Source organism: Bermanella marisrubri (genome assembly GCF_012295615.1).
Lineage (GTDB): Bacteria > Pseudomonadota > Gammaproteobacteria > Pseudomonadales > Oceanobacteraceae > Bermanella > Bermanella marisrubri.
In genome coordinates this window covers 625,001-682,671 of the sequence record NZ_CP051183.1, presented here as the reverse complement: position 1 = coordinate 682,671, position 57,671 = coordinate 625,001, and the positions used below count along the sequence as shown (strand labels likewise).

Below are 57,671 nucleotides of genomic sequence, written 5' to 3'. Positions count from 1 at the left end.
CCATCTTCATCAATGATAGCGACGTCACCAGTACGGAACCATTCACCATCTTCAGTGAAAGCGCTCTTGCTCGCATCAGGGCGTTTCCAATAACCTTTCATAACCTGAGGGCCTTTCACACAAAGCTCGCCACGCTCACCAATAGCTACTTCATTACCTTCATCATCAATACACTTAAGTGCTGTTGCTGGAACAGCTTGACCTACAGTGCCCATTCGCTCAAGACCACCACCTGGGTTCATAGTTACAGCAGGTGAACATTCGGTTAAGCCATACGCTTCTGAAATACCACTGCCTGTTAGTTCTTTCCAACGCTTAGCAGTATCGTCCATCAATGCGGTACCACCAGAAAGGGTTAACTTCAGCTCACTGAAATCTAACTTTTTAAAGTTAGGGCTCGCCATTAGCGAAACGAAAAGTGTATTCAAACCCACAAACGCATTCAGTTTGAATGGGCTAATGAATTTAATAAAGGTTTCTGTATCACGCGGATTAGCAATAAGCACACTGTGATCACCCTGTTCGAATAGAGCCATCAAGTGCACTGTAAATGCATAGATGTGATACAAAGGAAGTGGAGCTACTGCGATGGCTTGACCGTTACCCTTTAACTTTTCGCCGTTTTCATTTACTTGCTGCAGCATACTTTTAGACTGAAGCATATTTGCTACAAGGTTACGGTTTGTAAGTTCCGCACCTTTAGCTACACCAGTAGTGCCACCGGTATATTGCAAAATGATAGTATCTTGTGGATTTTCCATGTGGTCAGGCTTGAAGCTCTTACCTGCACCTAAACTCAACGCATTACGTAAACGTATGGCGCCGGGAAGATCATAACTTGGCACCATTTTCTTCACGTATTTGGCTGCAAAGTTAATCAATACGCGCTTAAGACCAGGTAACATATCTGCAAGACTGGTTACGATAATGGTTTCTAAACCCGTTTGATCTTTGATGTTTTGCACACTCTTAGCAAACACATCCATACACACCAAAGCTTTAGCTTCTGAATCGTTGAATTGGTGAAGCATTTCACGTTCGGTATACAAAGGGTTGGTATTGGTAACACGAAGTCCTGCACGCAGAGCACCGTACATTACAACAGGGTATTGCAAGGTGTTTGGCATTTGAATGGCAATAGTATCGCCTTTCTTTAAACTGGTGTGATTTTGCAAATAATTTGCAAAGGCCGCACTCCACTCGTCAATCTGACGATACGTTACAGTATGACCGATACTGGTGAAAGCAGGACGATCAGCATACTCTTTAAAGGCATGCTCGATTACCTCTACCACTGAATCGTATTTATCTAAATCAATTTGATCGATGACACCCGGTGCACGTTTACCGTCCCAAAATGATGCGTCCATTGTTCCTCCTAACGATTATCAGAACAACAGAAATAGTAAGGCTCAGAAACTTTCTATTTTTGGCTGGCCACTATACCTGTTATTTATTTTTATTGTTGATATGGTGAGGCCTAACTATGGCGTAAAGTGTGGATAAAAAAAAGCCCCTAAATCACTTTATTTTGTGACTAGAGGCTGTATTTATAGAGGTATTAAGTGGACTTATGGATAAGTATAAACAGGCTCTATGAGTTTATTCACAGAATGAAACAATCGGATTTTCTGACTGAAAATTAGAAGAACATACCGGTTTCAAGCTGAGCTTCTTCACTCATCATGTCGCGATGCCAAGGCGGATCAAACACCAGTTCCACTTCTACATTTTCCACATTCGGAACCAGCTTAACGCGATACTCAACATCCCCAACTAAAACTGGGCCCATACCGCAGCCTGGTGCCGTTAGCGTCATATCGATTTTCACTTGCTTATTGGCTTGATCAATATCCACATTATAAATCAGACCTAAGTCCACAAGATTGACGGGGATTTCTGGATCAAAAACCGTTTTCAGCGCATACCAAACATCGTCTTCACGAATCGTATCGCCATCAGCTGGGGAAAATTGGAGCTGTTCTGATTCCAGCCCTAGCGCATGGGCATCAGTTCCGTCTACACGTGCCATGTTACCGTTATAGACCACGGTATAGTTGCCACCTAAAGCTTGCGTTAGGGTTACGAAACTGCCTGAAGGGATCGTCATTTTGGTGCCAACAGGAACTAGGCGCGCAGGAACATCTTGCTGCGCCACCACCATTCTTTTTTCCATAATGGTCTCGATTAAATACTGAAAGATTCGCCACAACCACACTGGTCTTTAGCATTGGGGTTTTTGAAAACCATACTGCTATTCAAACCTTCAGTGGTGTAATCGATTTCCGTGCCGTTTACATAAGTCAGTGCTTCTGAGGTCACATACAAGGTCACATCGTCAGCAACCGAGAAGGCTTTTTCATTGCCCTCTAGTTCGGCTTTGAGTTTTAGGTCGTACATGAAACCGCTGCAACCACTTTTTTTCACGCCCAATACGATGTATTGGTCATTCGCGCTTTGCAGTTGCTTGCGTGCGTATTGAACCGCTTTTTCGGTCATGGAAACCGTGACATCTTCAGGAGAAAAACTACCAACTTCTGACATGTCATACCCTCCTAAAGTTAAAGTAAAAACATTTTTACTTTTTCGATGGCTGCGAATAACGCGTCCACATCAGCGCGTGTATTGTAGATCGAAAAAGACGCTCGTGCCGTGCCGGGAATTTGATACTGGTCCATAATCGGCATGGCGCAGTGATGGCCAGTACGTACGGCCACACCTTGCTGATCGAGCAACATACCCACATCGGCAGGGTGAGTGCCTTCAATTAAAAAACTCAAAACACCCGCTTTGTTTTTAGCCGTGCCAATCAATTTAAGCCCTTCACATTGCTCAGCCTTTTCATGGGCATAAGCAAGAATATCGTCTTCGTGAGCTTGCATGGCTTCGCGATCTAAACCATTCACATATTCAATGGCGGCCGCTAAACCAATGGCTCCTGCAATATTGGGGGTGCCCGCTTCGAATTTAAAGGGCAAGCCTTGAAATGTCGTGCCATTGAAACTGACTTTCTCAATCATTTCACCGCCACCTTGTACCGGTGGCATCGCATTTAGTAGTGCTTCTTTGCCATAAAGAACACCGACTCCTGTAGGCCCAAACAACTTATGCGCCGAGAAAACATAGAAGTCCGCATCGAGAGCTTGTACATCCACTGGAAAATGAGCAACCGCTTGCGCACCATCAATCAATACTTTAGCGCCAACTGCGTGGGCTTGTTCAATCACATCCGCTACAGGATTCACCGTACCCAAGGCATTACTAACATGTACCAAGCTAACGAACTTAACCTTGTCGTTCAATAGCTCGGCATAAGCATCCATATCCAGCTCGCCGCTTTCACTTACTGGAATGACTTTTAACTCTGCTCCCTTGCGTTCACATAGCATTTGCCAAGGAACGATATTAGCGTGATGCTCCATGGCGGAAACCAGTATTTGGTCACCCTTGTCTATGAATTCCGTACCGTAACTTTGCGCGACAATATTGATGCTTTCTGTGGTGCCGCGCGTCCAAATAATTTCTTTGCTTTGCTCGGCATTAATAAATTGCTGTACGGTAGATCGTGCATTTTCAAACGCGACAGTGGCACGATCACTCAATGCATGAGCACCACGGTGCACATTAGAATTATCGAACTCATAATAATGCTTCAACGCATCCAAAACCGCTTTAGGTTTTTGCGTTGTTGCACCATTATCTAAATAAACAAGTGGCTTCCCTTGAATCTCTTGATCAAGAATTGGAAAGTCTTGCTTCACCTGCTCTACATTGAACGCCATTATTGGTCCGCCCCTTGTGCAGAAACGATATGTCTCGTTAATGCTTCATCTTCACTGAACTGATGCACCAGCTGTGGACGCAAGAAAACACGCAGCGCTTCTAACGGCATACTATCGATCAATTCATTGATGAAACCAAAGCTCAACATGATGTCCGCTTCTTTTGAGCTAATGCCTCGGCTACGTAGATAAAACTTCGCCGTTTCGTCCAGCTGTGCAACCGTCGCACCATGGGCGCAGCGCACATCGTCCGCATAAATTTCCAGTTCTGGCTTGGTATTCACCTGTGCTTTGTCACTGAGCAATAAGTTTTTATTGCTTAATTCAGCCAAGGTTTTTTGTGCATCAGGATGGATATGAATACGGCCATTAAATACCGCTTTAGAATTGTCCGCCATGATACCGCGATACACTTCATCCGTCGTACAGTGAGCCGCTTTGTGCTCAATATAACTATGAATATCCACATGCTGATCGTTTTTAGGCAGGTAAACACCTTTCATTTCACAGTGACTACCGGGTTGATTATGATTTACTAGCACGTCAAAGCGTTTAATCTTCCCGCCTAACAGCATTTGATAGCTTTCGAACTGACTATCACGCTGCAGATCCACATACATACCGCCAAAGTGAAGACTAGACTCATGCTCAGTGTGAACACGATAGTGTTCCAATTTGGCACCATCGGCAACGTACGCTTCACTGGTTTGATTCAGTAGAACATTTTGCTCATCGTCCGATGAGATAAATTGCTCAATCACTTTCACATTGGCGTGACGTTCAAGAACAATTAAGTGGCGAGCAAAGGCTGAAGCTGGCTGTGCTTGCTGGGTGGTAATATTTACAAGCTGAATCGGTTTCTCTACCTGAGTCTCTTTTGCCACATGAATTAATACGCCATCATTGACTTGCGCGTTGTTCAGGGCAGTAAATAAGTTACGATCAGTTTCTGCAGTTTGACCTAGCTTGTCTGCAATGATGCTCTTTTGTGATTCGTCGGCGTCGCTGAAACGCACAACTGATAAGCCAGACTCTTGATCAATGACTGATAGGGATTCTTGATAAACACCGTTCACATATACAAGGCGATGCACATCAAGCTCAGGAATTTCAAAACTTTCCACACCCGTTACATCAGTATTCTGTACGGGATGATTATAGTCTTGCTGCGTTAATGCAAATAGGCTGGTGTATTTCCATGCTTCCGTTTTTCGCGTAGGAAATGGCAGTGCCTTAAACTGTTCAAGGCCAGCTTCATTAATCGATTTGAATACTTTGCTATCTGACGCGTTCTTTTCAGCCAAAGCCTGCGCTAGGGCAATGGCTTGATCAGAAAAGTTAATGGCTTCACCCATGATTAAGCCGCTCCGTTTTCGATCCAACCGTAACCTTTTTCTTCTAGCTCTAGAGCTAGCTCTTTACCGCCAGACTTAACAATCTTGCCATCGGCCAGTACGTGAACATAGTCAGGTACGATATAGTCCAATAGGCGCTGATAGTGGGTTACTACGATAAAAGAACGGTTTGGATCACGCTGAGAATTCACACCATTGGCAACCACTTGCAATGCATCGATATCCAAACCTGAATCGGTTTCATCCAAAATACAAAGCTTGGGCTCAAGCAACATCATTTGCATGATTTCGTTGCGTTTCTTTTCACCGCCACTGAAGCCTTCGTTAACACCACGCTTCAAAAAGTTTTGATTCAAGTCGACTGCTTTGCACTTTTCACGGGCTAGCTTTAAAAACGTCACACTGTCGTAAGGCTCCAAACCACGATGGGCACGAACTGCATCAACAGACGCTTTCAAGAACTCTAGGTTGCTCACACCTGGAATTTCCACAGGATACTGGAACGCTAAAAACAGACCTTCACGTGCGCGTTCCTCGGTGTCCATGTCCAGTAGATCTTTGCCATCAAAGTCGACAGTGCCTGATGTGGCTTCATAGTTTTCACGACCAGAAAGCACATTACCCAAGGTACTTTTACCTGCACCGTTTGGGCCCATGATCGCATGCACCTCACCTGGCTTAACCTCTAAGTTTAAGCCTTTTAGGATATCTTTCTCTTCGACTTTTGCGTGTAGATCTTTGATATTTAACATAGTGTTTTAACCATTAACGAGTCGTGACTCGTTCCTACATTTCTTGATTCTGTTTCTAAAAGAAGGTGTCTATACTCACTGTTTAGTGGTGTGCGCTATCCAACCGAACCTTCTAGTGATACTTCTAATAACTTGCCAGCTTCTACCGCGAACTCCATGGGCAGTTCTTTGAATACTTCCTTACAAAAACCATTCACAATCATGGAAACAGCTTTTTCTGGATCAATGCCGCGTTGCTGACATAAGAACATTTGATCGTCACTCACCGTAGAGGTTGTTGCCTCATGTTCGATCACGGCGCTGGGATGCTTGCTTTCAATATAAGGGAAGGTATGTGCACCGCACTTATCCCCAATTAATAACGAGTCACACTGAGTAAAATTACGAGCGCCTTCAGCTGTTGGGTTCATGCGCACCAAACCGCGATAGGCATTTTGACTTTTACCAGCGCTGATACCTTTGGAGATGATGGTAGACTTGGTGTTTTTACCCAAGTGAATCATCTTGGTGCCGGTATCGGCTTGCTGATAATTATTGGTCAATGCCACGCTGTAGAACTCACCAATGGAATTATCCCCCTTGAGAACACAGCTAGGATATTTCCAGGTTACGGCTGAACCGGTTTCTACTTGAGTCCAAGATACTTTGGCATTGGTATGAGCAACAGCACGTTTGGTTACAAAGTTATAGATACCACCCTTACCTTCGCTATCCCCTGGATACCAGTTTTGCACCGTACTGTATTTAATTTCTGCGTTATCAAGTGCCACCAATTCAACCACAGCTGCGTGCAATTGGTTTTCATCACGCATAGGTGCAGTACAACCTTCTAAGTAGCTCACGTGTGAGCCTTCATCAGCAACAATCAAAGTGCGCTCAAACTGACCTGTATTTTGCTCATTGATACGGAAGTAAGTGGATAACTCCATGGGGCAGCGCACACCCTTAGGGATGTAAACAAAGCTACCGTCACTGAATACCGCACTATTTAATGCGGCATAAAAGTTATCTTTTTGCGGAACCACAGAGCCCAAATACTTTTTCACAATTTCAGGGTGGTGATGAACCGCTTCACTGATGGACATGAAGATCACGCCCGCTTCTTTCAACTTTTCTTTAAAAGTTGTAGCAACGGAAACAGAATCGAATACCACGTCCATGGCAACATTGTTTTTCACACCCGCCAGCATTTCTTGCTCATGCAAAGGAATACCTAGTTTTTCATAGGTACGTAACAATTCAGGGTCCACTTCATCCAAAGACTTAGGGCCGTCATCCATGCTCTTTGGCGAGCTGTAATAAGACAATGCCTGAAAGTCTGGCTTTGGATACGTAACGTGAGCCCAATTTGGCTCTTGCATTTCCTGCCATGCAGCAAATGCTTTCAAACGCCATTCCAGTAACCATTCTGGCTCGTTCTTTTTGCCACTGATAAAACGAATCACATCTTCGTTTAAGCCAGGAGGCAAGGTATCGCTTTCGATATCAGTTACGAAGCCAGCTTCGTATTCACTTTTAATGTACTGATTAATTTCTTCACTCATCAAACTTCTCCTGACTTACTTACGCAGCCATACCTTTTAATCGATTAACCGCGGTGGTCACGCTTTCGATGGTCTGTTCTATTTGTTGTTGTGTGGTGAAACGCCCTAACGAAAATCGAATCGACGCGTGCGCTAATTCATCATCCAAACCAATCGCTTTTAATACATATGATGGCGCCATCGTTGCACTATTACAGGCGCTACCCGAACTAACCGCCACTTGCGGAATACTCAGCAACAAGGATTCACCATCAACCCCTGCAAACGCGACATTTAAAATATGCGGCACGCCTGAGGCTTCATCACCATTAATACTCACACCATCCAACTGACTAAGACCTTGCCATAACTGATCACGCAGTTGTTTTATATCCTTGGTATTATCATCCACTAAACTCGCGGCTACTCCCATACCTACAATTTGGTGGGTCGCAAGGGTGCCACTGCGCATTCCTCGCTCATGACCACCGCCATGAATTTGAGCAACCAATTTGACACCCCGTTTTACGTACAGAGCACCGATGCCTTTTGGTCCATAAAACTTATGACCACTTAACGACAACAGATCGATATTGTCCTTTTCCACATCGACTTTTATTTTGCCGACGGCTTGTGCGCCATCCACATGAAATAATACGTTTGCACGACGGCAGACATCACCAATTTGCGAGATTGGATTAATACTGCCCACTTCGTTATTGACGTACATAAGGGAAACGAGAATAGTGTTCTCTTGCAATGCCGCAGCCACTTGTTCGCAGGTAATAACGCCCGCACTGGTCGGTTGTAGATAAGTTACCTCGACGCCTTGCTGCTCAAGATGCGCACAGGTATCCAGCACCGCTTTATGCTCAATACTGCTGGTAATGATATGACTGCCTTGATATCCGTGCTGCTCAGCAACACCTTTAATGGCAAGGTTATCGGCCTCGGTCGCCCCTGATGTCCAGACAATCTCACGTACGTCGGCATTAATAACGGTGGCCAACTGTCCACGGGCGGTTTCCACCGCTTCCTCAGCCATCCAACCATAGCGATGTGAGCGGGAAGCCGGATTGGCAAAATTCCCCTCTAGAGTTAAGCAGTCCGCCATGGCTTCGGCTACTTTCGGGTCTACCGGGGTAGTGGCTGCATAATCTAGATATACGGGATTCATGAAAACACCTGTAACAACAATCTGACCAGTTTTAGGCTGTCGTCAGTTGAATCAAAGTCTCATCAACGGTTTCGTGAGCCTTTTCATCCTGACGCTTAGCGACATCTAAAATCTCTTTGCGGCTTACCAAATCAGCAATACTGATATCACTCAAAAATGCATGAATCTGCTGACTTAAGTCCTGCCATAAGTGATGGGTTAAGCATTGATCGCCCTCTTGGCAATCACCTTTGCCGCGGCAACGGGTGGCATCCATGGATTCATTTACCGCATCCACTACCTGGGCAATGCTGATTTCACTGCCCTCACGTGACAACCGATAACCGCCACCGGGTCCTCTTACAGAACTAACAAGATCGCAGCGGCGTAGCTTGGCAAACAATTGCTCAAGATAAGACAAACTGATGCCTTGGCGACCTGAAATATCGTTCAAGCTAACTGGTTTATGCTGACCATGAATGGCCAGATCCAGCATGGCTGTTACTGCATAGCGACCTTTGGTGGTTAACCGCATGGCTGCACCCCTTTGATAGACATACCCGAATATGAGCCTTCATTATCTAAAACCCGAGTATTTTAGTCAACTTTTTACTTGAGTAAACTGAAGGGTTATTGAAGGGTTATTCCAGCCGTGCAAAAATTGCGCGGCATGATATCAGAAATCGCAGTGAAAGTCGTTACGGAATAGCCCCGCTAGCCGGGGCATAAGACGGGGTTCTGCGGTGATTATGGTGCGTAAGTGAGGCTTAAAAAACGACGGCTAACGTTATTGGCAGAATCAAATGCAGCGACTTGCAGTTGGTTTTCTCCACGATTTAGGCGCACCTTGACCTGAAAGTGCGTGGTGTATTCAAAATGTCCCAGAAATATATCCCCATCGGCGTTCACCACTTGGACTTTTTTAATACCCATGCCCTGATCAAAGGCCATACCGCGAACCTGCACAATTTCTTGGTCCACCACTTCTGGCATATCCACTAACTCTAGGACAGGGCCGTCGGCATCAGGGAAACTGTTCGCGTCGTAGGGATTTGTGCCGTTTTCTTTCTCTAGCGCATTGGAAAAGCCATCACCGTCGGTATCTTTTTTATCACTGCTTTGATTGGACTGGGTTTCATGCTTTGAATAGCGCGAAGCGTCTTTAGGAAAGGCATCTTGCCAGTTATTCACACCATCGCCATCGCTATCCATGTCATAGGCATCGGGAATACCATCGCCATCCATATCCACTGGCTTCGAATTAGGGTCTTGAGCATTGGTTTTGGATAAGCGCTCATAGCGATCGCTAATGCCATCACCATCTGAGTCTTGCTCCGCGGCCTGTGTATAAGTACTCATGAGGAAAATACTGCCCAGCAGTATTAGAGATAAAGCAACTTTTGCCATGATTTTTTCTTTTTATTATTGTTTTTCCGCAGTCTAGCAAAATCGCCTACGGAAAGCATCACGCCCTCCGCGGGGACTAAAGACCGTTTTCTAAGCCTCAGCCTCAATCACTAACAGCGGTGGTTCCGCTTGCTGCAATGCTTCCAGTTCTTGGCGGCGAACTTGAATACATTCTTGATAGGCTTGCAAAATGCGTTGCTGTGTTGGACCTTCTTGGCCCTGCATATCTTGAGACCATTGCTCAAACAGCCAGATCTCTCTCTCGAGTTTGGAAATTTTATCGTTGTTATTCATGCTTCCTAACTCCAGCACTCTTTCTTGCCCGATATTCTAGGGTCCGTTCATGACAAATCAATGTTCGATTCACCACAAACGGCTTACATTCCAAAATATCTCCGCAATATGCTGCTAAGTTCTTAGACGCCCGGCGCCGGTAATTCTTGGCTACAGGGAATTGGGCGCATTTTTTGATTCACAAGTATACCTGCAACCGCATCACCCGATACGTTTTTCCTTGGACGCAGCAATAGGTAACCATCGGCACAAAAAGCTTCGCGGTTAGCTGCCTTGGGCGAAACCTTGGTGCTCGCCTCGGTACCAACAGCCCGCAATTCGAAGATATCCACAACACCTGCATCGGCCTCAGAACTGTGCTTAATATAGCCATGCATATCGAGGGCAATCACGGATACAACCATGGCCGCAATGGCACTAAAAATGGCAACTTTGATATCCCGTTCGGTGAACTTCATTCCTATCTCCTACTACTCGCCCCACAAGGGCATAATATCTTGATCGATTTCTAAATGGGTTAAGATGCGTGCCACCACAAAATCCACCAAATCTTCGATGGATTGAGGATTGTGATAAAAACCCGGTGCCGCTGGCATAATCGTCACGCCAAGGTTAGCCAGCTTAAGCATATTCTCTAGATGAATAGGGCTAAAAGGGGTTTCTCTAGGAACAAGAATCAACTTTCGCTGTTCTTTTATTGCCACATCCGCTGCACGTTCAATTAAGTTATTGCTGGCGCCTGTCGCAATCGCGCTAAGAGTGCCCGTACTACATGGACATACCACCATGGGACCATTGCGACCCGAGCCGCTGGCCACTGGCGCGAACCACTGCTCACGACCGAATACTTGTATTTGATCCGGCTTGGCATTGAACATTTCAGTGAGCTTAGCCTGCATTTTATCAGGAGTACCGGGCAATTTAATATCTGTCTCAGTAGCAAACACCACCTGAGCAGCTTTGCTAATCATCACATAGATTGGCTTGCCCGCCTCAACTAAGCACTGCAATAAACGCAACGTATAGGGAGCACCAGAGGCCCCGGTAATCGCTACCGTGATCGGCTTTATTGAGACATCTTTGCTTGGTTGCATTAGGAACTCATCGCTTCTGCTAACTTTTTATGGATACCGCCAAAGCCACCATTACTCATGAGAACAATGCCATCACCTGGCTCGCTGGTTTGCACAAGGTGGGCGATTATAGCGTCGATATCATCAAACAAAACTGATTTAGGTTCGTCATTTACTCGGTTGGGAATATTGCATTGCTCAACGACGTTTTCCATATCCCAATTTAACCCTTTAGGCTGGAACCATATAATCTCATCTGCTTGCTCGACGGCTTTTGGCAACTCGGCTTTGTGCACTCCCATACGCATGGTATTGGATCTTGGCTCAATAACAGCTCGAATACGTTTGAATTCACCGCTGTTGGCCATCCCTGCAAGAGTACTTTCAATGGCCGTCGGATGATGAGCAAAGTCATCATAAATCTTCACTTCTTTAGCATCGCAGATCAATTCCATGCGGCGTTTGACACCAACGAAGCGATTGAGCGCTGCAATACTATCCTTAGGCAAGATCCCCACATGGTGAGCTGCAGCGATACACGCCAAAGCGTTGTTAACGTTATGCTGACCCGTCTGCTTCCATCTTACTTCACCAACTAACTGCTCTCCTTGGTAGACCTCAAACACGGATCCCGAAACATGCTTTAGCTCGGCTCGCCAATCACCACCAAGCGTAACGGTTGGTGTCCAGCAACCCATATCTAAAGTTGATTTAATATTTGCATCATTGGCAGGAAAAATAATTTGACCTTCGCTAGGAATGGTACGCACAAGATGGTGGAACTGGGTTTTAATGGCATCTAGGTCTTTAAATATATCCGCATGATCGAATTCCATGTTATTGAGAATGACCGTACGTCCGTGGTAATGAACAAACTTAGAACGCTTATCAAAAAACGCACTGTCGTATTCATCGGCTTCCACCACAAAAAAGTCGCTCTCACCTAAACGCGCGGAAACGCCAAAGTTTTTAGGCACACCGCCAATGAGGAAGCCTGGCTGAAAACCGCAATCCTCTAGTACCCAAGCCAGCATGCTAGTAGTCGTGGTCTTGCCATGAGTACCCGCCACCGCCATAACCCATTTATCTTTTAACAGGTGGTTTGACAAATAAGCTGGGCCCGACGTGTACGGTAAGCCCTTGTTCAATACATACTCCACTGCCTCATTGCCGCGGCTCATGGCATTCCCAACCACGACTAGATCTGGGGCTGGCTGCAAATGGCTGACATCAAAGCCTTCTTGCACCTCTATTCCCGCCTGCTCTAACTGTGTACTCATTGGTGGATATACATTGGCATCCGAACCTGTGACCCTGTGGCCTTGGGATTTGGCCAATTGAGCCAAGCTCCCCATGAATGTGCCGCAAATACCTAATATATGAATATGCATAAAGCGCTCAATCAATTCACTGTTTAGTCTTGAATGTTATTAAAAGTCCATTCTTTCATAAATCCCCGTTCGCGTCTGTGCTTTGCTTAGCTTCATAGTAAGCATTTTAGAATGAGTGAACCAAAAAGTACGCTAAGTCAAAAAGCGCTGCACTATTTTTTAGCAGTATTTTATCTATCTGCTATACCTACTTATAGACCCCAATACTAATGACGCTCAATATCCGTTTGATCGTCACGGTATTTTCATTTAACAACCAATGAAGGACTCACTATGGCGATGAAAAAGCTAACTTATGCCGGCGTGCCTTTGCTAGCGGCCACCATGACGGCGTCGTTTACCGCACAAGCCGTAACTGTGGATCAACTCAATCGGCAAGTTCAAAAACTGAATCAGCGCATTGCCGCACAAGACCAGCGCTTTCGAGTGAATGGTTTTGCGACATTTGGTATTGCGAAAAGCGACGAGGAAATCGCATACAACGGAGTATCAGACCAAACAACATGGACTGAGTTTACTCGCGCTGGCATTCAAATGAGCTTTCAAGTCAATCAAGACTCATCTGTTGTCACACAGATTGTTGGTCGAGGCTCAGAAGATTTTAATGCCAATATGGAATGGGCTTATTTCAAACATCAATTTACTAATAGTTTATCAGCCAAAGTCGGGCGTATCCGTGGCCCATTCTACATGTTGTCAGAATATCTAGATGTAGGTTACGCCGTACCATGGGCACAAATGCCCGCTGAAACCTATAGCCTACTCAGCCCGTTTGCCAACATTGACGGTGTCGACCTCACATGGAGCACCGATATAGGTTGGGATACGTTAGAGATTAAAGGTTTTTACGGTCGCACCGAGAACGAGAACTTTATTTTTGATGACGTTATGGGTATCAGTGCCACCTATTCAGCAGAAACCTGGTCTGCTCGCTTGGCCACAACGGTTGCGGGTTTAAGTTTTGGTAGTGGCGAGCAGGGTGCTTCCACAGCTAATGCCCAAGCCCTACTTGAGGGAACAACTGCAGCACAGCTAGGCACCCAAGACGCTGCCTTTACTAGCTTTGGCTTCCGTTATGACCCAGGCACATTATTAGTCATGGGTGAATATACAACCTCCAGTGCAGATGGCATTACTCAAGATGAAGATTCTATGTATCTAACAGTCGGCTACCGTATGGGAGCTTGGCTGCCTCACCTTACCTATGGTATGCATGAGTCTACAGATGATAAGGATAGAGAACTTCCAGCAGGAGTGCCTGCAAGCACAGTTGTTGATACGGACGGCACCACTGCAGGTGACGTCGCTGCTCTTGTGCAAGCGAACTCAAACTCTGACACTAGCCGCATTGGTTTAGGTGTTCGCTACGACTTTGGCGCGGGAACCGCTCTTAAGCTTCAGTACGATATTGTAGACGCTGACTCAACAGGCTTGTTTAATGCCACTCAGTATTTACAAGCTGGAGCAAACGCACCCGACAGTGCGAATATCCTAACCATAACCATCGACACTGTATTTTAAGGGAGGAGAAGATCATGAAATTATCCATTAAACTTCTATCGACTCTTGCCCTTTTTGCAAGCGTTTCATTCGCATATGCAGGTCCTGTTGTTGTCGCCGGTTCTGGCAGCCCCATAGGTTCAGCAGGTGCCGCTGACGTTGTTAAAGTCTTCCTTGGTAAAAAGAAAGACTTAGGCGGTGTTTCAGTCGTCCCTGTTGATCAAAGTGAAGGCAATCCTGCTCGCACTGAGTTTTATACAAACGTTGTTAACAAATCCGAAGCACAGCTTAAGTCTTATTGGTCGCGCTTGATTTTTACTGGTAAAGGTCAAGCTCCTCAAGATGTAGGTGGTGATGCAGACGTTAAAGCAATGGTTGCATCCAATCCAAACTTGGTCGGCTACATTGATGAGTCCGCTGTCGATGGCAGTGTGAAGGTGATCTTTAAACCATAAGCAAGTTCATTGACACTTATAAAGGGCGGCCTTTTGTTTCGATAAAGCAAAAGGCCGTTTTTCTTCCTACCCTAGAAATAGATAAAGGTGCGCACTATGAAAGCAAGTTTATTTACCCTACTGGTGTTTGTCTCTTGCTTGGCCCGAGCAGACCTAGCCGTGATCACTCATGCGGACTCAGGGATCCCTGAAGTATCACATAATGTAATCAAGAGTCTATATATGGGCAGCCTTAAGTATCTAAATGGTCAACGTGTATTGCCCTTAGATCAAATGCAGGGGAACAATGAAAGAGGCAAGTTTTACTCACAAACGTTTGATATCCCCATGAATCAAATTTTAGCCCATTGGTCGCGTTTGATCTTTACTGGAAAAGGACAGAGTCCTATACAAGTTGCGGATAGTGAAGCTGTGTATCAACTGGTCAAAACCAATAAAAACATGATTGGTTATATACCGTTCGAAAACGTAACACCTGACGTAAGGGTTATTTTTCGAGTAAAAGACAAGAACTAGCCCAAAAAGAAATACAGCAATCCTAAGATAATAACAGCTTGTATCGCGCTAATACATTTCCATAGCAATATGGGATAGCGATGTATCAAGGGTTGCTGCCCCCTAGCCACTAGCTTTGGATTTGGCTTTTTCAAATCATAAATAAATTCCGACAAACTCTCGTAGCGCTGACTTGCCTGAGGAGAGAGTGCTTTTTCAATAGCCTTATCCATCCAAGGCGGAACTAAAGGATTGTGAAGACAGGCGGATTCGTACTGCAAACTCGATACTTTTCTCTCGTGGTTGATATTGGCTAGCTTACCATCGAAAGGCAGTTTAGCGGTCAACATTTCATAGATCACAACAGCAAGACTAAATTGATCGGATGCGAATGATTTGTTATCGCCAAATCGCGTTTCTGGAGCACTGTAATCGGCCGTTCCTAAAGCCTGCTCTCGAGAGTAAGGGGTATCAATCTCATTGATACCTGCAACATAACAAGCACCAAAATCAATAATCTTGGGGATACCATCAGCTTGAATAATGATGTTTTCAGGCTTGATATCTTGATGAAGAATATCCTTGCGATGGAAAGCTCGGATGGCTCGAGACAACAACTCTGCAATGCGAACCACTTCTTGAGGCTCAGCTTTTGGGTGATGCATCATCCATTTATCAAGGCGCACCCCATCAATATACTCCATCAACGTATAGAGTGCCGATGGTGGTTTCGTCGGGGTTAGTGTTTTCACGACATATGGGTTTTCGATACGTTTTCCAATCCACTGTTCGGTACTAAAGCGCTCGATATAAGCCGGATCATCAAGGTAATTTAAGGATGGTGTCTTGAGAATATAATACTGTTGATTCTCGCAATCGCAGACCTTATAAACTTGAGAACGCTGACTTTCATGAATAATGGAATCAACCTCATATCCGTCGATGCGATCACCCACAGATAGCGGCGGCGGAAACGGTAGTTCCGTCAATGAGTCATAGAAAGGGTCGGCATTGTCGAGAGATAGCTGATCAACGCGAATAATCTGGCAACTTAAGTTATCGTGACTACCTGCAGATAGGGCTTGCTTCACCAGTATTTCCGTTAGATCCTGTATGCTTTCTTTGTCGTGATGTCGGTGACCAATTAACTGAGCACGAATACTTTGTTCATCAATATAATCATGAATGCCGTCACTACTTAGAAAAAAAATATCTCCTTGATGTAATGCTTCTTCACGATAATCCATATCAAGAGATTGACTCATTCCCATAGCGCGATAGAGATATCTCTGCTTGTCACCTACCACAGTTTCATGATCTTGAGTCAAACACTCAAAGTCTGAACCTCGCAAACGATAAATACGGGTATCACCAACATGGAATATGAAAGCTTTTTTAGACTTAAAAATAACCGCGCTGAAGGTTGTCAAATGACCTTGAATCGTCCCTTGCCCAACAAGCCAGCGATTCAAAGCAGATAACACACGTTGCCCTGATTTTTTCACGCTCCAGGCTTCTGGGGTCGCATAATAATCCGAGATAAATGTACGTACACTGGTTTCACTAGCTTCTTTTGCTGCTGCCGATGCGCTAACACCATCAGCTACAATAGCGGCTACGCCCTTTAAAGATAAGCTTGGTTCGTTAGGAATACATAAGCCGATACAATCCTGATTCTCGTCTTTCTTACCCTGACTGGATATTTGACCGGCAGTAATAGCAATGGAGCTTATAAGATGCTTCATGATTTAAAGATTTATTTAAAGGAGTCGATACGCGTCAAAAAGAATAATATGAATTCTCTAAGCCCTTGCAACGGGTTTGTATCGACCCCTCTAAAACTGTTTATTTTCCTATTTGTACTAGCTCAACTTCACCAGCATCATTAATTTCAGCAACATGACCTTCAGGCTCTTCAAGGAATTGTACTGCTATGAAAATAAATGCAGCAGAAGCAGCTATCACCATGAAGAAAGTACTGTAATCTACAAACGATAATATTGTTAGATAAATGACCGCACCGACATTACCATAAGCACCCGTCATACCAGCAATCTGTCCAGTCAATGATCTCTTTACTAAAGGCACCATAGCAAATACCGCGCCCTCCCCTGCTTGCACAAAGAAAGAACACATCATAGTGGCGATAACAGCTACCGGAATCCACCACGTACTATCAATCTGACTAAGCGTTAGATAACCAACAGCAAGCCCACAAATAAGAATGGAAAGTGTTTTACGACGACCAAACTTATCACTTAACCAACCACCACCTGGACGTGCCACCAAGTTCATAAACGCGAAACCTGACGCCAATAAACCTGCGGTAACCGCAGTTAACCCCTCAAACGTTTCCATAAAAAACAAAGGCAGCATAGAAACAACGGCCAGTTCAGAACCAAATGTAACGAAATAAGCCCATTGCAAAACAGCCACCTGCTTATATTTATAACGCTGCATTTTAGGAACTGGTTGCGACAAGTGTTCTTTATTCACTTTCAATATTTGCCATGTTTGCACCACAAACAAAAGCGCTAAGCCTATGTATAGAGCCCAAGATGCTATTTCTGACAGCAATCCTAAATTCGCAGGAGAAAGCTTCCATGTAAGCACTGCTAGCGCAAGGTACATTGGAACATTCATGGCTAAGTAGAAATATAAATCCCTCTTGTTGCTTACTTGTAAGCCACCTGACTTCTTAGGCTTAAAATAAGTAGAGCCCTTGGGAGTATTGCGGGCTACTTTAAAGAAAATAAAGGAGTAAACGAAAGCAAGACATGCTGTGCTCAATAGAGCATAGCGCCAACCATCATCCCCACCAAAAATGAGTGCAACGGTAGGCAGTAGCATCGCCGATGCAGCGGAACCAAAATTACCCCAACCTCCGTAAATACCTTCAGCAATACCCACCTCTTTCGCTGGAAACCATTCTCCAACCAAGCGAATACCAATAACAAAACCCGCACCTACAAACCCCATTAAGAAACGAAAAAGTGCTAGCTGCTCGTAAGTTTGTGACAATGCAAACGCTGTACAAAGCAATGACGATACGAACAGTAAACCACTATAGACGTATCGTGGGCCAAAGCGGTCTACCAACATACCAATGATAATACGTGCAGGGATCGTTAATGCCACATTAAGAATTAGCAAGGCTTTGACTTCTTGACTCGTCAAATCAAATGCTTCCTTGATAAAGCCCATCAGAGGCGCATGGTTGAACCAAACCATGAAGGTAAGAAAGAAGGCAAACCAACTAATATGCAACATGCGTATCTTTGGCTGGCTGAGCTTTAATGGATTAATGCCAGTATCCGACATACTTGAATCCTCTAGATGAAAAATTGATTGGTCACTTAGAGCAAGATGCAGACCAATTCAATCCATCACCGATGAACACTGGCCTAAAGCTACAGTTACATTGATTTTTCAAATAGGATCAAACCAATAATAGCGCCATCATTGTGCATATTTAGTTACTCCTTACAGGTGTAGCGCACCAACAAAGATCATTTAATTGCCAAGCTTTGCATCATTTAGGATTTATAAGGTGCATGCAGGCTCTGATTTATCGCACATCTGCTTGCCCCATCGTGAAACCCAATGCCACATTTTGAACAGGGATGTGCATAAAGGACTGCACTGACTTAAAACATTTCCTAATCAAAGTTCAATTTTAGGCACCATCACACTTCATTTTTCAGCAAACTGAGTGTTTTTCATGTGATTTTTTTGTTTGGCATATGGGTTGCTCTAACACCAGAGAACCCTTTCACTCTATTAAAGGAAATCACAATGAAAACATTAAAACCTGTTCTTTGTACTTTAGCGCTGGGCTCCATGAGTGCATTCGCTTCTGCAAATACATTGCAAAGTGAATCACAGTCTTTTCTAGAAGATACTTCTTGGTCTTTTGATTTTAGATATAGAACCGAGAGTGTGGATAAAGACAACAACCTAGATACCGCATTGGCCAATACATTGAAGTCTCGGCTGACAATAAAAACAGGAACGGCCTATGGATTCAGTGGACTGGTAGAAGGCGATAATACTCTACATATAACGGATGATTTTAACTCCACCGAAAACAATCAAGCCGAATATCAAAAAGTAGTTGATCCAGAGACGACTCAGATAAACCAAGCCTATGTGCAGTATAGTAATGCAGGTAATACCATCAAGCTAGGTAATCAGCGTATTCTTCTCGATAACCAACGCCATGTTGGCGGCGTTGGATTTAGACAGGACGAAGCAACTTTTGATGCAGTCTCAATCAGCAGCACGTACTTCGATAATACAAAGCTGTTTTTCGCAGTTGCTAACAATAGAAACACCATTAAAAATGAAAATACCGAAGAAGACATCATTCTTTTAAACGCTCAACATAACTATAGCGATAGCCTTAAAGCCACAGCCTTTTACTATAGCATTGAAACGGAATCAGGCTCGAACCTTGATACGTTTGGCCTTCGTTCCACTGGCGTTCTATCTAACAAAGCATCCTACGAAGCAGAAATAGCAACACAAGATGATGAAACCAATACAACTCTTTACTACCACTTAGCTGGTAGTTACAAGCTAGGAGCAATCAAAGCTACCCTTGGCCTCGAGACTCTAGGTAGTGATGATGGCGATGCATCTTTTAAAACTCCGCTTGGAACCAATCATAAATTCTTTGGCTGGAGCGATACTTATCTAGGTGCGCCTGATGGAAATGGCCTGCAGGATATTTATGTTAGCGCTGTCAGCAAACTAGCAGGCGTAAAACTCGTGGGTCAGTTCCATAGTTTTAGCTCAGTTGAAGATAGTACTGACTTAGGCACAGAGTTTGGTTTCTTGGCCGCCAAAAAATTTAAAAATTATGGCTTGAGTTTCAAGCTTGCTCAATTCTTTGCTGGTGATACAGGCGTGGACACCACCAAGCTTTGGCTTACAGCAACAGCTAAATTCTAAAAATCAAAGTTTAACCCTAGCACTAGGGAGCGATGTCTCCCTAGTAGCTAAAGAAATCATCAACCAATATGGAAATATAAGCATGAGATCGTTCATTGCATTAATCGTCCTATGCCTTAGCGTATTAAGCACACCCGCTTACAGCGAAGTTCAATCCTTATCGCAAGCCATTAATGAATCCGGTCGTTTGCGAATGCTTAGCCAACGTATGGCAAAATCAAAACTACTATCAGCCATGGAAATCCAACCAGAAAAAGCGCAAGTTCAATATCGAGATAGTCTTGCGTTATTTAAAAAGAATTTAGTGGATTTAATCATATTTAGTGATCAGGTCGACCAATCAGGTTCAATGAATGTTCAACTAAAACAAATACAATCGGCATTACAGGCTTTTACCAATATTAGCGAGAACTACGACATCACACCCTTGATTCCTAACTTGCTAATGACTAGCGATCAATTATTAATGCAATGCGAAACCTTGGTGACAGAACTCGAAAATATAGCAAATCGTCGCAGTGCCAAGTGGGTAAACTTATCTGGCCGTCAACGCATGCTTAGCCAGCGCATTGCTAAGCTCTACACTGCAATTGCACTTAGCAAGGATGAGACACACAAGGCGGATTTACAGCAAGCAGTGCAGGAATTTGAATCTGCCCTGAATCAACTGATCTCCTCCCCTGACAATACGCAATTTGTACGCTACAAGCTCAATAATGTCCTCACACAATGGAATTTCTCTAAGCAAGGTTTCCTAGCTCTAGAGAAGGGACAGAGCACTCCTTTGGTTATCAGTATCACGACGGAAAGTATCTTAAAACAGATGAACGATATTACGGCCCTGTATCAAGAAATCGACCTCAATAAAACGCGGTTGGCCGCAAACTAATATCGCACCAGCTGTGTGCGCGCCGTTTTTTATGCGTGCACCACAAGTGCACAACCGCATGAACAAGAACGCTTTAAATCACAAATTTTCTATAGAAATCAACAGCTTAACTAATTGGCACAAGGGTTGCTAAAGAAGAATCAAGTTAAAAAGTTTCAAGCTCTGCGCTTGCTAGGAGAACACCATGTCAAACAAGCAAGATCTTATCGTGATCGGCAACGGAATGGTTGGCCAAAAGTTTTTACAAACTTTAGCTGATAAAGGAAAGCACGAATCGTTCAACATCACCGTGCTTTGCGAAGAACCGCGACCTGCATATGATCGCGTCTATTTGTCCTCTTATTTTTCAGGCAAAACAGCTGATGACCTTAGCTTGGTTGAAAAGGATTTCTTCAATGACAATCAAATCGAAATTAAACTGAACTGCAAAGCTGAGAGCATTGATCGAGAAAATCAATTGGTGAAAACATCCCATGGTGAGAACCTTCACTATGACAAATTGATTTTGGCCACGGGCTCGTATCCTTTCGTCCCTCCTGTTGAAGGCCACGACCGAGAGCACTGCTTGGTTTACCGCACCATCGAAGATTTGGAAAATATTGAAGCGAGCGCCAAAGAATCAAAAGTAGGTGTTGTTGTGGGTGGTGGTCTACTTGGCTTAGAGGCAGCCAAAGCGTTAAAAGACTTAGGCCTTAAAACACATGTCGTAGAGTTTGCTCCTCGCCTAATGGCCGTTCAGGTTGATGACGCAGGCGGCGCGCTACTAAAACGAAAAATCGAAGAGCTGGGCGTTCAAGTACATACCAGCAAGAATACTCAATTGATTACCGATGGCGATACTCTCCGTCATAAGATGGAATTTGCCGACGGCGAGTCCTTGGAAACGGATCTTATTTTATTTAGCGCCGGTATTCGTCCACAAGATGCTATTGCTAAACAAGCAGAGCTTGAGCTTGGCCCACGTGGCGGCATCATTATTAACAATCACTGTCAGACGTCAGACGAGAACATCTACGCTATCGGCGAATGCGCACTTTGGGGTGGAATGATCTACGGCTTAGTCGCGCCTGGTTATGCCATGGCATCCGTCGCCGTTGATCACATCACGCAAACGGGCGATTCAGAATTTGCTGGTGCGGATATGAGTACCAAGCTGAAATTAATGGGCGTTGATGTCGCGTCTATTGGTGATTGCCATGGTCGCACCGAAGGTTCACTTTCATACGCCTACAATGACGAAGTCAATCAAGTATATAAAAAACTGGTTGTTAGTGCTGATAAAAAACAACTGCTTGGTGCCATTATGGTGGGCGAAGCAGAGGACTATGGCAACCTGCTACAAATGATGCTGAACAATATCGAGCTGCCAGAAAAACCTGAACTTCTCATATTGCCAAGTACTGATGGTATGGAAAAGCCGGCATTGGGTCCTGATGCTCTGCCAGAAACAGCACAAATATGTTCTTGCTATGACGTCAGTAAAGGACAAATCTGCTGCAGTGTTCAAGACGGTGCGCAAACCATTGGCGATGTGAAAGCATCCACCTCTGCAGCCACAGGTTGTGGTGGTTGTACTGCACTGGTGACTCAGGTCATGAATAGCGAACTCGAGAAACTCGGTGTGGAAGTCAATACCGATATTTGTGAGCACTTTGCTTATACACGACAAGATCTTTACAACATCATTCGCGTTGAAGGTATCGAGTCATTTCAAGAGCTATTAGAAAAACATGGCAAAGGTCATGGCTGTGAAATCTGTAAGCCCGCTGTAGGCTCGATACTCGCTTCTGTCTACAACGATTATGTCTTGGATGAAAAACACATCAGCCTACAGGACACCAATGATATTTATTTGGGTAATATGCAAAAAGACGGTACCTACAGTGTAGTACCTCGCATGCCTGGCGGTGAGGTAACGCCTGAAGGCTTGTTAGTTATTGGGCAGATTGCAAAAGACTTTGGTCTCTACACAAAAATTACCGGTGGTCAGCGTATCGATTTATTCGGTGCTCAATTGCACGAACTTCCGCAGATTTGGAAGCGTTTGGTAGACGCCGGTTTTGAAACCGGCCATGCATATGGTAAAGCACTGCGTACTGTAAAATCTTGTGTGGGTAGCACTTGGTGTCGATATGGTGTTGATGATTCCATGTCTCTCTCCATTGAAGTAGAGAACCGATACAAAGGTTTACGCGCCCCACACAAAATCAAATTCGCGGTATCCGGATGTACTCGTGAGTGTGCTGAAGCACAAAGTAAAGACGTGGGCATTATTGCAACGGAAAATGGTTGGAATCTCTACGTGTGTGGTAATGGTGGTATGAAACCACGCCATGCAGAACTACTAGCACAAGACCTCGATAAAGAAACACTGATCAAATACATTGATCGTTTTTTAATGTTTTACATTAAAACCGCAGACCGCCTACAGCGCACGAGTGTATGGCGCGATAACTTAGAGGGTGGACTAGATTACTTAAAATCCGTTGTAGTGGATGACTCACTAGGCTTGGCAGAAGAACTTGAACAGCAAATGCAGCATGTAGTGGGCACCTATCAATGTGAATGGAAATCGACTATTGAGAATCCAGAACGATTGAAGCGCTTTAAGCACTTTATCAATGCCGATGACACAGATAAAAACCTACAGTTTGTCAAAGAGCGCGGACAAATTAGACCCGCTAATGAAGATGAACGTTTAAAGAAAGACAACCTGATTACAGTAGGCTAGATCATGAGTGATTTTCAAAAAGCATGTTTAATTGATGATATTGATGCGGGCACAGGAGTTTGCGCCCTGATCAGTAACAAACAAGTGGCACTGTTTAGGCCGACAAAAGAAGCGAAAGTATTTGCCATCGACAATTTCGATCCAGTTGGAAAAGCAAATGTACTAAGCCGAGGCCTGATAGCGGATGTAAAGCAAACCTTAACGGTTGCCAGTCCACTCTATAAACAGCATTACGATTTGGCTACCGGTCAATGCCTTGAAGACGATTCAATCAGCGTACCGGTTTACGAAGTAAAAGTTGAAAATAACGAAGTTTGGGTCAAAGCCTAATCTGCGTTCAAACTCTTATCTCAATAAAGACTTCCCCTTGTTTTTATTGATTTAAGCTGACCAATTCTATCCGCACAGATTGGTCATTCCTTCGGACTTTTTATTGTCGGAAGTCCCTTTGAGTCATTATTTGCTTCTGCTGCAAGTAATGACTCCTTTTTTGCGGTAAAGGTTAAAGATCCATGTTAACAAGCAGTAATGGTCGTCAAAAATTAGCAGTCATTGGCAACGGCATGGCAGCAGCCAAGTTATTGCAAGAACTCGTATTATCTTCTCTGGATCAATACGATATTACGGTTTTTGGCAATGAACCCTATGCTGCTTATAACCGCATTATGTTGTCACCTTTGCTTGCGGGAGAGAAACAATTAAACGACATTATCACGCTTCCCCGTGACTGGTATACTGAGAACAATATTGACTTATATACAGGCTCGGAATACCACATCAGTAAAATTGAGCGCGGTAGAAAACGACTCACATGCTCGAACGGCGAAATATTTCAATACGATAAACTCGTGATCGCCACGGGTTCTCATCCGTTTATCCTTCCAATACAGGGAATCGAATTAGATGGTGTTTTGAGCTTCCGTGACATTGCCGATGTAAATAAAATGCTTAAAGCCACTGAATCTTATAAACGCGCTGTTGTGATTGGTGCTGGACTGCTCGGATTGGAAGCGGCCATGGGTCTTATGCAGCGCGGCATGGACGTAACCGTTGTGCATAATAGTGACATTCCATTAAATCGCCAATTAGATGAGCAAGCCGGGCGTCTATTGAAGGACAGTTTAATAGATCGTGGTTTACACTTTAAGATGGATGCAAATAGCCATCATATTGAAGGCTGTGGCAACCGCGTTCAACGTATTGTATTTGATGATGACTCGTTTATCGAAACCGATTTAGTGGTGATGGCCATCGGCATCAGACCCAATATTGAACTAGCACAACAGTCGGGCTTGCAATGCGGTCGCGGTATCCTTGTTAGCGATACACTGCAAACCTATGATCCATCTATTTATGCACTTGGCGAATGCATCGAACATCGCGGCGAAACATTTGGACTCATCGCTCCTTTATATGAACAAGCCAAGGTACTGGCTAATCATCTAAGTGAACATGGTGTTGCGCATTTTCAAACCCTACCAACAGCCACTAAATTAAAAGTGACTGGCATTTCGCTGTTTAGTATGGGCCAATTTATTGAACAACAGCATCATGAAGTTCAAACCTATTTTGATCCTCAATCTCAAGTATATAAAAAACTGGTCATTGAAAACGAGCAACTTATTGGTGCTGTTTTATATGGCGACGTAACTGATGGAAGTTTTTATAGCGAGCTGATTGAGCAAGAACGTGATATTTCTGAATTCAGAGATTATATAATGTTTGGACAGGCACTGTGCCACCAATCATTGCAAGAAAATGCACCAGAGGAAGCAGTAGCGTGAATCAAGCAATCAATACAACATGTGCTTACTGTGGTGTTGGCTGTGGTATAAAAGCCGATGTAAATAAAACAACGCGCGAAATTTCAATTATTGGTAGTGACCAACACCCTGCTAATTATGGGCGTCTGTGCTCAAAAGGCACAGCCCTTGGCAATACACTGGAAGAAAAAGGGCGCCTGCTCTCGCCACTCGTTAAAGGCCAAAAGACATCATGGTCAAGCGCAATTGATCACGTAGCTAACGGTTTTCAATCCATCATTGAACAACACGGCCCGGATGCCGTAGCGTTTTATGTTTCCGGACAATTACTCACAGAAGACTATTATGTTGCCAATAAACTTATGAAAGGGTTTATGGGCAGCGGCAACATAGATACCAACAGTCGTTTATGTATGTCTTCTTCAGTGGTGGGACATAAACGTGCTTTCGGTACCGATACCGTTCCAGGATGTTACGAGGATTTTGAAAAGGCAAAATTGATTACATTAGTCGGTAGCAATACCGCTTGGTGTCACCCGGTTTTATTCCAGCGCATCAAACGTTATAAAGCTAACAATCCAGATGTGAAAGTGGTGGTGATTGATCCGCGTAAAACTGCAACCTGTGATATTGCTGATTTACATATACCGCTCGCCTTGGGTACAGATAGTTGGCTTTTTAACGGACTTCTGCATTACTTGGCAGATAACGATTATTTAAACCAAGAGTTCATATACCAGCACTGCAATGGTTTTGATGCCGCATTAGAATCCGCTGCTTCCTCTAGTGCTGATCTTAAACACCTTAGTAAAATACTCAGCGTTGAACTCACTACCTTAAAGACCTTTTTCAAATGGTTTGCAAATACGGAGCAAGCGGTAACCCTGTACAGCCAAGGCGTTAATCAAAGTTCGAGTGGCAGTGATAAAGTCAATACGATTATTAACTGTCATTTAGCAACGGGGCGCATCGGCCGTCCGGGTATGGGCCCCTTTTCGATGACAGGCCAGCCCAACGCCATGGGCGGACGCGAGGTCGGAGGGTTAGCCAATACGCTTGCAGCCCATCTCGAATTCAATGATTCGGATATTGAGATCGTAAAAACATTTTGGGATGCGCCAAACATGGCACATAAGCCAGGGCGTATGGCTGTCGACATGTTTGAGGCCATTGAACGCGGTGAGATTAAGGCCGTTTGGATTATGGCCACGAACCCTGTAGTCAGTCTGCCCAACGCGGATCAAATCAAACGCGCTTTAAATCAAGCTGAACTCGTTATCGTCAGTGACTGCATAGAAAAAACAGATACGACGGCATACGCTGATGTATGCTTGCCCGCATTAGGCTGGAGTGAAAAAGATGGCACAGTAACTAATAGCGAACGTCGTATTAGCCGCCAACGCGCGTTACTTGAGCCCCTAGGTGAAGCAAAACCGGATTGGTGGATCATCTGTCAGGTTGCGCAAGCCATGGGCTTTAAAGAAAGTTTTGATTATCCCGATGCAGCCAGCATCTTCCGTGAACACGCTCAGCTATCTGGTTATAAGAATACACCAGAAGAACGCCTGCGTGACTTTGATATATCTAGGCTGTCCAGCATCAGCAGTGATGACTATGACAACCTAAACCCTTTTCAATGGCCAATAAACGATTCATACCCACAAGGCCGTGAGCGTTTTTTTGCACAAGGCGATTTCTTTACCCCGGATCGTAAAGCGAATTTTTTGGCCATTGAACCCAACCTGCCAAAAGAAAAAACCAGTAAGCAGTACCCCTTAAAGCTCAATACGGGTCGTATTCGAGATCAATGGCATACCATGACACGCACCGCACTGGCCGCTCAGTTAAACCAGCATATTAATGAGCCATTTTTGCAAATGCACCCCACTGATGCTCAGCAACAAAATGTCCACACAGGTCAAATTGTTCAAGTGACAAGCCAATGGGGACAAATGCTGGCCAAGTTAGAAGTCACCGACAATGTTAAACAGGGTGATGTATTTGCACCCATGCATTGGACAGAACAATTGAGTTCAAGAGGCCGAATCAATACCGTAGTGAATCCTCACGTCGATCCTTTTAGCAAGCAGCCAGAGAGCAAGCACACGCCAGTGAATGTGCATGCCTTTGACTTATCCATGTATGGCTTACTTCTTACTCGACAAGATCTATCTGTTGTTGACTGTGCTTATCAGGTCAGTATTCGTGGTGCTCATAGCCAGCAATATCAGCTAGCTCACCACCAGTGGCCTAGTGATCCCGAACAACAATTACTTGATTGGCTCAATATTCGTTCCCAACAGGACCTGGAAAAGCGGGGTTGGCAATGGATTCATTTCGCCGATGCGAGACGCCGCAACCATCGACTTGCCATTCTTAATGAGCATGGTCGCCTAGAAGCACTGGCCATGATTCAATCCAGCGCTATTGACTGCTCTACCACCTGGTTGCAGCAACAGTTTGCAAAGGAATCTCTGTCTGGCCGCGATAGACAAGCCCTATTGAGTGGACACGCGCCTGCTGGAGAAGACGTGGGCAATATCGTTTGCGCCTGCTTCAGTGTCGGTAGTAAAACCATCGAAGGTGCCATAAAGCAAGGCTGTCGCAGCGTTTCCGCTGTAGGCGAGCGACTCAAAGCAGGAACCAACTGCGGTAGCTGCATACCTGAAATCAAACAGCTCATCGCAAAAGCCTAATATTGCCCGCTTCGGGCTGATTAGAGCTCTACTATGGTCGAGTCTAGCCCCCGACGCACGAGCACTGTATAATCGGCGCCGGTTTTTTATTCACTCTGACACATAGGCGAAACGAATATGAGTTTTGATCAGATTCCTGTCGGCAAAGACGCTCCAGACGATATCTACGTAGCGATTGAAATCCCTGCGAATTCCAGCCCTATCAAGTACGAAATCGATAAAGATATGGGCGGTGCGCTCATGGTAGATCGCTTCATGGCGACGCCTATGTTCTACCCTGCTAACTATGGTTTCATCAACAATACACTAGCAGACGACGGTGACGCTCTTGATGTGTTGGTTATTACTCCATACCCAGTACAAGCGGGTTCTGTGATTCGCTGCCGTCCGGTTGGCGTATTGAACATGACAGACGAAGCAGGTGAAGATGCTAAACTGGTTGCTGTACCTCACAGCAAGCTAACCAAAATGTATGACGACATCAAAGATATCAATGATGTTCCTCAGCTTCTGCGTGATCAAATTTCTCACTTCTTTGAAAACTACAAAGACCTTGAAACCGGTAAGTGGGTAAAAGTTGAAGGCTGGGGCGATGCCGATGAAGCACGCCGTGCTATCGTAGGTGGCATTGCAGCCTATAACGGTCAGAAGTAATTCCTATTATTACCAACTAGGCCATTCTAAAAATGCCTGATGTATTGCAGATACATCAGGCATTTTTTTAGTCATTCGATTAACGCCCTGTCTTGATACACATTACCCATACCCTTTGCCTCAATCTGGATCATTGTTGTCCACCGCCAAGTCTTCACACCACAAAATAACTGAGTATTCATACTAGAAAAATTGCACCAATATTTTTCTTCATGAACTTTTTAACACTCAAAAATGCACCAAATCAGTTACAAATTGCGGTTTATTAACTCAAAACATAGATTTTCATGAATTTAGTAAATGTGGCACAGACTTTGAGAAGTAAAAGTTAAACGCGCGCGATTAATTTCACCCGACTCAAAGAATGAGGAAATCATGAAAGCCAAATCTATATTAAAGCGATTTATACGCTATACCAGTTTAAGCGTCGGCCTTAGCGTCGGCCTAATGAATTCAGTCTCTGCCGACTATCCGGAGAAAGAAGACCTAAAATTCGGTTTTATTAAATTAACAGACATGGCACCACTGGCCATTGCGAAGGAAAAAGGATTCTTTGAGGACGAAGGCCTTTACGTACAATTAGAAGCTCAAGCGAACTGGAAAGTTTTATTGGACCGAGTCATCACAGGTGAACTAGATGGCGCTCATATGCTAGCAGGTCAACCACTAGGGGCGACCATTGGTTTTGGTACACAAGCTCACATCATTACGGCGTTTTCCATGGATCTAAACGGAAACGGTATTACGGTTTCCAATGATGTTTGGGAAAAAATGAAAAAAAACATTCCCCATAAGAACGGTAAGCCAGTCCACCCCATCAAGGCCGATTACCTAAAACCGATCATTGATGATTATAAAAAAGACGGTAAAGCGTTCAATATGGGCATGGTATTTCCTGTCTCTACTCACAACTATGAATTACGTTATTGGCTGGCAGCTGGCGGTATCCACCCAGGATATTATGCACCGCATAAAGGCGATAATAGTGGCACCATCAACGCTGACGCAATGCTATCTGTGACGCCGCCACCGCAAATGCCATCGACTTTAGAAGCAGGCACTATTGAAGGTTACTGTGTAGGTGAACCTTGGAATCAGCAAGCCGTATTTAAAGGTATTGGTGTTCCTGTGATTACTGACTATGAAATTTGGAAAAACAATCCAGAAAAAGTATTTGGTGTCAGCAAAAAATGGGCTGATGAATACCCAATTACTCACAAGTCTGTTGTAAAAGCGATGATTCGTGCGGCTAAGTGGCTAGATGATAATAACAATGCAAACCGCCCAGAAGCAGTCAAAATCCTTTCTCAATCTAATTACGTAGGCGCAGATTACGAAGTCATTGCAAACTCAATGACCGGCACCTTTGAATATGAGAAAGGTGACAAACGTGAAGTTCCAGACTTCAACGTATTCTTCCGTTACAACGCGACTTACCCATACTACTCAGATGCTATTTGGTACCTAACGCAAATGCGTCGTTGGGGACAAATTGCCGAACATAAAGATGACTCTTGGTACATGGATATTGCGAAAAAAGTTTATCGTCCAGACATCTATGCTGAAGCAGCTAAAGAACTCATTGCTGAAGGTAAAATGAACGCGGCTGATTTTCCTGACTTTGCGAAAGAAGACGGCTTTAAGCCACCACAAACTGAGTTCATAGACAACGTCACATATGATGGCAGTAAACCAAATGCTTATCTCAATAAATTAAGCATTGGCCTAAAAGAAAAAGACGTTCTTTAAACTTCCCAATTAACCACCGAGTTTTAGGGCTACTGGCTCTAAAACTCATCAATGAAGGGGCAGTATATGACCTCCATGATTGCACGCTCGCGCTGGTTGATGCCTTGGATAAAGCTATTCCAAGGACAAGATATTAAACAGCAAAGCAATATTTTACTGAAGTCTTTAGGCATACCTTTTCTTGCCTTCATTATCTTTTTATTCCTTTGGGACGTTGCAGCAAAAAGTGTCGTAACTTCTCTGGGTCAAGTACCAGGTCCAGCACAAGTATGGCAACAAGCTGGAGGCCTGTGGCAAATTTATGAAGATGAGAAAACGAAAGAAAAAGCATTTTATCAACGTCAAAACGAACGCAATGAAGCACGAATGGCTAAGGACCCCAATTATGAACCAAGGGTTCGTGAGTACCGTGGCCGTGTTACCTTCATCGATCAAATCATCACAAGTTTATATACAGTTTTTACGGGTTTTCTTTTGGCTGTATCAATCGCGATTCCACTGGGTATTGCGACGGGACTCAGTAAAACATTGAATACCGCCCTCAACCCAATCATTCAGATATTTAAACCGGTATCGCCATTAGCGTGGCTACCGATTGTTACCATGGTAGTGAGTGCTGTTTATGTAAGTGACGACCCATGGTTTGAAAAATCATTTGTCACATCTGCCATCACAGTAACCTTATGCTGTTTGTGGCCAACGTTGATCAACACCGCCGTTGGTGTTGCTAATATCAGTGAAGACTTAATTAATGTAAGCAAGGTTTTACGCTTAAACTGGTTCACAAAGGTTCGTAAAGTCGTTTTACCATCAGCACTACCAATGATGTTTACAGGCATGCGTCTATCTCTCGGTGTTGGCTGGATGGTTCTAATTGCAGCGGAAATGCTGGCGCAAAACCCTGGCTTAGGAAAATTTGTATGGGATGAATTCCAAAATGGTAGCTCTGATTCATTAGGTCGCATTATGGTAGCCGTGATAACTATCGGTTTTATTGGTTTTATATTAGATAGCCTCATGCTCATGCTACAACGCTGGGTATCTTGGGAACAAGCAGATAAATAGGTGAATACTATGAGTCAACATCATTTACTAATCGATCATGTTTCAAAAGTATTCCCCACCGCTAATGGCGAATTTGAAGCATTAAAAGACGTTAACCTTAAAATCAATAAAGGCGAGTTTGTTTCTCTTATCGGACATTCTGGCTGCGGTAAATCGACGGTGTTAAATATTGTTGCGGGCTTACAGCAGGCCTCAAAAGGCGGCGTCATTTTAGAAGGTAAGGAAGTGAATGAGCCAGGTCCTGAGCGTGCTGTTGTATTTCAAAACCATTCTTTACTGCCATGGTTAAGTGCCTATCAAAATGTTGAACTAGCGGTACAGCAAGTTTTCAAAAAAAGCATGTCGAAATCACAAATGCATGATTGGATAATGTATAACTTGAAGCTTGTACACATGGAACATGCGAAAGATAAAAAACCCAATGAAATATCAGGTGGCATGAAGCAGCGTGTGGGTATTGCACGCGCTTTATCGATGGAACCAGAGATTTTATTGATGGATGAACCTTTTGGTGCCCTTGATGCTCTGACACGATCTCACTTGCAGGACTCTCTTATGGATATTCAACGGGATCTAAAAAACTCAGTGATTATGATCACACACGATGTGGATGAAGCTGTACTTTTATCTGATCGGATTGTAATGATGACCAATGGCCCTAGCGCTACCATTGGCGAAATTCTTGAAGTGGATCTACCTAGACCTAGAAACCGCTTAGAGTTAGCAAACGATGCTCGCTACAACCATTTTCGCGCGGAGGTATTAACCTTTTTACATGATCGCCATAGTTTACCCAGCGAATCTAAATTGAGCGCAAGTGCCTAATCATTAACTGCACATTTTCTTGACCGCGAAACTCGTTGACGTCAAGATCAAATACGATATGGACTCGGCTCAGGTTGCTCACATCCTGGGCCGATAAACCATGGCGTTCAATTGAAAATAGAATAGCATCTAAATAGCGATGATGGTTTTTGCTCGCTAAGGTAAGCTTTAGATGATTTTTTTCAGATCCAATTAAGCGATAATTAATCACATCAAATTCACCATCAAAAATTGGCTCTGGAAAATTCTGCCCCCAAGGAGCAACGAACTTTAGTTGCCTTGCGATATGAACATTATAATCCTCATAGTTGGGTTCACCATCAGTGATGATCTCATTCACTAACATATCTGCTGTCATAATATCTCTGGCAACCTGTTCAAAACAGGTTTCAAACTCTTTTAAATGCTTTTGCTGAATAGATAAACCGGCGGCCATGGCATGACCACCAAATTTTTGCAGAACATGGGGGAGGCGTTTCGCTACAAGATCCAAAGCATCGCGCATATGAAATCCTGGTATAGAGCGGCCACTGCCTTTTATTTCAAACTCACCACTTGCTAATGCTTCATTAGTTACATCATCACTTGCAGGGGCGAAGGCAATGACTGGACGAAATAGTTTTTCTTTGATGCGCGAAGCTAATAAGCCCACAACACCTTGATGCCATTGCGGATGATACAAACAATAAGTCGCTTGTTCTTGTTCATTTGATAGACTGGTGGTTTCTAATATTTTAAGGGCCTCTTTTTGCATTTGACCCTCTACACTTTTACGATCTTGGTTTAACTCATCTAAAGTTTCGGCTATATGCACAGCACGAGTGAACTCTTTGGATAGCAGACATTCGATACCAATACTCATATCATCCATTCGACCAGCAGCGTTCAAACGCGGACCTAACGCAAAACCAAAATCTTTACTGGTCAGTAAAGGTGCTTGACGTTTAGCTACTTGCAAAAGTGCTTGAACACCAGGTCTTGCCTGCCCTGCTCGTATGCGTCTTAACCCTTGCTCTACCAATATCTGATTGTTCCTATCGAGCGGTACAACGTCCGCCACCGTCGCCAGCGCCACCAAATCCAAATACTGCGCCATATTTAAATTTTTTGCAGTTTCATCACCTAAATTCATTCGATGTGCGCGCAACGCACACATAACATAAAAGACGACTGCACACCCGCAAGCAGCTTTAGAAGGAAATAAACAATCCGGTTGGTTGGGATTCACGATAGCATCCGCATTGGGCAATGAGTCTGCAGCAAGGTGGTGGTCGGTAACCAAAACCTTCATTCCCAGTTCATGGGCTGTCTCAACCCCCTCAAAACTGGAAATACCATTATCCACCGTCACTAGTAAATCAGGCTGATACTGCTCGTACGCTAACTGCGCGATAGCACTAGAGAGGCCGTAGCCAAATTCAAATCGGTTCGGCACAAGATAATGTACCCAATGCGCACCCAACTGCTGCAATGCATCAACGGCGAGCGCCGTACTGGTGGCGCCATCTGCATCAAAGTCGCCGATTATGACAATGCGCTGTTGAGAGCGAATGGCGAACTCAAGCATTGCCACAGCTTGATCTATGCCTTTTAGTGCTTGATATCCAGCAAGCTGGTTAAGCGAAAAACTCAAGTCGCCTGTCTTAAGTCCTCTACTATCAAGAACTCGTTCAATAATGGGTAACTCAGGATTAGAAAAGCGACGCGTTATTAGGCTTGTCATTATCTTTTTTAAGTAGTGCTCACAATCGGTTAACGCAATCACCAAAACGATAATGGGATGCGCATCTCTAAAAAATAAAGTGTAACAAATGTAAAAGTACTATACATGAGAAGTAAATTGATGATAATGACACTCAAATACGACTGATTATCATTATGAGGTATAATTAATGCAGTATAAGAAACTACTTGCCATAGCGATTTCAAGCGCTTTTGGCTCCTCACTGATGGCTAACGAAGCTCCGACCAATGAGACAGAGCAGCCTGCTAAACAACATGAAACAAAGCTCAACATGGTAAAAGTGGTTGGTAAAGCGACATCTGGGATCGATGATCTAATAGACCGCGAAATGCTAGACAATGTTCAAGCGAACGATCTCTCTGACGTATTTAGCCTTAACCCTGAAATTAGTGCAGGCGGATCAGTAGCAATGGCACAAAAGATTTACGTCAGAAATATCGGTGAAGACATGCTTAATATTTCCGTAGATGGTGCCGAACAAGCAGGAGCCGTATTTCACCATGCTAGCCGTGTAGTTATAGAGCCAGATTTATTGAAACAAGTAGAAGTGGAGGCTGGTGCCGGCAGTGCTACCGCAGGCTTTGGTGCTCTAGGAGGAGCGGTGCGCTTTGTAACCAAAGACCCTATAGACCTTCTTCGCGGAAACGAGTCAGCCGGAGCTAGCATCAAATCGACTTACTACAGCAACGGCGAGAGCTTTAAACACAGCGCCACCGCCTATGCTCAAGATGAGAAAAGCGGCCTCGGTGGATTAGTCAATTATATCAGTGCTGATCTGAATAACCGTGAAGATGGAGATGGCAATAAACTTCTTGGTTCAGAGTCTGAAAATGAAGTATTATTCGCTAAAGGTGTCGCACAAATCTCAGACGAACAGAAAATCTCAATTAGTGCTGAATCCCTTACACAAGAGGGTGACATAGCCTATCGACCCGAATGGATTCCTAGTAACTTCAACCCTACTACGCCGACGAAAGCAGAAAGGGAAACTTTCATCCTAAACTATCAATTCGATAGCTATAACCCTCTACTAGATTTATCCGTCAATGCTTATACGACAAGCGTGGAGCAAGAACGTGATCGCACATCTGATTGGGGCGTCGTCGTCAAAGCGATGGTCGAAACAACATCAGTAAGTATTGAAAACAAGAGCGACATCGGGTTCTCACAATTAATTTATGGTGTGAACTACCGAGAAGACTCTGCTGAGCTATATGAGTATGGGACTGAGGATGGAGAAGTCGCTGGAGCATATCTGCAAAGTATTTTAAAACTAGGTGAAAATACTACCGTGTCCACAGGTCTTAGATATGACGATTACTCTTTAAATGATGTCAATGGGCTAAACATTTCCGATTCAGGAGTAAGCCCTAACCTAAGTGCAAATTACTCTATTACACCAGAAATCAGTATAAGCGCAGGCTATGCCGAAGCAATGCGTGGTGCAACAGTTAAAGATGCGTACTTACTCGAAGCAGGAGGTAAGTACTTTAATGATCCAAACCTGAAAGCTGAAAAGGCTAAAAATACTGAAATAGCTATCGATTACTCGTCTGGTATTTTGAACGCATCCTTTGGTGCATATCAGTCTAATATTGAAGATGCATTAGTGAGCTCTGCTCCATGGAAAGAAGATATTACAAACTCAGACGATGATATTGAAGTTGATGGCTACTTTGCAAAGATGGGAATTCAAGAAAATGCATTTGACATCAGCGCAAGCCTACATATTTCTGAAGCCAAGCAAGCAGGTACGAATGTTATTCGCTATGTTCAAGGTTCGAACGCCTCTACAATTGGCGATACATTAGTTATTAACAGTAACTATCGCTTCAACCCTGATTTGACAATTGGTTGGTTGGCACAAATCGTTGATGATATAAAGCCATTCACCGTTCCAGTAGGGGCAGAAACGCTTACGGTAGAGAAACAAGGATACTCAACGCACGATCTCTACTTAAGTTGGTCACCACTTCGAAACAGAATGCTTCTGCTGAATTTAACAATGAAAAATGTATTTGATGAAACCTATCTTAGCCACTCTAGCCCCGAAGACTTGCAAGCCAATCCGGGATATGAAGGCATCGCAGGTAGTTTAGATCCTGGTCGCGACGTGAGACTCTCGGCAACAATCAAATTCTAAAAATTGATTACACATACGAGCAGCCTCAATCATATTAATGATTGAGGCTTTGTGGTTTAAAGAAATGGAAGAAAAAAAGAGAATATTAATCATCGAGGATGATCGATCAGTCAATGACCTTTTATGCGGCAATTTATCTAAGAAAGGATATCAAATAGAGGCAGCTTTTGACGGCGACCGAGGTTTAAAAAAGGCGATCAAAGAAGATTTTGATATCATTCTTTTAGACGTCATGCTACCCAAAATAGATGGTCTCAAATTATTGACTCTCCTACGTAGTGAAAAGCAAACGCCCGTTCTAATGTTAACCGCCAAAGGTGGAGAAGAAGATCGAATATATGGCTTTAAAAGCGGTGCTGATGACTATTTAATAAAACCATTTAGCATGACAGAATTAGATTTACGAATAAAAGCCATATTGCGCAGAACCCAAATTCAAAGAGAATTCTCAAGTAAAGAAGAATCCAAAAACTTTGAACTAAAGAGCATAGATAAAAAAATATACTTTAACAAAAAAAAGGGTGTCGTTCATATAAACAATAAAGAAATAGCTTTTACACCCATTGAATTCGAATTATTCTATGCTTTAGAAAAAGAAAAAGATGAAGTCGTTAGTAAGGCATTTCTATATCAGACCGTTCTTTTAAGAGAGTTCAGTCGATATGATAGAACTCTTGATATGCACATAAGTAAAATAAGAAAAAAGCTTACCGCTGCAGGCATGAGTAAAAATACAATCAAGACCATCCGTGGACAAGGTTATTACTTTGAATCAGACTAATATTCCTTTTCGGAGCGGGCTGTTTTCCCGACTATACCTCACTCTCACGCTAGCTAGTATTGTTTTGATTTGGCTCGTTTCAATCGTTGGCAATTACACCGAAGAGAAGCAAAGCCTTATTTCGAAGGAGCATAGAAACACTCTTCTAAACTATGCCCTTGAAGCGTCCGATCTAATCGATAAAAATAACATTGATCAACTTAAAAAGTGGACAGAGAATTTAAAAAGAAAAGAAGATACATGGGTTGCTATTTTAAAGACTGAACCAAAATGGTTAGTTGGTAATATAGATACAGATATCTTTCAAGGGATATCAGACCTAACCATAGGAAGAGATATTAATTACCCTATCCATCTTAATTTCAGCTACAACCCAGTCATGAAAATCCCCATTCCGGATTCACAATACAATCTCATGATCCAATTGCCCCAACACATGCGACCTGGAGCCTATTGGCATGTACTCAATACAACCATTCGTCTTGGTTTTCCTATTATATTAATCGCAATCATATGCTTCATAATATATCGCCACATTATCAATCCTCTAAAAATTATACAAAATGCAACTCAGAAAATAACCCAAGGCAGCTTTGACATTGATATAGATGAAAGTCTACTTTATCGCTCCGATGAGTTTGGCGATTTATCAAGAAGTTTCGGTACTATGGCAACGCGCATTGAAGTACTCATAAACAGACAGCGTCAGCTAATCCAAGACATTTCTCATGAGTTAAGAACGCCTATCACACGAATAAAGTTGATTTTAGATAGTGAGATAAAAACAGACATTTCACATCGCGTCGAGCAAGAAATTGATGGCATGCAACGATTACTCGAAGATACCCTAACTCTATCATGGCTCAATAACGAAAAAACAAAAGTTTTAAAGGAATCTATTGATCTCACATTACTCTTGGATTCTATTTGTGAAGATGCACGCTTTGAGTTTTCACGAGATGATATTGTCCTGAACATCCCAGATTCATGCATTATACACAACAGCAATCATAGGTCTGTTGGTCAGGCATTTGAAAATATTGTTAGGAATGCACTGAAATATACAAACCAAGGCACTCAAATTGTAATTTCCATGTCAGCAGAAAGAAGTTCTGACAAATCTAAATACGTTAATATTTCGATCTGTGATCATGGCTTCGGTGTTGAGGAGCAATATCTTGAAGAAATATTTGAACCATTCTTCCAAGTTGATTCGGCAAGAGATAAAAGCCAATCAGGATTTGGTCTAGGGCTTGCTCTAACAAAGCGTCAAATAGAAGCCGTTAGAGGAAGTATTTACGCAAGAAAAAATACACCATCAGGCTTATGCTTCATAATAAATTTACCATATCAATAACCCTTAAATTGTTAATGTAAAAAATGGTCTGCATTTGCCAACTGAGAACTATTAGGAAGATCATAAAGTTCAGAGCTGGTGGGATTAACATGACTCAGTCATGATCGTTTGGCAGGATAGTAATAGACTAAAGATTGATGTCGAACAAAACAATCTAATGCGAAAATTGCTTTATATACATAAAGGTATCGCTGGTGAAATCTGTGTTATTTTTTCAATTTTGTTTGGTATAAGTCTATTATTTAGTCTATTAAGCGGAAAGGTTGTCGCCCAAGAAATGCCTAAACTAAAACGGAATACCATTACTTTTCTGCTGGTAGGCACAGTTACAATCTTAATGATTTTCATCGCAAGCTAACTGAAAACGGCGCGATGTCTTTTGACAGCGCGCCGTTTTTACAAACGTATCGTATATACTACAAGACTTACTTGAACGTGTTCTCTGCAATAAACTCATGAACAACATCAAGATCTGCAGGTAACACGTGTAAACGTTCTTCACGTTCCATCAGATCCGTTAAGTGATGAGGCAACTCAGGCATATCAAAGCCTGCTTGCTTAACGGCATCTTCAAATTTAACCGGATGCGCTGTACCCAGAGTAATCATAGGAATACTGGTGTTACGGCGAGTTTCTCGAGCGGCTTTAACACCAATCGCTGTATGAGGATCCAGTAAGTAACCAGTTTCTTCATAAACCGCTTTCATTGTTTCTACAGTAGACGCTTCATCACAGGCATAGCTATCAAATAACTGGCGAGCTTTACCAAGCTTTTCTTCATCAAGTGATACGATATCTTGCTTGGCGTTCATGCGTGCCATAAGATCCGCCAGCGCCTTTCCGTCACGATCATAAAGATCAAATAGTAAACGCTCAAAATTTGAAGACACCGCAATGTCCATGGACGGTGTAATGGTGTGCAATAATGGACGCACTTCGTATTGGTTTTTACTCATTAAGCGATGCAATACATCATTGCTATTGGTTGCAATCACTAGCTGCTCAATAGGCAAACCCATTTTCTTGGCCATGTAACCGGCAAAGATGTCACCAAAGTTACCTGTCGGTACAGAATACGCCATGGGACGCAGCGGACCACCAAGGTTTAATGCCGAATAGAAGTAGTAAACGATTTGCGACATGATGCGTGCCCAGTTGATACTGTTTACTGCAACTAGTTTGCGTTCACCACGCAAAAAGCTTTGATCGCCAAAGCTTTTCTTCACCATATCCTGTGCATCGTCAAAGTTACCTTTGATGGCGATATTGTAGATGTTATCACCTTTTACTGTGGTCATCTGACGACGCTGCACCTCACTGACTTTTTCGTGAGGATGCAGGATAAAGATATCCACATTGCGACAGGCTTTGGTACCTTCAATAGCAGCACTGCCTGTGTCACCAGACGTAGCGCCCATAATCACAACTTTTTCATGGCGACGTTCGAGAACGTAATCCAGTAGGCGTCCTAATGTTTGCAATGCAAAATCTTTAAACGCCAAGGTTGGCCCGTGGAATAGCTCAAGCACGTATTCGTTGTGATCAATTTGCTGAAGTGGCGCAACCGCTTTATGACCAAACCCCGAATAAACTTCATCCAAAATTTTCTTCAGGTCTGCACTTTCCACACATCCTTCAACAAAAGGATAAATAACTTTGTGCGCAAGCTCGGTGTATGGAAGATCACGCCAAGACGCAATCTCTTCCAAGCTATAGTGTGGTACTTCTTTTGGTACATATAGGCCGCCATCTTCGGCTAGGCCTGTTAATAAGACTTCTTCAAAGCTCAACTCGGGAGCATTTCCGCGAGTAGAAATGTATTTCATCATGGTGTTCTTCACCCTGCTACACAGGTTTAATTAATTAAGATGCTCAACACGGATTTTTGTAACACTGCCGTTGATATCCCCGTAATCTTCAATTTCGGCGATAGCTTGGTTCATCACCTTTTCTTGGACCTTGTGAGTCAGCATGATAATGGGAACAAGAATTTCGCCTTCGGCAGGCTCTTTCTGAATAATGGCTTCGATGTTGATGCCGTTATTACTTAGGATACTGGCAACACGTGCCATTACACCGGCTTTATCCAAAGCTTGCATGCGTAAGTAGTATCCAGTTTCAACTTCTTCGATTGGCAATACGCGCACATCTTCTAAGCTATTAAACGCCAGTGGTTCAATAGAGATCTCTCGAGCGATATCAATAATATCCGCAACCACCGCAGATGCCGTCGGACCAGCCCCAGCACCTGGACCGCAGAATAACGTATCATTTACAGCGTTACCCTTTACAGCCACAGCATTCATAACACCGTCTACTTTAGCAATCATGTTGTCTAGTGGCACAAGCGTTGGATGCACACGCAAATCGATCCCAGTGCTGGTGCGCGCGCTAATCCCTAAGTGCTTGATACGATAGCCAAGCTCTTCAGCATATTGCACATCATCACGAGTAATTTTGCTGATACCTTCTGTGAAACAATTCTCAAACTGTAGCGGAATACCATAGGCAATAGAAGATAGGATGGTCAGCTTATGAGCTGCATCAATACCTTCCACGTCAAACGTTGGATCGGCTTCTGCGTAACCTAATGCTTGTGCTTCTTGCAGTACATCATCGAAATCACGCCCCTTGTCGCGCATCTCGGTCAAGATAAAATTACCCGTACCATTGATGATACCTGCGACACGCTCAATGTGATTCGCGGCCAAGCCCTCGCGAATTGCTTTAATCACAGGGATACCACCAGCTACGCCCGCTTCATATCCCACAGTCACACCCGCTTTTTTCGCCGCTGCAAAAATTTCGGCACCATGCACTGCAATAAGCGCTTTGTTCGCCGTAACTACGTGCTTGCCGTTCTCAATCGCCTTTAAAACCAGCTCACGAGCAACATCATAACCACCAATCAGCTCAACTAAGATATCGATTTCTGGATTCTCGGCTACGGCAAAAATATCATCCGTTACCTGTGTGTTACTGGTATCACAGGCAGGATTAGGGCGACGCGTACCTACCTGCTCAATAATAATCTCACGACCGGCACGACGTGCAATGTCATGATTGTTCTCAGTAAGTACATTGAAGGTGCCGCCACCGACGGTACCTAGGCCGCATATTCCTACTTTTACCGGTTTCACTACAGGGACTCCGTTTTTGTTTTGTGCCTGACAAAATAGACTCATCAGGAGGGTGTAAAAATTTGGTGGGAAAATATACCACAATAGCCACGCTACAGGCAGTGGCTTACGGAAAAAATCGTGATATAGACAAGGAAACTTGGGGGTAGAGGTTGAAGCGCAATAGCAACCGCCTTCCTCAGAGAAGGCGGTCGAGCGAGAGGTTACAGTCCAAGTTTTTCTGCCAATTGTTCTGCAGGCATGTAGCCAGGCAGCATTTCACCACTTTCCAGCATGATCGCAGGCGTACCACGGACTCCAAATTGCTGACCCAAAGCCAAATGAGCTTCGATTGGCGCTTTACAATCGAGGTTTTCTTTAATAAAGCCAGTGGCTTTGGCCTTGGTCATAGCCGCTTGGCGATCATCGTCACACCAAACACTCTTCAGCTTCTTATAGGAACCAGTAAATTCTGTTTGTGAGCGGTTGGCATAGACCCCTGCGCGAGGATATGCCAAATAACGGACCGTGACGCCCATTTCGTTTAGCTTTGGAACTTCACGGTGCAATTTACGGCAATAGCCACAATCGACATCAGTAAAGACGGTAATTTGGGCTTTTTCTTCATCTTCACTGGGGAAAACCACAAGTTCTTTAGCGTCTAGTCCAGCCAATAACTCCTGACGTTTTTCATCTTGACGCTTGGCAGTTAGGTTTTCTAAACCATCTTCGTTGGCATGAAATAAACTACCGTAAACAAAGTATTCGCCGTCTGGGGTGGCGTATAGGACGTCACCAGAGGTCAATTCCACCTCGTATAGACCCTGATCACCCACTTGGGTAGCTTTTTGAACAATTAAGTTAGGTTGGGCTGCACTGATAGACTCGCTAATCACTTGCTCGACAGTTTTTTCTTCGCCTTGAACTTGCACGGCTACAAGAAGAGAAGTGGCGATCAGCGCCATGGATTTGATTGATTGAAACATTACACATCTCTAAATTTGATCGATGAAGCATTAGAACATTAAACACCTGATGAGTTCCAGACCTTCAAGTTCTTACCACGACTAGTAGCGTTCACCTTGGCGAAAGCGGATAAGACCAAATGTAAGTGCGAGCAAGGCAATAACAGCGTTGAGAAGAATGGCCGCGGTCAACTGCTTTTGTTGTTGAGGGGTCTGATCAAAGCCTAATACTGCCCCCATGTAATAAGCTGCAGCAGAACAGAAGAAGGCGACAACGATCATTACAATTAGGTAATAACCCCTGCCATCGTCCAATTTCAATTTATGTTGATAAATCTGCGCTGAAAAATACTTGAATGCCAAAAAGCAGAGGCCAACTGTCACCGCTAAGCTGAAGAGTAAATAGAGAATCATCCCAGACCTTTTTGTATTATGGCTTTGTTTTAAGCCTAATACAGAATTGGCCTGGGGCAAGCCAATTATGAGTGAAATAACGCTAATGTTCTCGGGTTGAACGGAAATTCACATCAGGATAGCGCTCTTGGGCCAGCGACAAGTTAACCATCGTGGGCGCGATGTAAGTGAGATTATCACCACCATCTAGCGCAAGGTTGTCATACGCTTTTTTCTCAAATTCCGCCATTTTTTGCTTGTCATCACTGTCTACCCATCGCGCAGTCGCTACGCTGATCGGTTCGTATATGGCTTCTACCTTGTATTCATCTTTTAAGCGCTGAGCAACCACATCAAACTGAAGCGGACCAACCGCGCCAACAATCAAGTCGTTATTTTTTAATGGCCGAAAGACCTGCACGGCCCCTTCTTCCGAGAGCTGAATAATGCCCTTCAATAACTGCTTTTGCTTTAAAGGATCTTTTAAACGAATACGTTTAAAGAGTTCAGGAGCAAAATGCGGGATCCCGGTGAACTTAAGATCTTCACCTTGAGTAAATGTATCACCGATTTGGATCGAGCCATGGTTATGCAAACCAATGATGTCTCCAGCGCTGGCTTCTTCCACCGCTTCACGATCACCAGCCATAAATGTTAGGGCATCGCTAAACCGCACTTCTTTACCAATGCGCACATGTTTTGACTTCATGCCTTTCTGGTATTTACCCGATACGATACGTAGAAACGCAATCCGGTCTCGGTGCTGTGGATCCATATTAGCCTGTATCTTAAAAACAAAGCCTGAGAATTTCTCTTCCATTGGCTCTACTTTACGATCGTGGGTTTCACGAGCTTGAGGTGCAGGTGCCCATGCCGTTAAACCATCCAGCATATGGTCCACACCGAAATTACCCAAGGCAGTACCAAAATAAACTGGCGTCAATTCACCTGCGAGGAACATTTCTAAATCAAACTCGTGACTAGCGCCACGCACCAGTTCAATCTCATCACGAAAATCATCGGCGTAAGCACCAAGTTCTTTATCAAGTTCTGGGCTATCTAAACCTTGTATAGTCCGACGTTCTTGAATGGTATGACCTTGGCCTGTGCTATATAAAATAACCTCATCATCATAGAGGTTGTAAACACCTTTAAACTCTTTACCCATGCCGATGGGCCACGTGATAGGTGCACAAGCAATCTTCAATACATCTTCCACTTCGTCCATCAACTCAATTGGATCACGAGTATCACGATCCAATTTGTTCATAAAAGTGATAATAGGAGTATCACGCAGTCGCGTAACTTCCATCAATTTGATCGTGCGTTCCTCTACCCCTTTAGCAGCATCAATTACCATCAAACATGAGTCAACCGCAGTGAGTGTACGATAGGTATCTTCGGAGAAGTCTTCGTGCCCAGGAGTATCGAGCAGATTAACCAAGCATTCATTGTACGGAAACTGCATGACCGAGGTCGTAACAGAGATTCCACGATCTTTTTCCATCTGCATCCAGTCAGATTTGGCGTGTTGTCCGGATTTTTTACCTTTTACGGTACCCGCCTGTTGTAACGCGTTCCCGAATAACAATACCTTTTCGGTGATGGTGGTTTTACCCGCATCTGGGTGCGAGATAATCGCGAATGTGCGGCGCTTGGCCACTTCGCTCTGATGCTTACTCATAGGGAATCTCAAACTGTTGGTCATCGCTGCTGCATGTTCCTGACATGCAGCAGCAAGTGTTCAAATTGCGCGCATTATAGCGAGCTTCTGGCCAACTTACGAGGCACTGCTCGACGCGAAACTATCACGAAAACCTTTTGGCCAACCTAAAGCGATCGAGACCACCATGGCCAACAATAAGAACCAACAGTAAGTCACGGCAGTAATTAGCGACAGTGGAGACAAACCAGCCAAAGACGCTGCTAGCAGCATTTGCGCACCGTATGGAATAATCCCTTGCACAATACAAGAGCTCATATCCATGATACTGGCACTGCGTTTTGGGTCGACGCCATAGCGCTCAGCAATATCCTTAGCCAAGCTACCGCTGATGAGTATCGCTACGGTGTTATTAGCCGTACACATATTGACTAAAGCAACGGCGACAGCAATGATGCCTTCGCCAATGCGTCTATGACTTTTAGGTGAACCGCTTTGTCGGCTTAATCGGTCAAACTGAGCCGCCAGCCATGTTAATCCACCTTGAGACTTCATCATGGCACCTAATCCACCAATCAATAGTGACAAGATTAAAATCTCTTGCATGTTACTGTAGCCTTTATATATATCAGCGGACCACTGAGAAACTGTATAAGCATCTAGCTGCCACAGGCCAATAAAGCCAGCTAACACGATACCTGTAAGTAGCACTACAATGACGTTCAATCCAAGCACAGCCAGCACTAAGACCAAGAGATAAGGCAACACTTTAATGGGAGAGTGTTCAATATCGGTATTCACATTGGCCGCATCCCCTTGGATGAACAACCAAATAATGGTTAACAAAGCGGCGGGGATGGCAATTTTAAAGTTAAGGCGAAACTTGTCGCGCATGTTGCAGCCTTGAGTGCGCGTCGCTGCAATAGTGGTGTCTGAAATAATCGAGAGATTATCACCAAACATAGCACCACCCATCACGGTACCAACAGTCAGGACCAATGGTAATTCCGAGGCTTCTGCCAAACCTACAGCAATCGGAGCGACTGCAGCTATGCTGCCCATCGATGTGCCCATGGCTGTGGCCATAAACGCCGTCATTACAAACAAACCAGGCAATACCAATGGTGCAGGTATCAAAGATAATCCCAAATCCACCACAGCGTCCACACCACCAATTGACTTGGCGACACTGGCGAAACCCCCAGCCAATAAGAAAATCAGTAACATGGTGACAATTGTGTGATTGGCACAGCCACTTATAAAATTTTCAACTCGTTTATTAATCGTGCCTTTGGCTAAAAACAACGACAGTATTATTGCGGGCAATATGGCAACCGGCGCGGAGATTTTATAAAACGCATACTCCACGCCTTGGGCTTGATAATAAAGTCCGCTACCAATGAATAACGCCATGAATAACAGCATGGGAGTAAGTGCCCATGGAGATTGTGCGCGCATAACGCTCCTATCTTAGATTCGTGATTTATGAAAGGCTGCGGATTATAGCCTAAGCAAACTTGATCAATCGACCAAGAATATTGGTTTAGGGTACATCTAGCTAATCGTTTAACAAAATGTATACAATTAAGTGCTTAGTATAGATCCACCATAGAGAAACTTCCCAATGAATGAAGCGGTTAAGCACAATCTCAGGCGTTTAGCGAAGCTGCGACTCATTATGGTAGCCGCCGCCGCTGCGGGATATGCTCTTATAGGTATTGAATCGAGCCCTTGGCAACAACAAATTACAATTTATCTCTGTCTCTTGTTATTGCTTGTGCTGGGTTGCGTTAATTACCTTCATGGACGTCGGCCATCTCCTATACCTGAACGCTTGGAAATGTCGGCCTCATTGTTTGCCGATGTCTTCCTTGTAGCTGGTCTCATCTATTTTAGTGGTGGAGCCAATAACCCATTTATTAGTTATCTTCTCGTTCCTATCGTGATAAGTGCAGCGACTTTAGGGTGGCTGATCACATGGATGCTATGTCTTTTGGCTATTACTTTATACGGCGTTCTACTGTTCTTTTATCAGCCACTACTATCACTTGATTTGCAACTGCACCATATGGGACTGAGCCTTCATATTACTGGAATGTGGTTGACCTTTAGTATCAGTGCTATCTTCATTGCCTATTTTGTTGTCGACATGGCTTTGGAATTATTTCATCAAACTCAACAAAACGCGGGCTATCGCGAACAGCTCATGCAACAGGAACATATTATGATGCTGGCGAATCAAGCAGCCAGCACAGCCCATGAAATAGGTACGCCATTAACGAGCATACAAATTACGATTAACGAGTTAATAAAATGGGAAACCGATTTAAGCGCTGAAAGCCGACAAGATTTAGCACTTATTAAAGAGCAAATTCAGCTCTGCAAAAGCAAATTGCAAAGCCTAACACAACAGCACGAAAGCAATGATCGTGGTGCTGAAAACATTGTTGAATTTATTGAGCAAACTCTTCAACAGTGGTTACTTCTATTTCCCAATGGAAAATACACATGGCTCAAACCGATGACTCGCTGTGAGAAACAGGTGCAATACCCACCAGTCATCGCACAAGCTATCGTAAACTTGTTACAAAATGCCGCATTGGCGAATCCAGCTAAGGCGATTGAACTTCAGGTCACGTTCCATAGCAGTGGTTGGCAATTAAGTATTTATGATCAGGGTCAAGGGAATGCACAACTGATTAGCGATAATCTCATGCTCGCACCTAAAGGTCCTAGTAATCAGGGGCTTGGTATTGGATTGATTTTAAGCCGCCATAGCATCTTGCAATCAGGTGGAAAGTTGCAATTCAAACAGAGAGAGAATTTGGGAGTGGAAACACAAGTAACATTACCTTGGGATCAAACTTCATGACTGATTTTCTAATTGTAGATGATGATCCTACTCTACTTGATGTGCTTGCGAGAGCCCTGACGCGACGTGGCTATTCGGTTGTAACCGCGCAAGAGGCTACTCAAGCAATGGAGTTGTTCGAAACACACATACCGCAACACGTGTGTTTAGATTTGAAGTTAGAACATGGCTCGACGCTAGACCTGATCGAGACAATGAAACAAATGCACCCAAGCTGCAAGATCGTTATGCTCACTGCCTATGCCAGTATTGCCACAGCAGTAGATGCGGTGAAAAAAGGCGCTATTCAGTATCTCTGTAAACCTGTAGATATCGAACAAATATTGGGCGCTTTTGCGGAAGAAGCAGGACCTGCAGACATAAAAGAAACTCCGACTAACCCGAGACGTTTAGAATGGGAGCACATTCAGCAAGTCCTGCATAAAAACCAAGGCAACATTAGTGTTACCGCTCGCGAGCTGGGCATGCACAGGCGTACTCTACAACGCAAACTGCAAAAGCGCCCTGTGAAAGAATAAAGGGCACTTCTAATCTATTTTTGAATAAAACGTGCCATCCAATGTGCCAGTTCAACAGAGTCCGTTTTCGCCCCGTGTTTATTACAAGTCGCTAAGCCGGCATTCGCTTCTTCTTCTGGAATAACCTCGCCTTTGCGCAAAGCCACTAATTCTTTTTCATATTCCAGCATAAACTCCGGGTGAGCTTGGAACGTCAAAATGCGATCGTCATAGACCAACCCTGCAAACGGACAGAACTCAGAGCTGGCAAAAACTTCTGCATTACTCGGCTTTTTAGTCACTTGATAGCGATGCATTGCACTGATCGTAAAAGATTGAGTTTCGGCAGGCACGCCCTTTGGGTGGCGGTCTAATTGATAAGAATGCAAGCCCACTCCCCAACCATTTGGATTTTGACTCACTTGGCCATCAAAGGCATCAGCCACAATTTGGTGGCCAAAACAAATTCCGAGAATCGGAACATGCTGATCGTATAAATCGCGAATGACCTGCTTCAATCTAATCATCCATGGGGTGTTATCCTCAACATTGAACTTAGAACCTGTGATAATCCACGCATCAAACCCCTGTAATGTCTCAGGGAAGACATCATCACGAACATCAAACGTAGTAAAATCAAAGTCATAACCCGCTTTGCCAAAGAGCTGAACAAACATATTGGCGTAGGAGTCGTATTGAGCAATCAATTCATCTGGGGTTGTGCCCGTCGCAAGGATACCGATTTTCATTGCGCTGACCTCGTGTAAAATATATTGATCATTCTAGTTCAAAATAACTAACCAAATCCAGCCTAATCATCACTAAAGTACTTATCAACATCAAATGAGCTCAACAACTCTGGCTTTGTTCCCATGATCCCAGCCACCACCATACCGTTTACAAATGCCTCTGGAAAAAGCATCAAAGGTAGATACATGAGATATTCTTGGTAAACCTGCTGCCATGAGTAAATTTCTAATCCACCCAACATAAGACTGGTCGATAGTGCTACGAGCAAAATGGCAATTGCGCCATTGAAGAAGCCGCACAAAAAGATATAAACAAACGGATTAGCAGGTAGGGTCCGCTGAACCCATTGTAATATCCACCATGAAGAAGCAACCGGAAGCACGACATTAAAGACATAATTGACCCCAAACGCGGCATAAGACTCTAAACCCATAAAGCCAACCAACATCAAAGACAATAGGCCTGCTAGCATAGCCAAAGGCCAACCCATTAACAGCGTGGCCGCCGTTAAGCCCATGAAGTGAATACCCAAGCCACTACTCAGGCCGGCGCGAATACTCCATAAAACCGCGAGACTAATACAAGCGATATAGAAGATATGCTGTAAGAAAGGTCGTTGCTGTAGGGCAACCCAATTGATGCGCGTGAGAACCCAAACGACAAATGGCATGGTTAACAGCAGCAGGGTCCATAAAAACCAATCTGGCAATAAGCCAGGTTCAATACTCACATGCCCTCCTACAATGAAGTGAAATGAATGACTAGAGCACTGCCGCCATAAGAAGAGCGTCCTCTCTTCCGCCCTTAGTCGGATAATAGTCTTTGCGGCGACCTATTTCGTTGAAACCATGCTTTTGATAAATATGTATCGCGGCGTCATTGCTGGGACGAACCTCTAAAAACATTTCATGATTTTCCGCTTTCTTTGCTTCATCCATCAAGTGCTTAAGAAGAGTCTGAGCAAGTCCTTGGCCACGTTCTTTCGGGTCCACACAGATATTGAGTAGTTCTGCCTCGCCAACGACATAAGAGAGCACAGCATAACCACAGATCTTATTTTTGTACTCAATCACTGCAGCGTATTTATTGGAATGAATCGCTTGTTCAAATAGGGAGCGAGACCAAGGAAAACTATAACCTTGATGCTCGATGTTAATGACGACATCAATGTCGTTTATTTCCATGCTGCGAATGGTGATCAATTACCGCATCCTACCACTTAAAAAAATGAGCTGAGAGGCTGAATGGTTTGCCATAATGCGCGCTTGCTATCAATTGAAGACATGGTTTCTGCTAAAGTACCGTCAATGCCTGTGCTAGGCAATTCTGTTAGCCATTGATCACTGCCAGCGAAACATAATAGATGCTTAGGCTCTACAAACGCTTTTAACTGCTCAAAGTGTTCTGCTAAATAGCGCTTCGCTACCGATTCCCCTTGGTCCACATTAGGTGCGTCTAGCATTGGCCAAACGAACATCCCCACATGCTTGGGTTTGCTTTTCATACCTTGCAAAGCCTGCGCTACGTTATGCACAAAAGCGTGATGCTGGGGCGTTAAATTCGCTTCAGCAGTAACTACCCAAAGGCCGCTTCGATAACACCAATAGTTAAGCGTAAACTCGGGAACCGATTCTTGCGAAGCCGGTGGAATGTTGGTCGATGAGGATTCCGCAATAGGATTGGCGAGCGGAAACGCTGGAGCACTTGTAACATTGATTTGCGGTGCAGAACTTTGTGTATCTACCACCGGTTTAGCAAGTGCATGCTGCGAAGTTTCTGGCTGGTTGGATAGCGAACTCGAATTGGCCTGCACAACTGGATTCGTTTGAGCGCTTGGCGTCTCTTGCGACGGGCGTGTTTCCGCTTGAGCATGAACAGCTTGGTTGTATTCAACCGAAGCTTGAGATTGCTCGACATCATCAGCCGTATTTGAGTCGACTAAGGCATCTCTTGGCACCCAAACATCAATACCCAGCTGCTTTAAATACAACAGCTGAGCTTGATCATATCCAGCATTCGCACTCATTACACGCCTTCAGACTGCGGATGCGCACGTTCGGTTTTGCTTTCCAGTAAATTCAGCGCATTGATATAGGCTTTAGCCGAGGCAATCACAATATCCGTATCACTGCCCAAACCATTCACGATACGACCGGCCTTTTCTAAACGAACCGTCACTTCACCTTGACTGTCTGTGCCACTGGTAATCGCGTTCACACTGTACAACTGAACGGTAGTATTGCTTTTAACCACTTCTTCGATCGCTTTAAACGTAGCATCCACAGGACCACTGCCTTGCGCAGATGTCTTCACCTCTTTGCCATCCACAGTAATGGTCAATTTAGCAGTAGGTGATTCACCTGTTTGGCTATGCGCTTCCAAAGTGACCAACTGATATTTATCGTCCATATTACGAGCGGCGCTTACCAATGCCTGCAAATCTTCATCGAAAATTTCATGCTTTTTATCAGCTAACTCTTTGAATTGAGCGAACGCTTTATTCAGATCTTGATCTGATTCAAACGTCACACCCAGCTCTTCTAATCGAGAACGGAAAGCCGCACGACCTGAGTGCTTGCCCATTACCATACGGTTGGCGCCCCAACCCACATCTTCCGCTTTCATGATTTCGTAGGTTTCGCGATGCTTTAATACACCATCTTGGTGAATGCCTGATTCGTGTGCAAACGCATTCGCGCCCACAATGGCCTTATTGGGCTGTACCGGGAAACCGGTAATGGTGGAGACCATGCGCGACGTAGGCACAATAAATTGAGGATCAATATTGGTTTGCACGTCAAACAAATCAGGACGTGTTTTCACACCCATGACGATTTCTTCTAGAGCCGCGTTGCCCGCGCGCTCACCTAAACCATTAATGGTACACTCAACCTGACGAGCACCATTGCTCACGGCGGCCAGAGAATTAGCTACAGCCAAACCAAGATCATTGTGACAATGCACAGAAAAAATCGCTTTATCAGCATTGGGAATGCGCTCTAACAAGGTTTTGATTTTATAACCAAACTCTTCAGGGATCGCATAACCCACGGTATCAGGAATATTGATGGTGCTAGCACCTGCATCGATAGCGGCTTCAATCACACGACACAAGAAATCCATGTCACTGCGACCAGCATCTTCACATGAAAACTCTACATCCGCCACATGACTGCGGGCGCGTTTCACTGCATAGACTGCACGCTCTACCACTTGGTCTGGAGACATACGAAGCTTATGCTCCATATGAATCGGGCTGGTAGCAATAAACGTATGGATTCGAGCTCGTTCAGCCTGCTTAAGCGCTTCTGCTGCGCGATCAATATCATTATCAACGGCCCGCGCAAGAGAACAGATAGTCGATTCTTTGACCGCTTTAGCCACAGCCGCAATGGATTCAAAATCGCCGATACTGGCAGCGGCGAAGCCGGCTTCAATGACGTCTACACGCATCTTTTCCAGGGCTTTACCGATACGTACCTTCTCATCCAGAGTCATAGAAGCGCCTGGGCTTTGCTCGCCATCACGCATAGTGGTATCAAAGATGATTAGTTCGCTCATGTACTCTCCTGAAGCGCAATCAAACCTACTTTATGAAATCTCAAGGTTTGAACAAATAAGGTATGAATAATAGTTGAACTATAACGGGAGTCGTCGGAAATTTCCATGTTTACCCTCAGTTAACATGAGGGTAACACGTTGTAATGATCAGTTAATTGGAGTAGCTGTTAGGTTTGAAGTAACGTTGAAATTTTGCATTTTTAGCTCATGTATCACCGTTTGCGGTTGAGCTACGTTGGGATGCTTTAATTGAATGGATTCAATATCCAACTCTTTAAATTGTAATTGACCCTGAACAGCAAAACCCAATGGGCGGTTGGCTTTGTCTGTTGCTGTTAACGTTGCAATATCCTTATACACATAATCTGTAGGCCCAGTACCCGTGACAACTTTCTCTTGGCCCCTTGTACCGGAAATACCATTTTCATCAGGTCCATCTTCTTTCTTAATTACGCGGGTAGGTGCCACATCCACAGCCAAGCTTAGCTGCATACCAAAATCATTTTCGGTCAAATTATAACCATCACTGGTGCGAATATTATCCAAAATAAATTGCGTGCCTGTATCATTCACAGGATTACCACTACCGTCCGTTGTGCGATTATTTTCCCAGGTGATTCGGTTCACTTTGCTTAGGTCTGTGGCATCTTGGTTCATCCAGTTTTGTTTTAAACTGACGGTCAAACCGTCTGTTCCACGATCTAACCACTGACCACCATTGTTTTCACATGCCACGGAATCCGCACCCGAACCACCGATACAAGTAGCACCAATAGGATTGCCAGCGCTATCCACACCAGCTCCACCAGCCTGAATAACTAATTGCGAGTCTTGTTGATATTTTTGTACACGAATCCGGCCTAAACTATCACCGGTGTTTTTATCGCCCCAGCGTAAATTACCAATATCTAGATCACTTATGCGTTCACCTTGACGTAAACGAATGGCATCGCCAGGGAAGGCTCCAGCTAAATCTTCACCAACATCCAGAGTGTACTCACGGAAATGGTATTCATAGCGCACATCGTCGGCCCAAATACCAACAACTCTCTCGTCCACTTGGCCTTCATTCAGAATATTGGTGCTATAAGCAAAAGTACCATCGGTAATCAATACATCACCATCGAACCTCACTCCAGAACCAGTTTGGCCTCCAGTCCGCACTTCTACTGCAGCGTTCATTGTAAATTCATAAGCAGGATATATACCGAGTGGAAGCAACAATTCTGTGCCGCCCTGCAATTGCGCATTTTCATCACCCACACGCAAACCGTCAATCGAATAACTTCCTTGGTAGTTACGTATACCAACGGCTAAATAAGTATCACCATTCCCGGTAATGGAGTTGCCTTGCCGAATATCGAAAGACGCGTATCCCGAACCATGGCTCTGAAAATTACTAACGACAATTTTACCCGGTAACAGGGCACTAGGGTCATTACCATTATCTCGATCGGTATAAATAATATCCGCTGTAAGATTCCACTCGTTGTAAATACTTATACCGTCGGCATATTGGTCTACATTACTATAAAATGTTTCTAATTCGGTAAAGCCCTCAGTGGTTAAATCGGCAAAACTCTGACCTGCCCAAGCAATACCAGGCGCTACTTTAAGCTGGTTCTGATAAATTACCGAATCATGCACACCATCTTGAAAATCATAGATAACTTGGAATTCACCAATAGCATTACCTGCACCTATCTCCAATGTGGCAGCACGAAAATTACCTTCTAAACGATCAAACTGCAGCGCAATATGGTCACCGATCTGTGCTTCATCTTGACCAATATCAAACGTAAAGCCATTTAACGATGAATAACCTGTCATGTTGGCCATGGTCAGTGTCGCTTCATCCGTATAAGACCAGCTATTGCTAACGGCCTCATCGATTTCAAAATAGGCATCCACACCAATACCACGACCTTCACGACCACCACCAAAGATGTGTACATAGCTATTTTTATAGGCCATATTACTTTGCACAGTGCCCAAAGAGTTCGTACCGCAATTTTCGGATTCAGCGAAGCATAAACCGCTCAGCGTAAAGTTATATTGCATACTTGGAATAGCTAAAGCGAGATACGCCTCAGTACCGTTATCAAGTACATCAATAGTCATGTCTGTTATAGTACTACCCACCTGCATGCCATCAACCAACATAGTATTGCCGTTGGTCACCCAACGAAAATCCGAATCAGTAATGTTGGTTGTGGAGTTAATGATGAAACCTGAATCACCCGCATCTTTACCGCGAATTCGCATTTCCGATGTGCCAGTCCAATCGTACATGAACGTGCCCAAACTTTTTCGAGTCGCATAACTGTCCAATACACTACCGCGATGGTCACCAACAGAAATGGAACCGATTTGTAAACGCGTCGGCTGAAAGGTACTTTTTATAACTAAGCCATCGGTCCCATCCACATCATATTGATGCACGGATATGGCTTGCTGATTATTCACATCGGCAGGGTTACCAATAACGATATCTTTCATTTCCAAAATACCGCCAACAGTATCGGAATCTTTATCGGAATAAACCACTTCGCTTACTTCGATTTGCTTATGCAGTTCAACTGTTAGACCTGTCTGACCTGTAACAGCTTCTAGAGATTCATCACCCAGCATTTGAAGTTCAGCTTGGGATGCTGAGGCAAAAGGCAAGGTGATTGCGATAGAAAGTAGATTCCGTTTCCACTCAAACATTATGGCGTCCCCGTGGGAAAAAGCAGAAGATTGCCATGCATTTCAATGTTGCCATTGATTTCCACACCATAAAGATCTCGCTGCTGGTGACCCGCATCTGTAGGTCGAGCGGTATTACTGGTGGCAAGGTTATAGCTGAAATCTTCAAAGCGAATATTGTTAGGTAAGCCAATCTCTAAAACGGTTTTGCCATCGAACGCAACTTCATCACCACCAAAGTCATCGGTTGATTGATCAATCTCACGGGCTTTTAGGGTAAGGCCTTCGAACGATAACTTTCCACGCATCTCATCCAATACGTAATAGCCCTCTGTCGCATTGGTTTTAGCCGACAAGCGTGCGCCGCAACGCTCTACTTCTCCAGCTGCCTTTTGTGCACAAGAACCCCAAACGGCAATGAGCGGACCAGCTCCGTCGGGATCGATATTATTAGGATCCGTAGATGTAAGCGGGCCGCCTAATTCATTAAAGGTAATATCACCTGACAAATAGACACCATTTTGTCCAGTGACTTGCGTCATGGCTTCATCTGTCATGGGTTCGAGTGCAAAAGAATTAGCACTCGCTACAAATATGGTAAGAATTGGAAGTCGATTAAATGTCATGACTGGTGACCTCCAAGTATTGAATTTGTAAACCTTGAATACGAGAAGAGCCGAAGCTTGTACCGCCGACACTTAAATCGCCAACGCTGATATTCGTCTTTGCACCATTGGTATAATAATCCTGATACCAATCCCAAGTAGCCGTATTGCTAGACGTTCTCAAACCATTAGCACCAATTGTTCCAGGAGCATCAGGATTAGCAGCTGGACTAGGAACAGCATGTATCATGAAAGTAAAATTGCCGTCACTATTCACATCAAATGTGGCAGGTTGATAGTACTTAGCATCACCTATGGCTAATTCCATACGTAACTGGTCCATCACCACGTCTGTGCCGCAATTGTTGCCATCTAAATCGCAACTGTTCAAAATAAGCTTATCGGCATAAAAATTAAGACGAGCTTCCATCATCATGGTGCTTTCTACAGTAGAGTTTCCATCTACGTCAGCATCACCGCCCCATACACGGAAATAACTGCCATCAAAATGAGCTGACTCCGCATATAAGTTAATATTAATATCAGAGCTGGTAGCGAAGTTAGTATTGATTTGTAAACCGATATCCATTCGCTCACCCTGATAACCTGCTGAGGGTTGACCTTCAGGACGGCTCGCACATGTACCACTGCCCTGTACGGCAGTTGCATCAGTACAGTCATAGCCTTGGCTTACATCAATATGTTTTGGCGCGGCAATGGATAAAACCGCCTTGTCAGTGTAGCCGCCTCCGCCCAGATTATTGCCATCCAGCATGTCGATTTCGAAAGGATTGTTAAGGCGGCCAATATTGACATAGTTACCGTCTAAGTTAGCACCGCGATTGCTGCCTGCACCAGCGATATAGATCTGCGAAAACGAAACGTCTACTGGGTCATTATTTGTATCTTCGATACCAGTAATTTTGAATCTATAGCCATCGGTATCATCAATCGGATTGGGGTCTTGGGCATTAAATTGGAAATCTTCGTAGATATAACCAACCCCCTCACCGGACACCTCTGACAATTCAGATTCGGTAAGGTCTTGCAGTTCAGCACATGTATTTGAATGCCACGCAATTAGAATTGCGAGGGAGCACAAGATTCGTAGCAAAACGGCCTCGTTATTATTTTTTTAGCCTTGGGCACAGAATACTGTTTTTTGAAGCTATTTGGTAGGACAAGTTCCTCGATTACACAGCATTTTCCATATCGTATCGATATAAGAGCCAGGGATAGAAGGTTGTTAGAGACGGGAGTACAAGAAAGTTGTGAGTGTTGACTGTTGAGTTGTGAATGCTTAGTTATGAGTGGTGAGCAAGATCGTCATTCTCAGCTTGACTGAGAATCCATCCAATTGATGTTAAGCCGAACAATGGATGCCCGATCAAGACGGGTATGACGGGTTTAGGCACCGAGAGCATTTGATTTTACTGCGTTCCGAGGCATGGATGCCGAGGTGAGGCCTACAAGGATGTATTCACGTCGTTCGCGCATGAGTTGGGGATGGTGGAAGCCGATGATTAAAGTGCTTAAGACGATGACCTACTATGGGTCCAAGACTTCGCCTTGTCTCACTTCGTGACGCTTCGCGCCCCAAACCCGTTCCTGCGGAACAGGGCTTGTCACATGTGACAGGACGGAAGAGAGAATCAGCGTATTCAAACACTATAATCCCCAATCGGAATGGACTTTTGGCAACCAAACTATGTGTCATTAAATTTAAAGCAAAAAAAATCCCCAATCGAACTAACGATTGGGGATTTTACTGTTAGAAGCTTGACGATGACCTACTCTCACATGGGGAAGCCCCACACTACCATCGGCGATGCTGCGTTTCACTTCTGAGTTCGGAATGGGTTCAGGTGGTTCCACAGCTCTAATGTCGTCAAGCAAACTGGTATGTACAGGATGTACGGTATGTCGTGGTGGCATGGATGCCAAGGAACGACGTTACCGGTTACTACAACCTACACAAAATCGGTTGGACAATTTTCTCTACTTTGCTTTTCAGCGTTTTCAAAT

At 44.1% G+C, this 57,671-nt stretch carries 49 protein-coding genes and 1 rRNA gene (1 of these 50 cut by a window edge); 18 read left to right on the top strand and 32 right to left on the bottom strand.

Annotation, left to right across the window (positions count from 1 at the left end; translation table 11 throughout):
- The 14 genes from HF888_RS03070 to mpl all read right to left on the bottom strand — a co-directional run.
- On the bottom strand, positions 1-1,370 hold the 5' portion of the coding sequence (locus tag HF888_RS03070) for an AMP-binding protein (protein ID WP_007016462.1). It extends 367 nt beyond the left edge of the window; 1,370 of the gene's 1,737 nt are visible here — the first part of the coding sequence; its start codon is at positions 1,368-1,370; its stop codon lies beyond the left edge, outside the window.
- 272 nt (positions 1,371-1,642) lie between these two features.
- The gene (sufT, locus tag HF888_RS03065) at positions 1,643-2,176 is read right to left on the bottom strand and encodes a putative Fe-S cluster assembly protein SufT (RefSeq protein WP_007016463.1); all 534 of its coding nucleotides are present in this window, start codon (positions 2,174-2,176) and stop codon (positions 1,643-1,645) included.
- 11 nt (positions 2,177-2,187) lie between these two features.
- Positions 2,188-2,544, bottom strand: a complete 357-nt coding sequence (locus HF888_RS03060; protein ID WP_007016464.1) for a HesB/IscA family protein — start codon at positions 2,542-2,544, stop codon at positions 2,188-2,190.
- Between the two features lie 17 nt (positions 2,545-2,561).
- On the bottom strand, positions 2,562-3,782 hold the full coding sequence (locus tag HF888_RS03055) for an aminotransferase class V-fold PLP-dependent enzyme (RefSeq protein WP_007016465.1): 1,221 nt from the start codon (positions 3,780-3,782) through the stop codon (positions 2,562-2,564).
- Positions 3,782-5,137, bottom strand: a complete 1,356-nt coding sequence (gene sufD, locus HF888_RS03050) for a Fe-S cluster assembly protein SufD (protein WP_007016466.1) — start codon at positions 5,135-5,137, stop codon at positions 3,782-3,784. The genes HF888_RS03055 and sufD overlap by 1 nt, the downstream gene beginning before the upstream one ends.
- A gap of 2 nt (positions 5,138-5,139) precedes the next feature.
- The gene (gene sufC / locus HF888_RS03045; RefSeq protein ID WP_007016467.1) at positions 5,140-5,889 is read right to left on the bottom strand and encodes a Fe-S cluster assembly ATPase SufC; all 750 of its coding nucleotides are present in this window, start codon (positions 5,887-5,889) and stop codon (positions 5,140-5,142) included.
- Positions 5,890-5,984: 95 nt separating this feature from the next.
- Positions 5,985-7,433: a Fe-S cluster assembly protein SufB gene (gene sufB, locus HF888_RS03040; protein WP_007016468.1), complete on the bottom strand. Its 1,449-nt coding sequence runs from the start codon at positions 7,431-7,433 to the stop codon at positions 5,985-5,987.
- 19 nt (positions 7,434-7,452) lie between these two features.
- Positions 7,453-8,589, bottom strand: coding sequence for an IscS subfamily cysteine desulfurase (locus HF888_RS03035; RefSeq protein ID WP_007016469.1), 1,137 nt, complete (start codon positions 8,587-8,589; stop codon positions 7,453-7,455).
- A gap of 31 nt (positions 8,590-8,620) precedes the next feature.
- Entirely contained in the window at positions 8,621-9,103 is a 483-nt protein-coding gene (gene iscR / locus HF888_RS03030) for a Fe-S cluster assembly transcriptional regulator IscR (RefSeq protein ID WP_007016470.1), read from the bottom strand.
- A gap of 212 nt (positions 9,104-9,315) precedes the next feature.
- Entirely contained in the window at positions 9,316-9,975 is a 660-nt protein-coding gene (locus HF888_RS03025) for a thrombospondin type 3 repeat-containing protein (RefSeq protein ID WP_007016471.1), read from the bottom strand.
- A 90-nt stretch (positions 9,976-10,065) separates the two neighbouring features.
- Positions 10,066-10,269 carry a hypothetical protein gene (locus HF888_RS03020; RefSeq protein ID WP_007016472.1) on the bottom strand — a complete coding sequence of 68 codons (204 nt, stop codon included), beginning with the start codon at positions 10,267-10,269 and terminating at the stop codon, positions 10,066-10,068.
- A gap of 122 nt (positions 10,270-10,391) precedes the next feature.
- Entirely contained in the window at positions 10,392-10,727 is a 336-nt protein-coding gene (locus HF888_RS03015; protein ID WP_007016473.1) for a PA3694 family proteiin, read from the bottom strand.
- A gap of 12 nt (positions 10,728-10,739) precedes the next feature.
- Positions 10,740-11,363: a flavin prenyltransferase UbiX gene (locus HF888_RS03010; protein WP_007016474.1), complete on the bottom strand. Its 624-nt coding sequence runs from the start codon at positions 11,361-11,363 to the stop codon at positions 10,740-10,742.
- Positions 11,363-12,733, bottom strand: a complete 1,371-nt coding sequence (gene mpl, locus HF888_RS03005; protein WP_007016475.1) for a UDP-N-acetylmuramate:L-alanyl-gamma-D-glutamyl-meso-diaminopimelate ligase — start codon at positions 12,731-12,733, stop codon at positions 11,363-11,365. The genes HF888_RS03010 and mpl overlap by 1 nt, the downstream gene beginning before the upstream one ends.
- A 273-nt stretch (positions 12,734-13,006) precedes the next feature.
- Here mpl and HF888_RS03000 point away from each other — a divergent pair, with 273 nt between their 5' ends.
- The 3 genes from HF888_RS03000 (at position 13,007) to HF888_RS02990 (ending at position 15,204) form a co-directional block, all read left to right on the top strand.
- A complete protein-coding gene (locus HF888_RS03000; RefSeq protein ID WP_007016476.1) occupies positions 13,007-14,254 on the top strand; it encodes a porin in 1,248 nt (415 codons plus the stop codon).
- A 14-nt stretch (positions 14,255-14,268) separates the two neighbouring features.
- The gene (locus HF888_RS02995) at positions 14,269-14,688 is read left to right on the top strand and encodes a hypothetical protein (RefSeq protein ID WP_007016477.1); all 420 of its coding nucleotides are present in this window, start codon (positions 14,269-14,271) and stop codon (positions 14,686-14,688) included.
- A gap of 96 nt (positions 14,689-14,784) precedes the next feature.
- Positions 14,785-15,204, top strand: coding sequence for a hypothetical protein (locus HF888_RS02990; RefSeq protein WP_007016478.1), 420 nt, complete (start codon positions 14,785-14,787; stop codon positions 15,202-15,204).
- On the opposite strand, the gene HF888_RS02985 is transcribed toward HF888_RS02990, so the two are convergent.
- Positions 15,201-16,928 (bottom strand): bifunctional protein-serine/threonine kinase/phosphatase, encoded by a 1,728-nt coding sequence (locus tag HF888_RS02985; protein ID WP_007016479.1) that lies wholly within the window; start codon positions 16,926-16,928, stop codon positions 15,201-15,203. The two genes, HF888_RS02990 and HF888_RS02985, sit on opposite strands and share 4 nt — an antisense overlap.
- Positions 16,929-17,028: 100 nt before the next feature.
- Complete coding sequence (locus HF888_RS02980; protein WP_007016480.1) at positions 17,029-18,504, bottom strand: NarK family nitrate/nitrite MFS transporter; 1,476 nt, start codon at positions 18,502-18,504, stop codon at positions 17,029-17,031.
- Between the two features lie 474 nt (positions 18,505-18,978).
- Here HF888_RS02980 and HF888_RS02975 point away from each other — a divergent pair, with 474 nt between their 5' ends.
- The 10 genes from HF888_RS02975 (at position 18,979) to HF888_RS02930 (ending at position 32,508) form a co-directional block, all read left to right on the top strand.
- Positions 18,979-20,136, top strand: a complete 1,158-nt coding sequence (locus HF888_RS02975; RefSeq protein WP_007016481.1) for a hypothetical protein — start codon at positions 18,979-18,981, stop codon at positions 20,134-20,136.
- A gap of 82 nt (positions 20,137-20,218) precedes the next feature.
- Positions 20,219-21,025: a type IV pili methyl-accepting chemotaxis transducer N-terminal domain-containing protein gene (locus HF888_RS02970; protein WP_007016482.1), complete on the top strand. Its 807-nt coding sequence runs from the start codon at positions 20,219-20,221 to the stop codon at positions 21,023-21,025.
- 184 nt (positions 21,026-21,209) lie between these two features.
- Positions 21,210-23,756 (top strand): nitrite reductase large subunit NirB, encoded by a 2,547-nt coding sequence (nirB, locus tag HF888_RS02965; protein ID WP_007016483.1) that lies wholly within the window; start codon positions 21,210-21,212, stop codon positions 23,754-23,756.
- Positions 23,757-23,759: 3 nt separating this feature from the next.
- Positions 23,760-24,086 (top strand): nitrite reductase small subunit NirD, encoded by a 327-nt coding sequence (gene nirD / locus HF888_RS02960; protein WP_007016484.1) that lies wholly within the window; start codon positions 23,760-23,762, stop codon positions 24,084-24,086.
- Positions 24,087-24,268: 182 nt separating this feature from the next.
- The gene (locus tag HF888_RS02955; protein ID WP_007016485.1) at positions 24,269-25,540 is read left to right on the top strand and encodes an NAD(P)/FAD-dependent oxidoreductase; all 1,272 of its coding nucleotides are present in this window, start codon (positions 24,269-24,271) and stop codon (positions 25,538-25,540) included.
- Positions 25,537-28,215: a nitrate reductase gene (locus HF888_RS02950; protein ID WP_007016486.1), complete on the top strand. Its 2,679-nt coding sequence runs from the start codon at positions 25,537-25,539 to the stop codon at positions 28,213-28,215. The genes HF888_RS02955 and HF888_RS02950 overlap by 4 nt, the downstream gene beginning before the upstream one ends.
- Before the next feature lie 117 nt (positions 28,216-28,332).
- Positions 28,333-28,869 carry an inorganic diphosphatase gene (gene ppa, locus HF888_RS02945; protein WP_007016487.1) on the top strand — a complete coding sequence of 179 codons (537 nt, stop codon included), beginning with the start codon at positions 28,333-28,335 and terminating at the stop codon, positions 28,867-28,869.
- A gap of 375 nt (positions 28,870-29,244) precedes the next feature.
- Positions 29,245-30,618: a CmpA/NrtA family ABC transporter substrate-binding protein gene (locus HF888_RS02940; protein WP_007016488.1), complete on the top strand. Its 1,374-nt coding sequence runs from the start codon at positions 29,245-29,247 to the stop codon at positions 30,616-30,618.
- A gap of 66 nt (positions 30,619-30,684) precedes the next feature.
- Positions 30,685-31,683: an ABC transporter permease gene (locus HF888_RS02935; protein WP_007016489.1), complete on the top strand. Its 999-nt coding sequence runs from the start codon at positions 30,685-30,687 to the stop codon at positions 31,681-31,683.
- A 9-nt stretch (positions 31,684-31,692) separates the two neighbouring features.
- On the top strand, positions 31,693-32,508 hold the full coding sequence (locus tag HF888_RS02930) for an ABC transporter ATP-binding protein (RefSeq protein WP_007016490.1): 816 nt from the start codon (positions 31,693-31,695) through the stop codon (positions 32,506-32,508).
- On the opposite strand, the gene recJ is transcribed toward HF888_RS02930, so the two are convergent.
- Positions 32,486-34,231, bottom strand: a complete 1,746-nt coding sequence (gene recJ, locus HF888_RS02925; protein WP_007016491.1) for a single-stranded-DNA-specific exonuclease RecJ — start codon at positions 34,229-34,231, stop codon at positions 32,486-32,488. The two genes, HF888_RS02930 and recJ, sit on opposite strands and share 23 nt — an antisense overlap.
- Before the next feature lie 169 nt (positions 34,232-34,400).
- Between recJ and HF888_RS02920 the strand changes: the two genes are divergently transcribed.
- From HF888_RS02920 to HF888_RS02910, 3 genes are all read left to right on the top strand, one after another.
- On the top strand, positions 34,401-36,395 hold the full coding sequence (locus tag HF888_RS02920; RefSeq protein WP_007016492.1) for a TonB-dependent receptor domain-containing protein: 1,995 nt from the start codon (positions 34,401-34,403) through the stop codon (positions 36,393-36,395).
- A 64-nt stretch (positions 36,396-36,459) separates the two neighbouring features.
- Complete coding sequence (locus HF888_RS02915) at positions 36,460-37,176, top strand: response regulator transcription factor (RefSeq protein WP_040297419.1); 717 nt, start codon at positions 36,460-36,462, stop codon at positions 37,174-37,176.
- On the top strand, positions 37,145-38,533 hold the full coding sequence (locus tag HF888_RS02910) for a histidine kinase sensor domain-containing protein (RefSeq protein ID WP_007016494.1): 1,389 nt from the start codon (positions 37,145-37,147) through the stop codon (positions 38,531-38,533). The genes HF888_RS02915 and HF888_RS02910 overlap by 32 nt, the downstream gene beginning before the upstream one ends.
- Before the next feature lie 425 nt (positions 38,534-38,958).
- On the opposite strand, the gene thrC is transcribed toward HF888_RS02910, so the two are convergent.
- The 6 genes from thrC to HF888_RS02880 form a co-directional block, all read right to left on the bottom strand.
- A complete protein-coding gene (gene thrC, locus HF888_RS02905) occupies positions 38,959-40,359 on the bottom strand; it encodes a threonine synthase (RefSeq protein ID WP_040297422.1) in 1,401 nt (466 codons plus the stop codon).
- Between the two features lie 33 nt (positions 40,360-40,392).
- Positions 40,393-41,673: a homoserine dehydrogenase gene (locus HF888_RS02900; protein WP_007016497.1), complete on the bottom strand. Its 1,281-nt coding sequence runs from the start codon at positions 41,671-41,673 to the stop codon at positions 40,393-40,395.
- 203 nt (positions 41,674-41,876) lie between these two features.
- Positions 41,877-42,638, bottom strand: a complete 762-nt coding sequence (locus HF888_RS02895; protein ID WP_007016498.1) for a DsbC family protein — start codon at positions 42,636-42,638, stop codon at positions 41,877-41,879.
- An 81-nt stretch (positions 42,639-42,719) separates the two neighbouring features.
- On the bottom strand, positions 42,720-43,031 hold the full coding sequence (locus HF888_RS02890; protein ID WP_007016499.1) for a hypothetical protein: 312 nt from the start codon (positions 43,029-43,031) through the stop codon (positions 42,720-42,722).
- Between the two features lie 82 nt (positions 43,032-43,113).
- Positions 43,114-44,694 (bottom strand): peptide chain release factor 3, encoded by a 1,581-nt coding sequence (prfC, locus tag HF888_RS02885; protein ID WP_007016500.1) that lies wholly within the window; start codon positions 44,692-44,694, stop codon positions 43,114-43,116.
- 96 nt (positions 44,695-44,790) lie between these two features.
- A complete protein-coding gene (locus HF888_RS02880) occupies positions 44,791-46,131 on the bottom strand; it encodes a Na+/H+ antiporter NhaC family protein (RefSeq protein ID WP_007016501.1) in 1,341 nt (446 codons plus the stop codon).
- Between the two features lie 166 nt (positions 46,132-46,297).
- Here HF888_RS02880 and HF888_RS02875 point away from each other — a divergent pair, with 166 nt between their 5' ends.
- Together HF888_RS02875 and HF888_RS02870 are read left to right on the top strand one after the other, a co-directional pair.
- Positions 46,298-47,545, top strand: a complete 1,248-nt coding sequence (locus HF888_RS02875) for an ATP-binding protein (RefSeq protein ID WP_007016502.1) — start codon at positions 46,298-46,300, stop codon at positions 47,543-47,545.
- A complete protein-coding gene (locus HF888_RS02870) occupies positions 47,542-48,063 on the top strand; it encodes a response regulator transcription factor (protein ID WP_007016503.1) in 522 nt (173 codons plus the stop codon). Before HF888_RS02875 ends, HF888_RS02870 begins: the two co-directional genes overlap by 4 nt.
- Before the next feature lie 14 nt (positions 48,064-48,077).
- Here HF888_RS02870 and HF888_RS02865 read toward each other — a convergent pair whose 3' ends face one another.
- The 9 genes from HF888_RS02865 to rrf all read right to left on the bottom strand — a co-directional run bounded on the left by HF888_RS02865 (position 48,078) and on the right by rrf (position 57,539).
- Positions 48,078-48,791 (bottom strand): glutamine amidotransferase-related protein, encoded by a 714-nt coding sequence (locus HF888_RS02865; RefSeq protein ID WP_007016504.1) that lies wholly within the window; start codon positions 48,789-48,791, stop codon positions 48,078-48,080.
- Between the two features lie 62 nt (positions 48,792-48,853).
- On the bottom strand, positions 48,854-49,522 hold the full coding sequence (locus tag HF888_RS02860) for an energy-coupling factor ABC transporter permease (protein WP_007016505.1): 669 nt from the start codon (positions 49,520-49,522) through the stop codon (positions 48,854-48,856).
- 31 nt (positions 49,523-49,553) lie between these two features.
- Positions 49,554-49,994 carry a ribosomal protein S18-alanine N-acetyltransferase gene (rimI, locus tag HF888_RS02855; protein ID WP_007016506.1) on the bottom strand — a complete coding sequence of 147 codons (441 nt, stop codon included), beginning with the start codon at positions 49,992-49,994 and terminating at the stop codon, positions 49,554-49,556.
- Between the two features lie 17 nt (positions 49,995-50,011).
- Positions 50,012-50,818: a hypothetical protein gene (locus HF888_RS02850; RefSeq protein ID WP_007016507.1), complete on the bottom strand. Its 807-nt coding sequence runs from the start codon at positions 50,816-50,818 to the stop codon at positions 50,012-50,014.
- Positions 50,818-52,353 carry a 2-isopropylmalate synthase gene (locus tag HF888_RS02845; protein WP_007016508.1) on the bottom strand — a complete coding sequence of 512 codons (1,536 nt, stop codon included), beginning with the start codon at positions 52,351-52,353 and terminating at the stop codon, positions 50,818-50,820. Before HF888_RS02845 ends, HF888_RS02850 begins: the two co-directional genes overlap by 1 nt.
- A gap of 147 nt (positions 52,354-52,500) precedes the next feature.
- Positions 52,501-55,062 (bottom strand): DUF6160 family protein, encoded by a 2,562-nt coding sequence (locus HF888_RS02840; protein WP_007016509.1) that lies wholly within the window; start codon positions 55,060-55,062, stop codon positions 52,501-52,503.
- Positions 55,062-55,667, bottom strand: coding sequence for a hypothetical protein (locus HF888_RS02835; RefSeq protein ID WP_007016510.1), 606 nt, complete (start codon positions 55,665-55,667; stop codon positions 55,062-55,064). The genes HF888_RS02840 and HF888_RS02835 overlap by 1 nt, the downstream gene beginning before the upstream one ends.
- The gene (locus tag HF888_RS02830) at positions 55,657-56,760 is read right to left on the bottom strand and encodes a hypothetical protein (RefSeq protein ID WP_007016511.1); all 1,104 of its coding nucleotides are present in this window, start codon (positions 56,758-56,760) and stop codon (positions 55,657-55,659) included. The genes HF888_RS02835 and HF888_RS02830 overlap by 11 nt, the downstream gene beginning before the upstream one ends.
- 663 nt (positions 56,761-57,423) lie before the next feature.
- Positions 57,424-57,539, bottom strand: a 5S ribosomal RNA gene (gene rrf, locus HF888_RS02825).
- Between the last annotated feature and the right edge of the window lie 132 nt (positions 57,540-57,671).

Excerpts from the sequence above, each read along its gene's own strand:
- sufT (WP_007016463.1), bottom strand. The coding sequence starts at position 2,176 with ATGGAAAAAAGAATGGTGGTGGCGCAGCAAGATGTTCCTGCGCGCCTA.
- HF888_RS03060 (WP_007016464.1), bottom strand. The coding sequence starts at position 2,544 with ATGTCAGAAGTTGGTAGTTTTTCTCCTGAAGATGTCACGGTTTCCATG.
- HF888_RS03055 (WP_007016465.1), bottom strand. The coding sequence starts at position 3,782 with ATGGCGTTCAATGTAGAGCAGGTGAAGCAAGACTTTCCAATTCTTGAT.
- sufD (WP_007016466.1), bottom strand. The coding sequence starts at position 5,137 with ATGGGTGAAGCCATTAACTTTTCTGATCAAGCCATTGCCCTAGCGCAG.
- sufC (WP_007016467.1), bottom strand. The coding sequence starts at position 5,889 with ATGTTAAATATCAAAGATCTACACGCAAAAGTCGAAGAGAAAGATATC.
- sufB (WP_007016468.1), bottom strand. The coding sequence starts at position 7,433 with ATGAGTGAAGAAATTAATCAGTACATTAAAAGTGAATACGAAGCTGGC.
- HF888_RS03035 (WP_007016469.1), bottom strand. The coding sequence starts at position 8,589 with ATGAATCCCGTATATCTAGATTATGCAGCCACTACCCCGGTAGACCCG.
- iscR (WP_007016470.1), bottom strand. The coding sequence starts at position 9,103 with ATGCGGTTAACCACCAAAGGTCGCTATGCAGTAACAGCCATGCTGGAT.
- HF888_RS03025 (WP_007016471.1), bottom strand. The coding sequence starts at position 9,975 with ATGGCAAAAGTTGCTTTATCTCTAATACTGCTGGGCAGTATTTTCCTC.
- HF888_RS03020 (WP_007016472.1), bottom strand. The coding sequence starts at position 10,269 with ATGAATAACAACGATAAAATTTCCAAACTCGAGAGAGAGATCTGGCTG.
- HF888_RS03015 (WP_007016473.1), bottom strand. The coding sequence starts at position 10,727 with ATGAAGTTCACCGAACGGGATATCAAAGTTGCCATTTTTAGTGCCATT.
- HF888_RS03010 (WP_007016474.1), bottom strand. The coding sequence starts at position 11,363 with ATGCAACCAAGCAAAGATGTCTCAATAAAGCCGATCACGGTAGCGATT.
- mpl (WP_007016475.1), bottom strand. The coding sequence starts at position 12,733 with ATGCATATTCATATATTAGGTATTTGCGGCACATTCATGGGGAGCTTG.
- HF888_RS03000 (WP_007016476.1), top strand. The coding sequence starts at position 13,007 with ATGGCGATGAAAAAGCTAACTTATGCCGGCGTGCCTTTGCTAGCGGCC.
- HF888_RS02995 (WP_007016477.1), top strand. The coding sequence starts at position 14,269 with ATGAAATTATCCATTAAACTTCTATCGACTCTTGCCCTTTTTGCAAGC.
- HF888_RS02990 (WP_007016478.1), top strand. The coding sequence starts at position 14,785 with ATGAAAGCAAGTTTATTTACCCTACTGGTGTTTGTCTCTTGCTTGGCC.
- HF888_RS02985 (WP_007016479.1), bottom strand. The coding sequence starts at position 16,928 with ATGAAGCATCTTATAAGCTCCATTGCTATTACTGCCGGTCAAATATCC.
- HF888_RS02980 (WP_007016480.1), bottom strand. The coding sequence starts at position 18,504 with ATGTCGGATACTGGCATTAATCCATTAAAGCTCAGCCAGCCAAAGATA.
- HF888_RS02975 (WP_007016481.1), top strand. The coding sequence starts at position 18,979 with ATGAAAACATTAAAACCTGTTCTTTGTACTTTAGCGCTGGGCTCCATG.
- HF888_RS02970 (WP_007016482.1), top strand. The coding sequence starts at position 20,219 with ATGAGATCGTTCATTGCATTAATCGTCCTATGCCTTAGCGTATTAAGC.
- nirB (WP_007016483.1), top strand. The coding sequence starts at position 21,210 with ATGTCAAACAAGCAAGATCTTATCGTGATCGGCAACGGAATGGTTGGC.
- nirD (WP_007016484.1), top strand. The coding sequence starts at position 23,760 with ATGAGTGATTTTCAAAAAGCATGTTTAATTGATGATATTGATGCGGGC.
- HF888_RS02955 (WP_007016485.1), top strand. The coding sequence starts at position 24,269 with ATGTTAACAAGCAGTAATGGTCGTCAAAAATTAGCAGTCATTGGCAAC.
- ppa (WP_007016487.1), top strand. The coding sequence starts at position 28,333 with ATGAGTTTTGATCAGATTCCTGTCGGCAAAGACGCTCCAGACGATATC.
- HF888_RS02940 (WP_007016488.1), top strand. The coding sequence starts at position 29,245 with ATGAAAGCCAAATCTATATTAAAGCGATTTATACGCTATACCAGTTTA.
- HF888_RS02935 (WP_007016489.1), top strand. The coding sequence starts at position 30,685 with ATGACCTCCATGATTGCACGCTCGCGCTGGTTGATGCCTTGGATAAAG.
- HF888_RS02930 (WP_007016490.1), top strand. The coding sequence starts at position 31,693 with ATGAGTCAACATCATTTACTAATCGATCATGTTTCAAAAGTATTCCCC.
- recJ (WP_007016491.1), bottom strand. The coding sequence starts at position 34,231 with ATGACAAGCCTAATAACGCGTCGCTTTTCTAATCCTGAGTTACCCATT.
- HF888_RS02920 (WP_007016492.1), top strand. The coding sequence starts at position 34,401 with ATGCAGTATAAGAAACTACTTGCCATAGCGATTTCAAGCGCTTTTGGC.
- HF888_RS02915 (WP_040297419.1), top strand. The coding sequence starts at position 36,460 with ATGGAAGAAAAAAAGAGAATATTAATCATCGAGGATGATCGATCAGTC.
- thrC (WP_040297422.1), bottom strand. The coding sequence starts at position 40,359 with ATGAAATACATTTCTACTCGCGGAAATGCTCCCGAGTTGAGCTTTGAA.
- HF888_RS02895 (WP_007016498.1), bottom strand. The coding sequence starts at position 42,638 with ATGTTTCAATCAATCAAATCCATGGCGCTGATCGCCACTTCTCTTCTT.
- HF888_RS02890 (WP_007016499.1), bottom strand. The coding sequence starts at position 43,031 with ATGATTCTCTATTTACTCTTCAGCTTAGCGGTGACAGTTGGCCTCTGC.
- prfC (WP_007016500.1), bottom strand. The coding sequence starts at position 44,694 with ATGAGTAAGCATCAGAGCGAAGTGGCCAAGCGCCGCACATTCGCGATT.
- HF888_RS02880 (WP_007016501.1), bottom strand. The coding sequence starts at position 46,131 with ATGCGCGCACAATCTCCATGGGCACTTACTCCCATGCTGTTATTCATG.
- HF888_RS02875 (WP_007016502.1), top strand. The coding sequence starts at position 46,298 with ATGAATGAAGCGGTTAAGCACAATCTCAGGCGTTTAGCGAAGCTGCGA.
- HF888_RS02870 (WP_007016503.1), top strand. The coding sequence starts at position 47,542 with ATGACTGATTTTCTAATTGTAGATGATGATCCTACTCTACTTGATGTG.
- HF888_RS02865 (WP_007016504.1), bottom strand. The coding sequence starts at position 48,791 with ATGAAAATCGGTATCCTTGCGACGGGCACAACCCCAGATGAATTGATT.
- HF888_RS02850 (WP_007016507.1), bottom strand. The coding sequence starts at position 50,818 with ATGAGTGCGAATGCTGGATATGATCAAGCTCAGCTGTTGTATTTAAAG.
- HF888_RS02845 (WP_007016508.1), bottom strand. The coding sequence starts at position 52,353 with ATGAGCGAACTAATCATCTTTGATACCACTATGCGTGATGGCGAGCAA.
- HF888_RS02840 (WP_007016509.1), bottom strand. The coding sequence starts at position 55,062 with ATGTTTGAGTGGAAACGGAATCTACTTTCTATCGCAATCACCTTGCCT.
- HF888_RS02835 (WP_007016510.1), bottom strand. The coding sequence starts at position 55,667 with ATGACATTTAATCGACTTCCAATTCTTACCATATTTGTAGCGAGTGCT.